Source organism: Brevibacillus brevis NBRC 100599, assembly GCF_000010165.1.
Lineage (GTDB): Bacteria > Bacillota > Bacilli > Brevibacillales > Brevibacillaceae > Brevibacillus > Brevibacillus brevis_D.
Map to the genome: position 1 here is coordinate 5,692,942 of NC_012491.1, position 57,671 is coordinate 5,750,612.

At 45.2% G+C, this 57,671-nt stretch carries 51 protein-coding genes and 1 riboswitch (2 of these 52 only partly in view); of the genes, 6 read left to right on the forward strand and 45 right to left on the reverse strand.

The window, feature by feature from the left end; genetic code table 11:
* The 8 genes from BBR47_RS26965 to BBR47_RS27005 all read right to left on the reverse strand — a co-directional run.
* On the reverse strand, window positions 1-58 hold the start of the coding sequence (locus BBR47_RS26965) for an ATP-binding protein (RefSeq protein WP_041749435.1). The gene continues 593 nt to the left of window position 1, outside the view; 58 of the gene's 651 nt are visible here — the first part of the coding sequence; it begins with the start codon at window positions 56-58; its stop codon lies beyond the left edge, outside the window.
* A 109-nt stretch (window positions 59-167) separates the two neighbouring features.
* The gene (locus BBR47_RS26970) at window positions 168-935 is read right to left on the reverse strand and encodes a conserved phage C-terminal domain-containing protein (protein WP_015891200.1); all 768 of its coding nucleotides are present in this window, start codon (window positions 933-935) and stop codon (window positions 168-170) included.
* Window positions 932-1,177 (reverse strand): hypothetical protein, encoded by a 246-nt coding sequence (locus BBR47_RS26975; RefSeq protein WP_041749434.1) that lies wholly within the window; start codon window positions 1,175-1,177, stop codon window positions 932-934. The genes BBR47_RS26970 and BBR47_RS26975 overlap by 4 nt, the downstream gene beginning before the upstream one ends.
* Window positions 1,174-1,455, reverse strand: coding sequence for a hypothetical protein (locus tag BBR47_RS26980; protein ID WP_015891199.1), 282 nt, complete (start codon window positions 1,453-1,455; stop codon window positions 1,174-1,176). The genes BBR47_RS26975 and BBR47_RS26980 overlap by 4 nt, the downstream gene beginning before the upstream one ends.
* Window positions 1,448-1,732 carry a hypothetical protein gene (locus BBR47_RS26985; RefSeq protein WP_041749433.1) on the reverse strand — a complete coding sequence of 95 codons (285 nt, stop codon included), beginning with the start codon at window positions 1,730-1,732 and terminating at the stop codon, window positions 1,448-1,450. The genes BBR47_RS26980 and BBR47_RS26985 overlap by 8 nt, the downstream gene beginning before the upstream one ends.
* A gap of 146 nt (window positions 1,733-1,878) precedes the next feature.
* Window positions 1,879-2,130, reverse strand: coding sequence for a hypothetical protein (locus tag BBR47_RS26990; RefSeq protein WP_015891196.1), 252 nt, complete (start codon window positions 2,128-2,130; stop codon window positions 1,879-1,881).
* Between the two features lie 36 nt (window positions 2,131-2,166).
* Entirely contained in the window at window positions 2,167-2,409 is a 243-nt protein-coding gene (locus tag BBR47_RS26995; protein WP_015891195.1) for a helix-turn-helix domain-containing protein, read from the reverse strand.
* Window positions 2,410-3,234: 825 nt separating this feature from the next.
* On the reverse strand, window positions 3,235-3,453 hold the full coding sequence (locus tag BBR47_RS27005; RefSeq protein WP_015891193.1) for a helix-turn-helix domain-containing protein: 219 nt from the start codon (window positions 3,451-3,453) through the stop codon (window positions 3,235-3,237).
* Window positions 3,454-3,662: 209 nt separating this feature from the next.
* Between BBR47_RS27005 and BBR47_RS27010 the strand changes: the two genes are divergently transcribed.
* Window positions 3,663-4,043 carry a helix-turn-helix domain-containing protein gene (locus tag BBR47_RS27010; protein WP_015891192.1) on the forward strand — a complete coding sequence of 127 codons (381 nt, stop codon included), beginning with the start codon at window positions 3,663-3,665 and terminating at the stop codon, window positions 4,041-4,043.
* A gap of 242 nt (window positions 4,044-4,285) precedes the next feature.
* On the forward strand, window positions 4,286-5,629 hold the full coding sequence (locus tag BBR47_RS27015; RefSeq protein WP_015891191.1) for a recombinase family protein: 1,344 nt from the start codon (window positions 4,286-4,288) through the stop codon (window positions 5,627-5,629).
* A gap of 17 nt (window positions 5,630-5,646) precedes the next feature.
* Here BBR47_RS27015 and BBR47_RS27020 read toward each other — a convergent pair whose 3' ends face one another.
* The 10 genes from BBR47_RS27020 to BBR47_RS27065 all read right to left on the reverse strand — a co-directional run bounded on the left by BBR47_RS27020 (window position 5,647) and on the right by BBR47_RS27065 (window position 17,529).
* On the reverse strand, window positions 5,647-6,618 hold the full coding sequence (locus BBR47_RS27020; protein ID WP_015893573.1) for a hypothetical protein: 972 nt from the start codon (window positions 6,616-6,618) through the stop codon (window positions 5,647-5,649).
* A gap of 149 nt (window positions 6,619-6,767) precedes the next feature.
* Window positions 6,768-7,142: a glycosyltransferase gene (locus tag BBR47_RS27025; protein WP_231850526.1), complete on the reverse strand. Its 375-nt coding sequence runs from the start codon at window positions 7,140-7,142 to the stop codon at window positions 6,768-6,770.
* A 61-nt stretch (window positions 7,143-7,203) separates the two neighbouring features.
* Complete coding sequence (locus BBR47_RS27030) at window positions 7,204-7,911, reverse strand: response regulator (protein WP_015893575.1); 708 nt, start codon at window positions 7,909-7,911, stop codon at window positions 7,204-7,206.
* 33 nt (window positions 7,912-7,944) lie between these two features.
* Window positions 7,945-9,087 (reverse strand): sensor histidine kinase, encoded by a 1,143-nt coding sequence (locus BBR47_RS27035; RefSeq protein ID WP_015893576.1) that lies wholly within the window; start codon window positions 9,085-9,087, stop codon window positions 7,945-7,947.
* Window positions 9,084-10,100, reverse strand: a complete 1,017-nt coding sequence (locus BBR47_RS27040) for a polysaccharide deacetylase family protein (protein ID WP_041749686.1) — start codon at window positions 10,098-10,100, stop codon at window positions 9,084-9,086. Before BBR47_RS27040 ends, BBR47_RS27035 begins: the two co-directional genes overlap by 4 nt.
* Before the next feature lie 148 nt (window positions 10,101-10,248).
* Window positions 10,249-11,454: a methionine adenosyltransferase gene (gene metK, locus BBR47_RS27045; RefSeq protein WP_015893578.1), complete on the reverse strand. Its 1,206-nt coding sequence runs from the start codon at window positions 11,452-11,454 to the stop codon at window positions 10,249-10,251.
* A gap of 133 nt (window positions 11,455-11,587) precedes the next feature.
* A riboswitch (SAM riboswitch) is annotated at window positions 11,588-11,689 on the reverse strand.
* Window positions 11,690-11,750: 61 nt separating this feature from the next.
* Window positions 11,751-14,327, reverse strand: coding sequence for a S8 family peptidase (locus tag BBR47_RS27050; protein ID WP_041749687.1), 2,577 nt, complete (start codon window positions 14,325-14,327; stop codon window positions 11,751-11,753).
* 179 nt (window positions 14,328-14,506) lie between these two features.
* Entirely contained in the window at window positions 14,507-15,502 is a 996-nt protein-coding gene (locus tag BBR47_RS27055; protein WP_015893580.1) for an SLAP domain-containing protein, read from the reverse strand.
* Between the two features lie 40 nt (window positions 15,503-15,542).
* A complete protein-coding gene (locus BBR47_RS27060; protein ID WP_015893581.1) occupies window positions 15,543-16,490 on the reverse strand; it encodes an SLAP domain-containing protein in 948 nt (315 codons plus the stop codon).
* A gap of 91 nt (window positions 16,491-16,581) precedes the next feature.
* Window positions 16,582-17,529, reverse strand: a complete 948-nt coding sequence (locus BBR47_RS27065; RefSeq protein WP_015893582.1) for an accessory Sec system S-layer assembly protein — start codon at window positions 17,527-17,529, stop codon at window positions 16,582-16,584.
* Window positions 17,530-18,771: 1,242 nt separating this feature from the next.
* On the opposite strand from BBR47_RS27065, the gene BBR47_RS27070 reads away from it, so the two are divergent.
* From BBR47_RS27070 to BBR47_RS27080, 3 genes are all read left to right on the forward strand, one after another.
* Window positions 18,772-20,586, forward strand: coding sequence for an Ig-like domain-containing protein (locus BBR47_RS27070; RefSeq protein ID WP_015893584.1), 1,815 nt, complete (start codon window positions 18,772-18,774; stop codon window positions 20,584-20,586).
* Between the two features lie 331 nt (window positions 20,587-20,917).
* Complete coding sequence (locus tag BBR47_RS27075; RefSeq protein WP_041749688.1) at window positions 20,918-21,781, forward strand: tyrosine-type recombinase/integrase; 864 nt, start codon at window positions 20,918-20,920, stop codon at window positions 21,779-21,781.
* A gap of 56 nt (window positions 21,782-21,837) precedes the next feature.
* Window positions 21,838-22,647, forward strand: a complete 810-nt coding sequence (locus BBR47_RS27080; RefSeq protein WP_041749689.1) for a hypothetical protein — start codon at window positions 21,838-21,840, stop codon at window positions 22,645-22,647.
* Window positions 22,648-23,405: 758 nt separating this feature from the next.
* Here the strand turns inward: BBR47_RS27080 and BBR47_RS27085 are convergent.
* The 3 genes from BBR47_RS27085 to BBR47_RS27095 all read right to left on the reverse strand — a co-directional run bounded on the left by BBR47_RS27085 (window position 23,406) and on the right by BBR47_RS27095 (window position 31,368).
* The gene (locus BBR47_RS27085) at window positions 23,406-26,420 is read right to left on the reverse strand and encodes an outer cell wall protein (protein ID WP_015893588.1); all 3,015 of its coding nucleotides are present in this window, start codon (window positions 26,418-26,420) and stop codon (window positions 23,406-23,408) included.
* Between the two features lie 127 nt (window positions 26,421-26,547).
* Window positions 26,548-29,709, reverse strand: coding sequence for an S-layer homology domain-containing protein (locus BBR47_RS27090; RefSeq protein ID WP_015893589.1), 3,162 nt, complete (start codon window positions 29,707-29,709; stop codon window positions 26,548-26,550).
* Window positions 29,710-30,159: 450 nt separating this feature from the next.
* A complete protein-coding gene (locus BBR47_RS27095; RefSeq protein WP_041749690.1) occupies window positions 30,160-31,368 on the reverse strand; it encodes a TolC family protein in 1,209 nt (402 codons plus the stop codon).
* Window positions 31,369-31,640: 272 nt separating this feature from the next.
* On the opposite strand from BBR47_RS27095, the gene BBR47_RS27100 reads away from it, so the two are divergent.
* On the forward strand, window positions 31,641-32,300 hold the full coding sequence (locus BBR47_RS27100; RefSeq protein WP_015893591.1) for a YigZ family protein: 660 nt from the start codon (window positions 31,641-31,643) through the stop codon (window positions 32,298-32,300).
* A gap of 76 nt (window positions 32,301-32,376) precedes the next feature.
* Here the strand turns inward: BBR47_RS27100 and BBR47_RS27105 are convergent, their stop codons facing one another.
* The 24 genes from BBR47_RS27105 to BBR47_RS27220 all read right to left on the reverse strand — a co-directional run.
* Complete coding sequence (locus BBR47_RS27105) at window positions 32,377-36,897, reverse strand: S-layer homology domain-containing protein (protein WP_015893592.1); 4,521 nt, start codon at window positions 36,895-36,897, stop codon at window positions 32,377-32,379.
* A 171-nt stretch (window positions 36,898-37,068) separates the two neighbouring features.
* Window positions 37,069-38,169 carry a glycosyltransferase family 4 protein gene (locus tag BBR47_RS27110; RefSeq protein ID WP_015893593.1) on the reverse strand — a complete coding sequence of 367 codons (1,101 nt, stop codon included), beginning with the start codon at window positions 38,167-38,169 and terminating at the stop codon, window positions 37,069-37,071.
* Window positions 38,170-38,196: 27 nt separating this feature from the next.
* Window positions 38,197-38,934 (reverse strand): WecB/TagA/CpsF family glycosyltransferase, encoded by a 738-nt coding sequence (locus BBR47_RS27115; protein ID WP_015893594.1) that lies wholly within the window; start codon window positions 38,932-38,934, stop codon window positions 38,197-38,199.
* 266 nt (window positions 38,935-39,200) lie between these two features.
* Complete coding sequence (fabZ, locus tag BBR47_RS27120; protein ID WP_015893595.1) at window positions 39,201-39,659, reverse strand: 3-hydroxyacyl-ACP dehydratase FabZ; 459 nt, start codon at window positions 39,657-39,659, stop codon at window positions 39,201-39,203.
* A gap of 176 nt (window positions 39,660-39,835) precedes the next feature.
* Window positions 39,836-40,357 (reverse strand): CDP-alcohol phosphatidyltransferase family protein, encoded by a 522-nt coding sequence (locus BBR47_RS27125; protein ID WP_015893596.1) that lies wholly within the window; start codon window positions 40,355-40,357, stop codon window positions 39,836-39,838.
* Window positions 40,358-40,490: 133 nt separating this feature from the next.
* Complete coding sequence (locus BBR47_RS27130) at window positions 40,491-40,745, reverse strand: DNA-directed RNA polymerase subunit beta (RefSeq protein ID WP_015893597.1); 255 nt, start codon at window positions 40,743-40,745, stop codon at window positions 40,491-40,493.
* Between the two features lie 35 nt (window positions 40,746-40,780).
* A complete protein-coding gene (locus BBR47_RS27135) occupies window positions 40,781-41,611 on the reverse strand; it encodes a flagellar hook-basal body protein (protein WP_015893598.1) in 831 nt (276 codons plus the stop codon).
* A 15-nt stretch (window positions 41,612-41,626) separates the two neighbouring features.
* Window positions 41,627-42,616 carry a flagellar hook-basal body protein gene (locus tag BBR47_RS27140; RefSeq protein WP_015893599.1) on the reverse strand — a complete coding sequence of 330 codons (990 nt, stop codon included), beginning with the start codon at window positions 42,614-42,616 and terminating at the stop codon, window positions 41,627-41,629.
* Between the two features lie 7 nt (window positions 42,617-42,623).
* Window positions 42,624-43,640: a rod shape-determining protein gene (locus tag BBR47_RS27145; protein WP_015893600.1), complete on the reverse strand. Its 1,017-nt coding sequence runs from the start codon at window positions 43,638-43,640 to the stop codon at window positions 42,624-42,626.
* Window positions 43,641-43,721: 81 nt separating this feature from the next.
* The gene (gene spoIIID, locus BBR47_RS27150) at window positions 43,722-44,006 is read right to left on the reverse strand and encodes a sporulation transcriptional regulator SpoIIID (RefSeq protein ID WP_003388385.1); all 285 of its coding nucleotides are present in this window, start codon (window positions 44,004-44,006) and stop codon (window positions 43,722-43,724) included.
* Window positions 44,007-44,186: 180 nt separating this feature from the next.
* Window positions 44,187-44,921, reverse strand: a complete 735-nt coding sequence (locus BBR47_RS27155; RefSeq protein WP_015893602.1) for a M23 family metallopeptidase — start codon at window positions 44,919-44,921, stop codon at window positions 44,187-44,189.
* Window positions 44,922-45,008: 87 nt separating this feature from the next.
* Complete coding sequence (spoIID, locus tag BBR47_RS27160) at window positions 45,009-46,025, reverse strand: stage II sporulation protein D (RefSeq protein WP_015893603.1); 1,017 nt, start codon at window positions 46,023-46,025, stop codon at window positions 45,009-45,011.
* 176 nt (window positions 46,026-46,201) lie between these two features.
* The gene (gene murA, locus BBR47_RS27165; RefSeq protein WP_015893604.1) at window positions 46,202-47,518 is read right to left on the reverse strand and encodes a UDP-N-acetylglucosamine 1-carboxyvinyltransferase; all 1,317 of its coding nucleotides are present in this window, start codon (window positions 47,516-47,518) and stop codon (window positions 46,202-46,204) included.
* Window positions 47,519-47,536: 18 nt separating this feature from the next.
* A complete protein-coding gene (locus BBR47_RS27170) occupies window positions 47,537-48,280 on the reverse strand; it encodes a YwmB family TATA-box binding protein (RefSeq protein ID WP_015893605.1) in 744 nt (247 codons plus the stop codon).
* 98 nt (window positions 48,281-48,378) lie between these two features.
* Window positions 48,379-48,609: a DUF1146 family protein gene (locus BBR47_RS27175; RefSeq protein WP_015893606.1), complete on the reverse strand. Its 231-nt coding sequence runs from the start codon at window positions 48,607-48,609 to the stop codon at window positions 48,379-48,381.
* A gap of 103 nt (window positions 48,610-48,712) precedes the next feature.
* Window positions 48,713-50,245: an NADH-quinone oxidoreductase subunit NuoN gene (nuoN, locus tag BBR47_RS27180; RefSeq protein ID WP_015893607.1), complete on the reverse strand. Its 1,533-nt coding sequence runs from the start codon at window positions 50,243-50,245 to the stop codon at window positions 48,713-48,715.
* 3 nt (window positions 50,246-50,248) lie between these two features.
* The gene (locus BBR47_RS27185) at window positions 50,249-51,781 is read right to left on the reverse strand and encodes a complex I subunit 4 family protein (protein ID WP_015893608.1); all 1,533 of its coding nucleotides are present in this window, start codon (window positions 51,779-51,781) and stop codon (window positions 50,249-50,251) included.
* Window positions 51,774-53,687: an NADH-quinone oxidoreductase subunit L gene (nuoL, locus tag BBR47_RS27190; protein WP_015893609.1), complete on the reverse strand. Its 1,914-nt coding sequence runs from the start codon at window positions 53,685-53,687 to the stop codon at window positions 51,774-51,776. Before nuoL ends, BBR47_RS27185 begins: the two co-directional genes overlap by 8 nt.
* Window positions 53,688-53,714: 27 nt before the next feature.
* Window positions 53,715-54,026, reverse strand: coding sequence for an NADH-quinone oxidoreductase subunit NuoK (gene nuoK, locus BBR47_RS27195; protein ID WP_015893610.1), 312 nt, complete (start codon window positions 54,024-54,026; stop codon window positions 53,715-53,717).
* Window positions 54,023-54,532: an NADH-quinone oxidoreductase subunit J gene (locus BBR47_RS27200; RefSeq protein ID WP_015893611.1), complete on the reverse strand. Its 510-nt coding sequence runs from the start codon at window positions 54,530-54,532 to the stop codon at window positions 54,023-54,025. Before BBR47_RS27200 ends, nuoK begins: the two co-directional genes overlap by 4 nt.
* A 1-nt stretch (window position 54,533) precedes the next feature.
* Window positions 54,534-54,947, reverse strand: coding sequence for an NADH-quinone oxidoreductase subunit NuoI (gene nuoI / locus BBR47_RS27205; protein ID WP_007722093.1), 414 nt, complete (start codon window positions 54,945-54,947; stop codon window positions 54,534-54,536).
* A gap of 134 nt (window positions 54,948-55,081) precedes the next feature.
* Window positions 55,082-56,092 carry an NADH-quinone oxidoreductase subunit NuoH gene (gene nuoH / locus BBR47_RS27210; protein ID WP_015893612.1) on the reverse strand — a complete coding sequence of 337 codons (1,011 nt, stop codon included), beginning with the start codon at window positions 56,090-56,092 and terminating at the stop codon, window positions 55,082-55,084.
* On the reverse strand, window positions 56,089-57,237 hold the full coding sequence (locus BBR47_RS27215; protein ID WP_015893613.1) for an NADH-quinone oxidoreductase subunit D: 1,149 nt from the start codon (window positions 57,235-57,237) through the stop codon (window positions 56,089-56,091). Before BBR47_RS27215 ends, nuoH begins: the two co-directional genes overlap by 4 nt.
* Window positions 57,238-57,240: 3 nt before the next feature.
* Window positions 57,241-57,671 carry the 3' portion of an NADH-quinone oxidoreductase subunit C gene (locus BBR47_RS27220; RefSeq protein WP_015893614.1) on the reverse strand. The gene runs 844 nt beyond the window's last position, so 431 of the gene's 1,275 nt are visible here — the last part of the coding sequence; the start codon falls outside the window, past its right edge; its stop codon occupies window positions 57,241-57,243.

Here is a 57,671-nt window from a genome sequence, read left to right on the forward strand (position 1 = left end):
TATATTCGTGTATTTCTCCGTTGCGCTTGGCTCTCTCAAAACGTTTGATGTCGGCCATTTCCCGCTCCGCTTCACACTTGCATACTGGAGTTACCTGAAACTTTCCGATTACCTCGGAAAATAGCTCTATTGGTTTTAAAACCTTTCCGCAATGGGGGCAGTTCCGCTCACTTGATCCCTGCTTTTCGATACAATTCTTCACGACTTGGTGTAAGGACTGCCGAATTGGTTCCAATTGCTCCGCCTCCTTTGCCAAAAGCCTTTTGATTCAGATATCCTTCAAACTTAGGCGAAAACAACGTCTCAGGTCTGAGGTATTTAGACCATTCAGGATTGTTCAGCCATTCAGTCGTCTTGTTATCAATAACTCGAATAAAGTCATCTAGGCGGAATCCTTCGTTCCATCGAGCAGTAATAAGCTGCTTTGTTTTTTTACTGGTCGCTCGATAGCTTGTCCCTGCTTTTTGGTTTAGGTATTCAATGATTTCAGCAAAAGGGACATTATCATTATTATTTAGTAAAGATAAATACTTAGTATTATTAATACTTAGTAGTGTCGGATTTTCCACATCTGGAAACTCCACATCTGGTTTTTCCACTTCTGGTTTTTCCTGTTGTGGTTTAACCTCTTCTGGCAACTCCTCTTGTGGCGTTTCAAAAACATGTGTCTCCCATCTGACGATCTTGCCGTTTTCTTTTACAGGGAAGCGATGTAGATAACCCAACCGCTTTAATTCCTTTAGCCCCGTTCTTAGACTGTCCTCACCATCAGATGCGTGAGTAGCCAACTCCTCTACGAAGAATGTCCAGTCATCGGGCAGCGACAACATATAGGCGATAATGCCTTTTGCCTTCCAGCTCAAACGATCATCATGCAAGGCTGTTTTGTCCATTACAACGAAATTGTCGTTCTTCCTTACCCTGAAAATGCTCAAATCGCGGTGGCCCCCTCTTGTTGCGGTTGTTGATAAAACTTTAAGAACAGTTCATATGCTGCTATTGGACCGACTTTCTTGTTTACATCGCTAATCATCCGTAATTGATCGATGTGAATTTTGTCTTCTATAACAGCCTCGGTAATTATTTTGATTGCGCGTGCAGATGGATCACCGTCTGCAGCTCTACGGCAGATGTCTGCATATCGTTCACATAGGCTAAGCGCTGTTGTCTTACTCATGCAGATCGCCCGCTTTCTACAGTTTCAGGAGATACCTTCCTGATACGTGCGCGTACTGCTCGATGCATGATACCAAGCAAATCGTCCTGCAAGTATTCGTCACCCATCTTTTCATCCAGCTTTCTGAGAATCTTAATGGATGTTCTACTGAACACAGCTTCGAACAAATCTTCTGGAGTGGTGTAGTCCCGCAACCTCAAACCCAGCTTTTCGCACACTTCATCCATCAAGCCGAGTAGCTTAATGGCGTCAACCGACACATTGCTCGGATTATGCATAAAGCTCCACTCCTTTTCCTTGTTCTTGGCGAAGAAGATCACGCTGTTTGATAGCTATATTTTTGAGCATAGGCACTAGATCACTATTGCTTGACCCTTGAGGAGCAGAAACAATGTATTCCTCTAATTCAGCCAGCGTCATGCACGACACAACTTCTTCCCACCACTCTATGATTGAAAAACCTTTGTCTGGCTTAATAAACTGGACAATATCCACTCCAACCCCTTTTGACAATTCGAGGATCGTCGTAGCTGCCTCTTGAAATATCGTTTCCACCCTATACCCTCCCTTTTTGTGGGAGGACAAACTTTTATGTATACATATTTGCAACATTCGCTATAATAATTAATAGCGAGGCTTGTCCTCCGTTGATACGGTTGTCATTTCCTTGGTCCGCCAAGACAATTTTGGAAATGACTGTTTTACCCCATCTGCTCATAGCAGGTGGGCTTTTCTTTTTTTGCCAAACGGCCGAGGATTTTGGCTGCTTGTTCGGACTCCCGAGCTTTTTTTATTTCCGTTACTTTTTCAGCAGTAATTCGCATTTTGAGAGCTACCATAATCATCCCCTGCTGGTCATAGCGTCTAGCTGTTTCCTCAAGAGCAGATACGATCATCGAAAGCTGCTCCTCATCCACCCCATCCAGCGTTTCCTTGACATTCTCATGTCTCATCCGTTATTTAGCCTCCTTTCGAATTCATGCGGGTTCTTAAGTGTTTGCTATTGCCGCTTGCCTTTGTGCAAGCAGTTCGGATTCTGAACCGAAATGGATATGATTCCAAGAAATGAACCCATACAAGATTAAGAGTTTATCAACCAATTCATACTCTGCTCTCCCGCTATCAATTTCCCAACGTTTAAGAGTACGAACGGGAATTCCGGTTTTCTCTGATACTTCTTTCAGCTCCATTCGGCAGTTCAAGCGGGCTTCGCGTAGAGTTATCCGGTACATGCCTTTGCTAACCTCCCCTCGAAATTCCATATTGACTGGCAGGACTTTCCTCCTACGCTGTCGAAATTCACAGAAACTCGTTACGGAAATTGCCCTGCTATGAAGAAATTTGTAGCTTTGCATCGGGTGAATTCATGGAAAACCTAAGTCTTATCAAGGATATGGCAACCATGAGCCAAGCCGAAGGAAGTCGATAAAAGTACTTCGGAAGGTGCAACGCATAGATGGTGAGGACGACTACCAATAAACCATCCACGAGCGCCCGACACCCTGAACCAGAGGGTGATGAGATATGCTGAACTGCAAGGAAACTTGCAGAAGTGAGGGATAAAAAGCCCACACGTTAACAAATCGATTAAGGAACTTGCTGAGGATTCGATTGTTGTTGGCACCCTTTCCACCCCATTCGGAGATACGCCTACACTTGGTTCACTCGCCATAGAGGAATTCAAGTCAGTCAACAGAATCGCTGACGATCTCACACTTGGAGGTGCTGCCACAGCATTTATGAATGAACTCAAGACATTTGGTAATCCATCCGTAACGAGTTCCCTCTCTCATCACCCTTTGGTACAGGATGTCCTTCCGATCTTATCTTTCAAGATGAACAACCAGTTTAGCTCCAATCATGTAAACGACTTTAATTAATGTTCTCTTCACTTCTTTAGAAAAAAAGTAGTTACCAATCGACCGTTTCGTCGTTCCGTCTTTTGATTTAATCGATCAACATTTCCCCTCGGCCCCCAGGCACCAGACTTGTTTAGCAATTCGGACAACCCAACTGGTGCGTCTACCTCAAACCCATCAATTATTAGCTTTGTAAGCTTAAACTGTGGCACCATCGGCTTTGTCCTCTTCCCTCTCGATTACTATTTCGAACCCAAGTGCACCACAAACTTTGTTAATGCTTTCTTCATTCCACCGACGCTTACCTGAAAGCAGATCGTAAATGTATTGATTGCTATATCCCGTAGCCCGTGCCAGCTCCGTTTTTTTCATGTTGGTTTTTTCTAATGCGTTTAAAACAACTTTTGTAAAATTCAAGTTGCGTTCACCTCCTTGATCACATTATCAAGCTATTAGCTTTATTTAACAATGCGTAAAATCAAGCAAAACGCGTGATTATTGCCGATAATCTCACTAAATTACGCAAAAAGCTTTATTTTGCTTAATTTTACAGCTATTTGCGTGTTGTATTTTATCAAGCTGAATGATAACCTTGTTACAGCAAATAGCTTTATTTGGGAGGAAATATGAGTACTCATAATAGGATTAGAGAGATAAGAAAGTCGTTAAAAATGTCTGGGCCAGAAGTCGCTGCAAAGCTAGGTATATCAACGCAATACCTGTATGACATTGAGCGAAATAAACGAGGGCTTAATGCGGAGATAGCTGGGAAACTATCTGATATTTTCAAGGTAACTACTGATTACCTTCTTTGTAAAACAGACGAAAATTTGTATGAGCATAAAAGCAAAAGCCCCGACTCACATGAAGAATCGGAGTTAGCCGAGATACCAATTGAGAAATTGAACAGCTTCAAGCTCTCATACAAAGGGACTGTTTTATCTAAAGAGGAGTCCGAAGACTTGATCAAGCTTATGGAGATGACTTTAAAACGCTGGAAGTCCTAACGCCTTCAAGATAGCTCCCTAACTCCCCCGTATCCACACCCATAAGGTCTAGGTATTCTAGCAATTTTTCTAAATCCACGGTTTGTTCATCTAACAAAAATCTTTGCATGTGCTTGTACTCCTCCCTGGCTGTTTTAGCGAACAAACGTTCTAGTTGTTGTTATTTTAGTACAAGCTTTATGTATAATGTTGTCGAATTGTGTCGAAAGTAAAAAAATCTTGTACTTAATGGAGGGAACGGCATGAAAGTTGCCATATATCTACGGGTCAGCACCCAGGAGCAGGTAGACAATTACTCTATCGAGGCACAACGTGAACGGTTGGAGGCTTTCTGTAAAGCAAAAGGCTGGACGGTGTACGATGTCTACGTAGACGCTGGATTTACTGGCTCAAATACCGATAGACCGGGTTTACAGCGCCTACTAATGGAGCTAGATAAGGTGGATGTGGTTGCCGTATATAAACTGGACAGGCTATCCCGATCCCAACGTGACACGTTGACACTAATTGAGGATCACTTCTTGAAAAACAAAGTCGATTTCGTATCACTAACCGAGGCACTCGACACCTCAACACCTTTTGGTAAAGCTATGATCGGCATTTTAGCTGTGTTTGCTCAACTGGAGCGCGAAACAATTGCGGAGCGAATGAGACTGGGACATATTAAACGTGCAGAAGAAGGACTACGAGGAATGGGAGGGGACTACGACCCTGCTGGGTATAAAAGACAGGATGGGCGTCTTGTACTCGTGCCAGAAGAGGCTCAGCACATCCAGGAAGCCTTTAATCTTTACGAGCAGTATCTTTCCATTACCAAAGTTCAAAAACGCCTTAAAGAGCTTAATTATCCAGTCTGGCGGTTCCGCAGATATCGAGACATTCTATCTAATAAGCTCTATTGCGGGTATGTCCAATTTGCGGACAAACACTATAAAGGTCAACACGAATCGATCATAACAGAAGAACAATTTGACCGTGTACAAATACTCCTATCACGGCACAAAGGACGCAACGCTTTTAAAGCAAAAGAAGCACTACTAACCGGACTTGCCGTTTGTGGAGAGTGTGGCGAGTCTTACGTGTCTTACCATTGCCGCGCCAAGGGCAAGCACTATCGCTATTACACATGTCGCGCAAGACGCTTTCCCTCAGAATACCCAGAGAAATGCCATAACAAAAATTGGCGCTCAGAAGCAATAGAGAAATTTATACAAGATGCCCTTTATACGATCGCAGATGAAAAGGAAACATCCGAACGTGAATTTGTTGCAATTGATTATGGGACGCAATTGAAGAAGATTGACCAAAAACTTGAGCGGCTAGTTGACCTATATGCTGACGGAAGCATAGAAAAAAGTGTATTAGACAAACAAGTCACTAAACTGAACAACGAAAAGCGTGATATCGCAGAACAACAGGCCGCACAGACGGAACGAGCTGCACGGAGCGTTAATCGCAAGCAACTGCAAGATTACGCAATTGTTCTTGAATCGGCTGCTTTCCCTGATCGGCAGGCCATCGTTCAAAAACTAATTCGCCGTCTTGCAATCCATAAAGACAGGTTGGAGATTGAGTGGAATTTTTAGTATTCATAACGGGCTATTCAAACTGCCCAAATCAAATATTCCGACAGCCCTGGTCTCGGATTCGCTACAAAGCAACGCGCTCGCTCAGCTGCCCGTGATTGATCGACCGAATACTTCCCCGCCCACTCCAATCTCGCCACGTTCTGCAAATGTTCTGCGCCACGGAAAAGGTATGAACCTACATCCATTAAAAAATACGGTGTGCAACACTTACTCCTGCCCATCCCTAAGCAAGCTGTGCAATAAGCGCAACCTTGCTCACACGTATGACAGTAAGTAAACTCCACCTTCGCTCCAGCACTTCCGCAGCGTTCACATACCAACTCCAGCCTATTGCGCCGCCATCCTTTTGTGACCGAAAAACGAATGCCAGGTCTCCACTCCGCTTTGTTTGCAAGCACGAATGAATGCAAAATGGCGGACAAATCATGCACCTCCACCCCTCGCTTTTTCAGCAAGGACTCCACTTCATCCCATAGGAGAGCACGACCATCCAAAATCTCGCTTAAAACAGCTTCTTGTGAATTCTCGTTCGATGAGCTCCTTCGAAGAAGCTCGCGACCACTCGAATAGCTCAACCGAGCATCCAGCAATTCCCCCGATTCTTTGCCACCTTGATATGGAACTTCCACACTCTCCTCAACTGACTCCCAAGAAAACCACCCGTGCTTTCGGCGGTCCTGTACACTTATTACTTCCCGCCCATATAAGCTACTTGCTTCGCGCACACCACTTACCGCTATCGCCCTCAACTCTTTTACATATCTATCAGTCAGTACCCGTTTGTCTTGATCCATCAAATACCCATTTACCTTCGCACGCAAGGAAAAAGCCAGAGCAAGCGAAGACGTCTTCCCAATGACATGCAGGACACATCCTTCTCTTTCCTGCCAAAAAGAACGATCTACAGAAAAGCTGGGCGTAACATAAGTCTGCACCTGTGGTATTGATCCGCCGCAAGCTTTGATATAAAGCAAATACTCACGCATACGCTCACTCCTCCGCCCTCTAGCTCTTAGTGTGCAAAAAGACAGACTGGTCCAGCAAATAAATTTCGGAATCAGAATCAGGGCCTAGAAAAATAAAAAAGCTGCCGATCTATTGTCGACAGCTCGTAATATTTACGCTCACCAAATTTTTATGCTCCCTCTTTATTCTCCCGCAGATCAATGACGATGGTTCCAGCCGCCATCTCCTCTTGTACGTCACCCAAACAATAGCCGTACGGATAGCGTATCAAGACGGCTGCCATCTGTTTCGTATCATCGTCAGACCCATCATCTATCAAGGTAATTCGGATCGGTCTGCCACTCCAATACGAGCGAAACAGCAGACTCCTCACTACACGTTCCAGCACCTGTTCCGAATTGCGCACCAGCAACCGATAATGCTCATGCGGGAGCTCGCTCGCGGTATCCGTCCGATTGGTCAAGTGCTCCGCGATCATTACCAACAAAGAGGAGCAGCCAAATGCTGCCAAAAGCCATACAATCAGCTCTTCCATCACGGTCATACCTCCTCCTATATCAAGGTATGCCGCACGGCTTGAACAGAGTGCAAATCGGAAGCGCTTCCTACAATTTCACCCAGCCGTTTTTAATGGAGATGACAACCGCTTGTGTCCGGTCTTGAACATTGAGCTTTTGCAAAATGCTGCTGACGTGATTTTTAACCGTCTTTTCACTAATAAACAGGAATTCGCCAATGGCACGATTGCTTTTCCCTTCTGCCATTAGCTGCAATACTTCCCGCTCGCGACGGGTAAGCGACTCGATCACTTTTGGATCGATGGCTTGCGATTCATCTACAGAGAAGCTACGCTCTGCCGTCCCTTCCTGCTCGCTCAGACGACGGAATTCTTCAATCAGCTTGCCCGTCACCTTCGGATGTATGTATGCACCACCACTCGCCACTACACGTACAGCGTCAACGAGGTCTGACGTTCCCATTTCCTTCAGCAAGTAGCCAGACGCTCCAGCTCGGAGTGTACGATACACATATCCCTCATCATCATGAATCGAGAGCATAATCACACGAGTAGACGGACTTACCGAAATCACATTTTCTGCAGCAGAAACGCCATTTATGTTTGGCATGTTAATATCCATCAACAAGACATCCGGCTTGTGCTCTTCCGCCAATACTGTGGCTTCTCCTCCGTCAGCACCTTCCCCGACGACCTTGAAATCTTCTTCCATTTCCAATATTCGCTTTACACCTTCGCGAAATAATTGATGGTCATCCACAATCACAATGCGGAGTTCTTGCTGTCTCTTATCCATGGTTCATCCCCCAGTACTTATTTACGTATCACGTCACAATTTTATCGGTATTTGGAATATAACCTTGGTTCCCTCTCCCGGAGCGGATTGCAGCTCGACACTGCCCTCTAAGAGCTGTACACGCTCACGCATTCCCAAGAGTCCAAAAGAGTTGCCATTCGCCATGCGTTTTTCCAGATCGAATCCGACCCCATCGTCTTTGACGACAAGGCTTAACGAATCTTGTACAAATTCCAGCTTCACTTGTACGGTCGTAGCGCCTGCGTGCTTCTCCACATTGTTCAGGCATTCCTGAACTAACCGGAAGATCGCCGCCTTTACTGAACTGCGCAAAGGAGGCTCCACACCGAATACTACCAGATCGATGGAAGACTGAATTCGCTCTTCGCATGTTTGAATATATTTTTGCAAGGTAGGTACTAGCCCTAAGTCATCTAATGCCATCGGACGCAAATCAAAAATAATACGTCGAACATCCGCCAAGCTCAAGCGTACCATTTCCTTCAGCTCGTGGAGTTCCATTTGCGCTTCCAAAATGCGTTCGTTCTTCAGCATGCGTTCTACTATTTCCGAACGCAGCACGACATTCGCCATCGATTGAGCTGGCCCGTCGTGAATCTCGCGCGCGACACGCTTGCGCTCTTCTTCCTGAGCCTGGATTACCTTTAAGCCCATCAACTGATGCTGCTTAGCCGATTCCAGTGCCTCGCCTATCTTGCTTAAGTCACCCGTCAAGTAACCAAGCACGACGCCCATTTGAGAAACCAGCTTTTCTGCTCGGACGATCGTTTCTTCCAAAGTACGCAGTTGACGCTCCAAATCATTTCTTCTGCGCTTCAAATTGTTTTCCCGCTCGCGGTAAATGGACAGTTCTACCTGAATACGGCTCGCCTCTTCATACGCAACCCGAATGTCTTCCTCCGTGTACATATGAAAATTGCGACTGACCAAGACGAGCTTGTTGCGTGATTTGCGATATGCAAGTTCAAGCGCATCGACTTTTTGAATCACTTTGGAAATCTCTTGTCGAAGTTCATGTAATTCAAACTTCAATGAGTTGCCATGCTGTCTGGCGTTTTCAGCTATATCAAATATTTGGGTTTTACTCGTTTCTACGGTTTCAATCGTTCGTTTGATCACCCCGTCCAGCACGCTGATGTCTATCGCTTTGTTCATGATTGCTCTCCTTCAAACTCATTTTTAGCCTTCGTGAACAACTGTTGGAGGTGCTCTTCTTTTACGTCTCGCAGTCCCATGTCATTGCGTGGAATGGCAAATGGATCTGTTCCCTGTTTTACGAATCCACGATTAGATGTAAACACATAGCGGTAGCCAGCTTCACGAGCTGTCTCCAGTACGATTGGACTTGTGTATCCAAATGGCAACGAGATGACTTCGATCTCTTGCTTCATCCAATCGCTTAAGCTGACGCGAGATATACGAAAATCCACAAAGAGGCGGTCCCTGTACTCTTTTTCGTCCTCTAAACGATGCAAGTCCTTCAGATAGACCGGAGCTGTTTCTGGGCCAAGATCGCCCCACTCATTTCTTTCTTCCTCTTCATGCAGACTGTACGTATGAGACCCGATTGTAACCAGTCCCGATTGAATCATTTCATTAACTTGTTGACGCGTAAGTGGTGGCGTCATATTCTCCCGTTTTCGGTCAGCTACATCTCTTAAGCGCCCCGCAATCGCGAAGTTCACTGAAGGGTAGCCGTATGTACGTAAGATCGGAAATGCTTCTTTGTAGTAACTCTCATACCCGTCGTCAAACGTAATCAAAACAGCATTCTCAGTCGGTAAGGTACCTGTCTCCATAAATCGCAGGAACTCCTCCAGCGAAATCGGATTCAGGCCATTATCATGCAAAAATTTCATGTGTCGGGCAAATTGATCAGGAGCTATGACATACCGCTGATTCGATTGATCCGTGACATGATGGTACGTCAAAACAACAACCTGATTGTTATACCACTTTTTCGTTTGAACCACTGCTTCTTCTGTTGGTGTGACGTTTGGCTCAGCATTTTTTGTCTCACTTATGCTTATAGACGTATCCACTTGGGGAAAAGGTTGCACTTCTTGTTTATTCTTTTTTTCCAGAAAAGATTCGCCTAAGAACCCAATAGCCACTATAAAAAACAAAAAAGTAAGAAACACGATCAGGAAGAGCCTTCTGTTCGGCAAAAAAACCCCTCCTCTACTTCCTCACTAGGAGATTCGACACAGTCATACAAATTCCTGTGCAACAATTGACCCAATAATTGGATGACTCTGCTCCTAAAAGAAAAAGAGCCCAGTAGCAACACCAGGCTCTTTTTATGTCTTTCGAATATTAGAGTTGAGCAGCCTCTTGCTTCAGAACTTCTGCTTTGTCTGTTTGCTCCCAAGGAACATTCAGGTCATTGCGTCCGAAGTGGCCATATGCAGCTGTTTGTTTGTAGATAGGACGACGCAGGTCGAGCTGCTTGATGATACCAGCAGGACGCAGGTCGAAGTGTTTGCGAACCAATTTCACCAGAGCTTCTTCGGAAATGGTACCTGTGCCGAATGTATCGACTGCGATGGAAACTGGTTGTGCTACACCAATTGCGTAAGCAACTTGTACTTCGCATTTGTCTGCGAGGCCAGCAGCCACGATATTTTTCGCTACATAACGAGCCGCGTAAGCACCGGAACGGTCAACTTTCGTCGGATCTTTACCGGAGAACGCGCCACCGCCATGACGAGCATAACCGCCGTAAGTATCTACGATGATTTTGCGGCCAGTCAAGCCGGCATCCCCTTGTGGTCCGCCAATTACGAAACGGCCAGTTGGGTTGATGAAGTATTTGGTTTCAGCGTCCAACAGTTCAGCTGGAACAACTGGTTTGATTACGTGTTCAACCAGATCTTGCTTGATTTGCTCCAAAGTTGTTTCAGGAGCATGTTGGGTAGAAATAACGATTGTATCGATACGAACTGGTTTGTCGCCATCGTACTCAACGGTTACTTGTGTTTTTCCGTCAGGACGGAGGTAAGCAAGTGTTCCGTTTTTACGTACTTCAGTCAGACGACGAGCCAATTGGTGAGACATGCTGATTGGAAGTGGCATCAGTTCAGGTGTTTCATTGCAAGCAAAACCAAACATCAAACCTTGGTCACCAGCACCAATTGCTTCGATCTCAGCATCAGTCATTTTGCCTTCACGTGCTTCCAATGCTTGGTCTACACCAAGTGCAATGTCAGCGGACTGCTCGCCAATTGCAGTAATAACACCGCAAGTGTCAGCGTCAAAACCGAATTTCGCACGGTCATAGCCGATTTCACGAATGGTTTCACGAACGAGCTTTTGGATATCCACATAAGTGTTTGTAGTGATTTCACCTGCTACGAGAACCAAACCAGTAGTTACGGAAGTTTCGCAAGCTACGCGAGCATTTGGATCTTTGGACAGGATCGCATCCAAGATGGAGTCGGAAATTTGGTCACAAATTTTATCCGGATGTCCTTCAGTTACAGATTCGGATGTAAACAGACGACGACCTTTTTGCAAAGCCATGAGAAAATACCTCCTTTGACCTCATACAAATAGTGTGGTAGCCGAGTTAGGATTTTATCTACGTAAACGCAAATAAAAAACCTTTTCCAATTTTTAGGAGGAAAAGGTTTGAGCGTTTTTTGCTTCCTTCATCCTCTTATCGGCCAGAACAGATGTCCGTTCTGCTGGTTAGCACCGCTCTAGCTCGGTTGCCGGGCTTCATAGGGCCAGTCCCTCCGCCTGCTCTGGATAAGAGTATCCATTACGGATAATAGAATAATTGTTTTTTTCAGAGATGTCAATAGGAAAAATTTTACTTATAATTGATAGGCTTTTGAAAGTACCACCACTACCTCGGCGCGAGTTGCTCTTCCATTCGGTTTAAAGGAAGAACCGTACCCATTAACCCAATTTCTCGATGTCAAAGCCTCGATGGCAGGAGAAGCCCAGTGACTCGTTGGCACATCCCGATAATTCGAGGTACCGTGATTATACATCAACACATTACGTGCCCGGGCGATCATTACGGCCATCTCTGCACGCGATATCGGCTGATCCGGCTTCATTTCATTCTTCGGGTACCCTTTCAAAATTCCCAATTGATAAGCTACACCTAGGTTGTGATACGCCCAGTGCCGCTTTGGCATATCCCTGAAGGTCGTTTTTCCTGTATAGGTAGTCGCTACCTTAGAACCGGTCGCACGCATCGATTTAAGCAGCATCGTCGCAAACTCTGCACGGGTCACTGCCTGATTCGGCTTGAACAACGCATCATTAAACCCATTTACAATATCGCGAGAGCTGAGTCTGACGATCTCTGAGCGCGCCCAGTGGTCCGAAATATCGCGATAACCCGCTATCAATTTCTGCTGCGTCACCGTGAGTCGGTACGATTCATATTTGAACGAAGTACCACTATTAAGGCGTACATAATATTTTCCTGGCTGCAAACGCAAACCGATAATATCATTTCCTCGCTTAGACAGCTCCGCTACCTCATTCGTCGAAGCAAGCGCATAGTTCATGTTTCGATCACTATAGAGCGCGAAACGAAAGCCGCTATCGACAGGAATGTACGGCGCTCGGAACGTCACATACGATTCACTATTCACAGTAAATTGGAACCAGTCGGAATCGGTAGCTGTCGGTATCGTGCCTGACATCACTGTCCCACCGCTTAACGGAGACGCTGTTTGATAGGTGTCATTCGGCTCATTAAAATCTTTTTTTACTGGCGTGTATCCCAGATCCAGCTGATATTCGCCATTCACTGCATTGCGATTGTACTCACTCACACGGATGTAATACTTGCCTGGTGACACTTCTTTTTGGACGCGCTCTGTCGGATTGTCTTTTGTTCCATTATCGTAGGTAGGGTCCCAGACAACCATCTTTTTTCCGAGCTCTTGTTTACCGATACTCAGCAATAGATCGACACGCTTGTTATCAGGACTAACAGCGACATCCAAATGCCCGTATTCACGAACATAGTAGGAGAACCAATCCTGATCCCCTTCATCGTGAAAATTGCCTGTTACACTGATTTCGTTGCCTACGAGTGGCCTTGCCGTCTCTTGCGTATCGTTCGGTTCGTTACGGTCCGGATTGATGGTAAACTTACTCGTCAGCACGTAGGTAAAAGCGTTGTTGACCCCTCCGTTACGCATTAACCGGATATTCATATTCCCCGCTTTGACCGGGACAGTAATCGTATCTCCATTCCCAAAGTACTGCGTAATCGGCGGACGATTCTCTGGGTAAAAGGTAGCTGCCATCGCGGAAGAAACACCGGATGTCACTGACGCTGTGAAGCTGACCTTCCCATCGTAAGGGATGTCCATCTTCAGCCAGTCTATCGTGTCTTTTGGTCCTAAATTTCCACGTATCTGAGACTCGATCGGGAACGCTTTTGCCGAGTATGTCTGATTATTCGGCTCTAAAAAGTCATAGGATAAGGACGTTCTAACTGCCTTGTCGACATTTAGCAACCCGTAGCCCGTTTTCCGGTCCCATCCCTTTTCCCCTAAGTCCGTAGCCGTTTGATAAAGCAATTGTCTTACATCAAATGGACTTAGTTTGGGATGACGAGCTAGTATGAGAGCCGCTGCACCCGCTACTTGTGGTGCGGCTGCTGAAGTACCGCTAAAGGAACCGTATCTCCCCCCTAGCTTGGTCGTATAAACATTGAAACCGGGCGCTACCAGGTTAAGCTCAGGTCCCGTATTGCTTTGATACAGCACTTCATTGTTACTCCTTACAGCCCCTACCGCTACCACCGTGGGATAAGCTGCCGGATAAGCCACTCGGCTACTCTCATTGCCACTAGCTGCAATCAGAACCGCTCCGCTTCTTTCCGCTCGTTGCACAGCATTCGCCAGTTCCTTGGAGTAGGACATACTGCTGAGCGACATCACGATGACTTTGGCACCACGATCCAAGGCAGTATTGATACCCTTAGCAAGAGTCTGCACCGTAGTATCTCCATTTTTGGCCAAAACTTTAATCGGCAAAATCTTGGCATTCCACAAGACACCGGATACACCAATGCTGTTATTCCCGCTAGCAGCCAGTACACCAGTTACCTCTGTTCCATGTCCGTTATCGTCTTGGGCCGATCCCCCGGGATTGACCAGATTCACACCCGGCAAAAGGTTATCCTTCAAATCAGGATGCTTATAATCCGCACCAGAGTCTAGCACCGCGATGATAATCTGTTCATTACTATTTACGACTGCCCAAGCCTGTTGAGCTCTAATCTGACTCAAGTGAAGCTGGTTACTTAAATAGTAGTCATTCGAGGCTGGTGGTGCTGCAGCATAAATTGTTTGGTTGTTTGCCATCAATAGTGCGACACTTATCGCAGTCGCTACTGACATGTTCACTGATTTTTTCATGTAAAACAGTCCTTCCTTCTCTCCCCTGCAAAATCAGCAGTCTAAAAGGAATTCAGGTATTTATCTTCTTGTCCTAGCATAGCGGATGAAAAGGGAGACATGCAACCCTGATTAGCCAATATTTGGAACGTTAGAAAAGAACAAAACCCTTTTCACCATGGGCAAAAAGGGTTTTCTCCTTACTGTAACAAACCTTTATTGTCTTCCACTTCAGGTGCTACCTGAGCTTTTTCTTTTTTTCTTTGCTGAGCTTTTGGAATAAAAGCAGTAACTTCCGCCAGATTTACCTCTTCCTTTTTAATGGAGGAGAACGGAATATCAAATACCCATACACGATGGCTATTTGCTTCTACCTTCATGTTTTCCAGGGTAAAGTGTACGCGTGCTACGGTATCGCCATCCTTATCATGAACGATAATCGGCACTTCAGTAAACTCCAGACGTTTTGCCAGACCGTTACGGAAAGCAACGATGACTTTCAGGCCGTTATCTTCACCTGGCTTTATGTCGAGGACTTGCAAATCTACTTCTCCCTCTGCAATCGGAGCCATTTCTGCAGCCTGCTGCATGTATTGCTTCGATTCATCTGCACTCAGACCCAGATTAAAGTTTTGATTCTCTTCTACTTCGTTCTTTTCCGGCTTGATAAAGGCCAGCTTCAATGGAACCTCTTGTTCAGGAATACGGTCGAATTCATCCCAGCGGAACATGAATTCCATTGGACGGCTGGACATTTCCATCACTGGACCAGATGTAATCAGATCAAAAGTCTTTCTCGCGACTTCCTCTCCATCCTCCGTCACCAAAGACAACGGAAGCCTTTGCAGCAAAATGCTGCGGTCAGTCGCATTACGAACGTAGGTAAGAACCAAGAAACCATCATTGGTAACCTGTGTAAAGAAAGGAATGATACCTACTTCGTTACGAACAACCGGAGGCATTTCATCATGCGCGTATTGCAAGAGCTCATGCTCCGCTTCGTCCAATTGATCATCCCACGGACCGTTCAGCACCAAAAACAATTCCTTGGATTCCACACGATTCGCAGATTGCTGCGGATTCTCTAATCCGGATACACCCAAATAAAACTCTCTATGAAGATTCTCATGAATATCTTCGCGTACTTGCTCCAAGCTCTCCTTGGAACCAAACCAATTTTCCAATAACCAACTCATAAGTCAACCTCCTCTTTCCCAACCTCAAAAGTATTGCGCCCTATTCTACCTCAAGCGTCCATCTTTTCAGGTCGGCATCAGGCTTTTTCACTAAATTTGGCGGGAATACAATCATCCATGGACGGCTGTAACCCGGCTTCACATTAATGCTGCTTGCATCGAGTACACCTGTTGCTACCAGATCACCATTAGCATCAGCAATCGTCAGCTTGATTTCATCTGGGCGGTATTCATGGCCCATCCCATTACGGAAGAGCATCGCTGCTACCAAATGTCCTTCCTTTGTCATTCCGATGTCGAATCCAGTAACCTGTACCGTATTAATCGGAATCATTGGCAAAGACTGCGTCAACGCTTCTAAACGATCCTTTTGGCGATCGGTCATGCGGCTTTCCATTTCAGGATCGAGCTCCAGATTACGCGGCCATACATGCGAATTTCTACCAGCCTTCATAACCACTTTCCAGCGGTTAAAGGTGAAGTTTTCATGCAGATAGCTCTCTTCCGGGAACAATACCTCCCACGGACGGCTGGTATGCGGTGGAATTGCGCCCATATCTGACAAATCCACCTTGATCCTTGCAAACGCATTATCATCAAGATAAATCGCTAACCCAACGTTTTTGATCCGCACTGGCTTATTCGTGGAGTTACGGAAGAACATCGCTACCGTCATGCCATTTGGCTGGGGAATCATACTGAAACCCGTTACGCTAATCATGCCTTTACGCATCTCTGGCAATTCTTCTTGCAAAAAGCGAAGCGTATACTTTTTCTCGGAATCCAGCTCGCTCTCCCAAATCGGGCTCAGGGACAATTCCGTACGAATTTTTTCAACTCCACCAACAGACTCTTCCTGTTGCTCGTTGCTTTCCATTTCGACCTCGGTGTTTTTCAATTCAGCGACATCGATAGCAGACTCTTCTTGAATATCTTTTTTCAGATCCTGTTGATCCTTACCTAAAAAATTCTTCATAAAGGAAAACATAGGCTACCTCCTCAAACGTCCGGACACGAACGAAGCTTCTCTTATCATGATAAACTTTTTTGACTAGCCCATGCAAATTTGCTCTCTTGCATTAGGCTCCTTGGGGAACGCTCACTTTCCAACGGGACAAGTCCAGCTCTTCCTTTTGAATGCTCTCGGGTGGGAAAATAAACAGCCACGGCTTGCTCGTATTTGCATTTACAGTCAGGTTTCCTAGTTCAAACAGACCTTCTGCCACTTTATCCCCACTTGCATCATAGAGCGCCAGCGGCAACGTTTCGAAGGACAGCGACTGAGTAGAGCCATTGCGAATCAAAAGCATCACATTCAGAGCACCGATTTCGGTTCTACGAATCTGCACACTCTGTATATTTACTTCTCCCTCTTTTAGAGCGGGGAGGTTCTTCGCTAATTCAATTAAGGACGTTTTTTGTTCATCAGTCAGCGCCTTAATCCAGGATTCTTCCAGCTCCAGCTGCTGTGGAAGGACCATCTTCTTCTGCGCCATCTCAAAGGCAATCTTCCAGTTCACGAGAAGAACTTCAACCTGTAAAAAGTGCTCTCTCGCAAATACAAACGACCACGGTCTTGCAGAACGCGGCGGAATTTCTCCGAGCTCACTCAAATCAAAGGATTGGCGGGTAAACAGCTCCTGATCCCCAAACAGTACCACCAGCGTCATCTCATTCAGGCTGATTGGACGGTCCGTGCTGTTCCGGACGAATGCTACCACTTCAATCCCATCGTCATGCGGAACGAGTGAAGTCCCTGCCAAGGAAATATTTCCTGGTTGCAACGGTTCCAGTTCCTGAGCCATAAAGGAGAGCGAGTATTTCTCTTGCGCCCCCAACTGCTTCTCCCACAATTCATGCAGCGAGAGTGTGGTGATGACGCCAGTTGAATCCTCATGTACCTGTTGCGCTTCCTGATGAGACTGTTCGGTATCAGCAGCGGAAAGGATCGATTCCTCCTGCACCTGCTCCCGCACCTCATTGGTTGTCGGTTTTTTCCCCATTAAATTCTTCAAGAAGGATAACATATCGTCGCTCCCAACTTTTCTCTACATCTATATATAGTAACATTCGTCATCCACTATAGCATAGTGACATCCTTTTGCAACATAGAAAACTTGGCATTCCAAGCAGAAAATAAACGGCTTTTGCAACCTTTTCATTGCCCCATTCGTACTGTTAGTTATGTTAGGATACCCGTACGTAACAGGGGATGTCAAGGAATGGAAGCATAGGCGGTGGGACGAAAATGGAGAACCTGATTTGAGCTCAACCACAAGGACCGTTTCTTAGTCCGTCTATACCGTGCAAACACCTTTGATCGTTCACCGTGTCTCCATCACATATTTAATGAAGAAAAATGTTTTAAGCAATCGTGGCGTTGAAGATTTCATTTTCATGTATAACATTTCCATAATAAGTTAAAGTTTACAACGTTGTTTACTATTGATAAAATGTAAGGGTCTAAACAAATAACTTGGGGAATTTCTTTTTGGCCAACTGTCTTGTGCAGTTGGTTCTTTTTTTGTTCATAGCAAAAGAACCTATCACCAGTGCGATAGGCCCTTGCTTATAAATAAGCTAATTTGGAGTTCTATTCTTCCTGACTCTTCCGCCTACAACTACTTCGATGGTATATTGCCCCCACCCATACCTTCAATTTGATGTACCTTGACTTGGACAAATCGTTTTTTTTCAGTTCCCTCTATTATAGAAGTGATTTGATCAGTAACGTCATCTCCGGCATTGCTTGTATTCGCAAGTGTTGCATCCTTGGTAGTATTTTTCTGTTTCCACTATCGCGATTTTCATATCTCTGTTTTCACCTTGAGCAAAGGTATCGCTTTATGAGTGATAACATCGTTGTTGAATGTGGGTATTTTAGGGAATTTTGTAAATGCATTTTCCGTACCAACCAAAAACCAATACTTATCCTAGACAAAGATAATCTTCTACTATTAGGTTAAAGGACCATTCGTTAATAGAGTGGCCTTCTTTATTTTTACCAGTTTTAATTTGCTTTTTTTTCAAAACTTCAACTTCCAAAGGCAAAACTACACTTCCATATTGTGGGGATTTCCATTACTTAGCAATCAGCTACATCTATATTCCTTTTTTCTACAAATGATGGGTAACATGGACCCTATGAAAATACTGGTAGGCCGTGATTTGATGAAATTGGTAAACAATTAGAAATTATTGTAAGGGTTAGTGCTATTAACGGTACAACTGTTGAAGTTAAATTCAACAAAGAAGTTGATGCTGCATCTTTGTTTGCTGATGACAAGAGCGGTGCATTCGACGCTAACGTTGTAGCTATTAAAACAATTGATAACGTTGAAGCTGGTAACTTGTCCGGTAAATTGAGCGAAGACGGCAAAACTTTGACTGTAACTACAGAAAAAGCAGTTTCCAAGCGTTACAACGTAGTTATCGATGGTATCAAAGCTAAAGATGGCTCTGCTTTCGCTAAATACGATGAAGTTGTAACATTCGCTGCTGACACTACTGCTCCAGCTATCGTTTCCACTGTAAAAGATTCCGCTAGCACTTTCACTGTTACATTCTCTGAGCCACTTAAACAAATCGGTACTGTAACATACAAATATGCTGATGGTACTCCAGTTACAGCTGGTGTTTCCAACAATCATGTCGCTGGTGCTGATAAAGTGACTTTCACTATGACTTCTGAGATCGCAGCTGGCAAAACAGTAGTTGCGACAATCATTGGTGCACAAGACACAGCGGGCAACCTGCTCACTCCAAACCCTGCAACTGTAACTATGGTTAAAGGTGCTTTGGACGGAGTAGCTCCAACAGTTTCTGCAATTACGCAAACAGGAGCAACTACTTTCACTGTTAAGTTCTCCGAGCAACTTGCTGCAAACCCAACAATCTCCATCGAGGGAACAGACGTTGATGCAGCTAACGTGGTTAAAGACGCAACAGATGCTACTCTCTACACTGTAACTGCTCCAGCTGTACTTGATGGTGCTAAAACAGTCACTGTAAAAAAATTCAATGACCTCAGCGGTGAAGTTGGTGCAGACACTAGCAAAGTTGTAGTGTTCACAAAAGATGCAGCAGCTCCGAAAGTTGCTTCTTCTAATGTAGTGGTTGATGCTACTGATAGCAAGCAATATCTGGAACTGACATTTGATAAAGATGTTAAAGTTGCTACTGGTAAAGTAAATGGTACTGGTACTTTCGTAAAAGACCATATCACGAACAAGATCACTGTAGCTACTGATACAGAAGTAAAACAAGATGCAACTAACAAGAAAGTAGTTCGCGTAAACCTGGATGCTCTCTTGGGCGACACAACTACTGATGTTGAGGGTGCTACATACAACCTCGACCTGAAGTTCACTAATGTAACTAGCGCTGCAGATGTAGCTGTAGAAGATGCTAAAGCGACATTTACCCGCGGTAAAGATGGTGTGCCAGCTAGTGATGCAGTTGTGAAAGTAACTGCTGTTGAGCAAGGTACTGATAACAACAAAGTAAACGTTACTTTTGACCAAGCAGTAGACGGAGCTTCTGCTACGAATGCAGCTAACTACAAAATTGACGGCGCTGTTGTTGAATCTGTAACATTGTCGCCAGCAGTAACTGCAAATGGAGCAACTACTCAAGTAGCTGTTCTGAACCTGAAAGCTGGTTCTAACGAATTCACTGGTACTCGTAACATCAACATCTCTAATGTAAAAGCTCTTGGTTCTACTAAAGTGATGGAGCCATTCCACATTAACACAGTCGAACTGAAAGAGAACGTTGCTCCAGTTGTAACTTCTGCTAAGTTGACTGGAACAAAAGAAATCACTTTGACATTCTCTGAAGCTGTTGTGGGTGGAACAGAAGTTGATTTCGAAGTATTGATTGAAGGTAAATCTCAAGCTACTGCTGAGAATGTAGATGCTGCTGTTGATGCAACTGCAACAAATACTGCTAAAGTAACAATTGCAGAAGTTGATGCAGACAAAATCAAAAAAGGTATCTCTCTGAAAGCATTGACTTCGATCGATGTGAAAGATGCTGCAGGAAACGTTTTGTCCGTTCCAGCTAACATCGTTGTTACTCAGTAATCGAAACATTACTTCATAAGCTCTATCAAAAGAGCAAGGGAAGTTGAAAAAGCACCCCATACGCAGAAATGTGTACGGGGTCTTTTTTTGACTGTTATAAAAATATTTGTAATCGGTTGTAAATGTTGGAAGGGACTAACGCAGTCATGCGCTAGACCCTTTCATTTTCGATTGCATGTAGCTGAAAAGTTATAATATTTTCAATGACAAAACACTTTGTTTTATTGTATTTAAAAATCCAAAAAACGGTTATACTTAAAGTATTGTCCTTACCTTACAGGTACTCTTTTTACTTGAGTACACTGGCATTTATGGTGGTGTTTTGAGACAAATGGTCTTAACTCAAGCGATAGATATTTTCTTGCAATACTTGTCTTCAATTGGTCGGAGTGAACAAACGATTACGGGGTATAAAAAGGATTTGTCATACTTCACCCGCTTTCTGGAAAGGAAATACAACTGCGAACCATACATCGACGAAGTATTAGTAACGGATATTGAAGATTTTCTTCTATATCTTAAAACAGAACGTGCCTATGCACCTGCCAGCAGACAACGAAACCTTCATACTTTCCGTTCATTCTTTGCTTATGCTCAGAAAAAAGAATGGGTCTCCCGGAATATTGCATTGTCAGTTGAGAAAATAAAGGTACAGCAAAAAGAAAGAACATATTTGGAAGAAGCAGAAGTAGACGAGTTAGTTAGTGAAATTGATCACCCACTCATTAGACTTGTCGTCATGGTTCTATACATGACTGGTATGCGAATTTCAGAGTGTCTAAACCTGAAAGTCGATGAAGTGAAATGGGATCAACAAGTAATTCATGTGGTGGCGGGTAAGGGAAACAAGGATCGGTTTATTCCCATCTCCCCTCGTTTACTACCGATGTTGAAAGAATATGTACTTCATCATCGACCTGATTCTGATTCCAATCGTTTTTTTTGTACCAAAAAAACGGGTAAACTTTCTCCGGTTTACGTTAATCGCGAAATTACAGAAGCAGTCAAGCGATTAGGCTGGAGCAAGAAAGTAACGGCGCATATCCTCCGCCACAGCTTTGCAAGTCAGTTAGTTAAAAAGGATGTTAATCTGGTACAAATACAAAAACTTCTAGGTCATTCATCTTTGAACGTAACCAGTGTTTATACACACACCAATCTAGATCAGCTGCGAGATGCGATCAGCCATCTGTAGGTGAGTGTATAAAATATCCAAACACTTTAAAAGAGAGATATATAGGAGTGTAGAGAGTGGATATACGGACAGAGAAAAAACCAATCTATGACGAACGAGTCAATGAGATATTACGAGGCATGGTTGAGGGAAAAACGAGAGATGAGATAGCCCAAGAACTGGGACATAAGAATTACAAGACGTTAGATATTTACATGCGTCGTAAGAACTTTATGTGGGATCGTTATAAACAAGCCTATGTACCTATACATACAAGTACAGAGAAGTGGGATCCAAGCAAGGATTTAATGAAGTCCTCAATGGAGTCGACGATTCTCTCGCTCTTTCAGAAAGAAGGAGCAGATGCGAAGACGATTGCCAAACGTATGGGCTTTCAGGATCATCGAGAACTGGCAACATATATGAGGGCAAAAGGATACAAGTGGTGTTCTGATACGAAGAACTATGTGAAGGAATATGGGAAACTTGAGGAACAGGAAAGCAAATATAGCGAGACAGAAATGAAAGTTATGGAGCACTCTCTGGAAGAACAAGAAGGGCCTTCTATAACGAATAGAGTAGGTCATACGCCTTCGAATCAGCTTGATCAGTATCTTTCCCTACTCGAGATGCTAGAGCGCAACAGAGGCCGTCTAATCGATCTCATCGTGCCTGGATCCGAATCAGGTAAAGTTCCGCGATATGCGGTGCCTGGCGTTTTCGTTACGAAGTCCGTCCATATGACAAATACACTAGACCAACTAGTGCGGGAATATAGCAAAGAGAAAAACATTAGCCAGCGAGATATTTTTGCTGTGGCTTTGATTGAGTTTTTCAAGCGGTATGGGTATGAGAGAGAAATTAGTACGTTGATTGGGAAAGTGTAAGGTGTTCTCTTTCGTATAATTGATCCAACATAATGGTTGAACATTACCTCCTAAACCAGTGGCTTACATCAGGTTTGGGAGGTTTTTTTATATGTAAAGATATTAGGTCTACAATGTTCTGGAATGGCTTTGTCCACGGCGCATCTTCAATGGATGCGATCGCTCTCCGCCAGTTTTCCTCTCCATGCCTGTGTTTCCACTACGGGTACAAATGACATGCCATCCATACTACTATAACCCGTTGCCATCTTATCAACCTCACCGGTGTGAACCACTTTTTCAGATAAGACTTCAAACGTTCCACCTTGTCTATCTCTTGTTTGCTGGTCTTAGGTCCCCACTATACAATCCGAGAAAAACAGGTTTAACAGCCTGAATTGTTCCTGTTTCGTCTGCACGATCTCGGGTACATCGCCTGTTGTTTGCGCTTAATTACCTAACAACAGCTATCTAGTTTTGAATCACCATGGATTCTGTCCCTGACCATAGTCAACTTTTAAAGAGCCCCCTTGCATCTCAGCAAGTACGACTTCACCTGAATTCAAGAGGGGAGTTGGTATAGGACTGCTTTTCGTGAAGGAGGATTAGGTACATGAGGGGTTAGGCTATTCTCATGGATTGAGATTACACCAGTATATTTATATTTTACAGGACAATTAGAGAAAGCCCCTAGACCGCTTTGAAAGTTGTCTAGGGGCCGTTCTCCACTTCTTTCACTCAGGTAATGAGTTGTATGAAGTAACGTTTCGTGATTTTAATTAGATTGCTGTAAAAGTTGCGGAAACTGCTGTAGCAGGATTTCCAGCCTTATCAGTTACATTGTAAGTTACTTTTACAGTGTTACCTGCAGTACCCAAGTGAGTTTGAGCAGAAGCCAAGTCTGTTACTTTGCTTCCTGCATCTTCACTTGAATAAGTTACCGCAATCTTATCACTGATGTCGCCGTCTACATCATCAGTAGCAGTAGCTTTTGGTGCTTCCCATTTTGGTGCATCTGCAACAGCGACCTTATCATCAGTTACAGTTTTAATTTCTGGTGCTTTTTTATCTTCAGCTGGAATATCAACTTTGAATTTCACAGTTGTGGTGTTACCTGCATTGTCAGTTACAACTAGCTCATATGAGCCATTTTCACTGATTGGTGTTTTCAAAGCATAACCAGCTAGTTCTTTTCCATCCTTTTTCAAAACTACAGTTTTGATATCTTTATCAGCTGAATCAGGTGTTACTGCGGTGTTGTAAGTTTTTCCAGCCTCAACACCTGTTACTACAGGTGCTTCTTTATCTGGTGCACTCACACCATCAATAGCTTTTTGTGGTTCAAATGGACCAGATGCATTACGTTTCAGGTCTTCTACAGAACCAATAACTGCTACTGTAGGTGTAGCATCGGAATCATCGATGTCCAACTCTGTGACTTTAATAGTTACAACTTCACCTTTAGTTTCTACACCGGCGATAGTGTACCCTTCAATTCTGAAGTCGCTATCTTGAACAGATGCAACATACAGTGCCTCAGAGAAAGTCAGTTTGAACTGATCGATTTTTCCGTTGTTGTTTGTATCAACGGTTTCCGCTTTAAGCCAATTAGGACCGATCTTGTCGTCTGCAGGAACATCAGTCAGAGCTACAGCTACACCGTATTGGTTTTTAGCATCTACTTCTCCAACAGTTTTAACTTTCACACCAGCTGCCGTAGTTGGCAAATCGTTGCCTGTAGTAAGAGTGATTACGGATTTATTTTCTACAACATCATTGGAAATGGAGTTAACTGCTTTATATCCTTCTCCATTATCAACTGCAAAGTCGTCAGCCTTCGCATTGATGATGAGTTCTTTGAAGTAGAGTTTAACTGTATTTTTACCAGTTACCTCAGCTTTATCAAACAATGGAGCGGACACGCTGTTTGGCAAATTAACTTTTGTTTGCATTTCTGTCTTTGGATTTCCTGCTGTATCCAGTACACGTCCTACAGAGATAGCATCACCATTTTTGAAGCCATTGAATCCAACTACATTAGTAAAGTCAACAACCACAGCAGTGTTGCTGTCAGTAGCTGTTAAAGTCACTTTGCTATCGAGGTTAAATCCATTAAACATGTAGTTGTTTTTATTCTCGATGGACGCTTTGTCCATTGGTTCAGTGAAAGCAATTTTCACTTTAGTTGGAGAGATCAATTGAGCATCTGTACCTGGTGTTGCTGGATCAAGGTCTTTCACGTTCGGAGGTACTGTATCTGCAACAGCAACAGTTGCGGTATACTCAACAAGTTTATTCTTAGAAGCATCTTCAATACCTTTGACTGTCAAGTAGTAAGAACCACCATTCAATGGTTCAGTAGTAACTACTTTGTAGATGTTCTTAGCTGCATCAACTACTTCAGCTTTGGTAAGTGGAATTACATTACCTGTTACACCTTTCAAAGTAAAGTTTGCTTTGTTATCTGCGCCATTTACTGTTTCGCTAAATGTAACGTGAATTTCTGTGTTAGTTTTTGCTTCAACTTTTGTTACTGTTGGAGGAGTTGTATCAGCAGCAAACGTTCCTGTGATAACTTGTTCAGGAAGTTTGTTGCCCCACAAGTCAGAAATTTGAGTACCGTTATCTACTACATAATCCACAAAAATTTTGAATTGACCTTCTGGGAGTGGATTTACGAATGAGATTGTAACTTCTTTACCATCTACTCCAAGAATTGTACCTTTGTAACCTTCATGACCTTTAGTAGTGTGGTAGAATACAACGTTTTTGTCTTGCACGTTTTGTACATCTTCGCTAAATTCCAAAACCACTTGTTTAGCAGATGCCTTTTTAACAGAAACTGTAGGAGGAGTTGTGTCAGCTACAACAGTAAAGTCCTTAGTTACTTTCTCTACTTTGTAACTTGCATAATCTGCTCCACCTTCAACAGTCACAGTGTTAGTGCTAGCTGTTGGTTGAGCTCCCAAAGTCAAAATTACTTCTTTAGTACCCTCTACAAAGTTATCTGCTACAACTGCAATAGCACCGTTGTTAACAGAGAAGCTTGGTTTTGCACTCAGTGGCTCAGAGAATGTAACTTTTACTTGTTTTGGACCAATTGCAGCAACAGCTGCTACAGTTGGAGTTGTATTATCGAAGAACTTGACTTCTTTTGTGGTTTTCACCAAGCCTTTAATACCATCAACGTTCAACTCATAGGAAGCTTGATTTTCAGCTTTAGCTGCAAGAGTAAGAACCACTGTTTTACCAGATACTGTTACTTTGTCTACAGCCAATTTATTTGCGGTGAAGGTGTAATAAGCCTTGTCTCCAGCTGTATCAGCGTCAACAGCTTTGTCGAATGTAACTACAACTTCTTTAAGGTTATTAGCACTTACAGATTCAACGTTCAGATCGCCAGTAGGAGTAGGATCTACTTTAGCTCTAGCATCTTCAGTTGCAGTAGAAGAACCATCTTTGTTCACTACTTTGTAGAGATCAGCGAAGTCTTCTTTTTTCAGAGGCTCGCCCAGAGCAACTTTGCTGCCTTTAGTGAAGAGCTCTTCAATAGAAGCGCCTTTTCCTTTGTAGTCAACGAAAACTACATTGTTAAAGTCAGAAGCCATAGCATTCAACTCAGAAGCATAAGTAGCTTTAGCTTGTGGAGTCATTTCGAACAGAACGTCAGTAGAATAGTATTTTTTGATGTTTCCACCAATGTAAATACCATCTTTTGGTGCTGCAAATGCAGATGCTGCAACGCTAGCTACAAGTGTTGTAGAAAGAACAGAAAGTACCACTTTTTTATTCACGTACTACCCCTCCGTATGTTTGATAGGAAGTTCTCTATTGTTTGGGTAATAAGAGTTAGAGGGGATAACTCCCCTCTAGCTCTACCTAGTAACCCGATACTAACTTCTAACTAATTAACTGTATTTCTTACGCTTCTACGAAAGTTACAGTTGCTTCGTCAGAATCTTTACCGTTTTTGTTAGTAACTTTGATTTTGCTGGAAGTTACTTTATCTTCAGTGTTGTAACCGATTGTGATTACACCATCTTTGAAGTTCAACAGGGAAGGTTCAACTTTTTTACCGTTGAAGTAGAACTCGATAGCATCTACATCTTCAGCTTTAACCTTGCTATTCAACTCAACAGTTGCACGGTACAGTTTAACAGGACCAGCAGATGTGAATTTACCTTCTACTTTAGATGGAAGAGCATCCCATTTAGTATCTGGATCTGGTTTTTCAGAAGGCTCTTGCTTCAAGAATGCTTCTGCGTCATCTTCCAGTTTGTCTTTACGAACTGTCTTCGCGTCAGAAACGATCAGAACATAGTCGTATTTAGTACCGGAGATGTCACCGCTGTCGATCATTACAACGTAGTCGCCTTCGTTAACGCCATCTGCTTCACCGAAGTCGTCGTACAGATCGAAGTAAACTGTAGCAGATTTGATGCTAGCTTTCTTCTTGTTGTCGTCAGCATCTTTGTAAGTGATGGTGTCTTTGCTTACATCAGAAACCAAACCAACGACCATTTTGTCGATGTTTGCATCTTTCATGCCTTTTTCGTCAGTTACTTCTGCGAGCATGCCTTTAGCATTTTTGTTAACTACTTCAACTACATCGTCAACAACAACTTCGTCGTTGGAATCCACTGTGAATGCGATGAAGTCGTTACGACGGATGTCCTCATCCTTCAGATCGTCTTGATCGCCATCCAGTTTGTATTCTTTCTCAACAACTTTGTCGCCATCTTTTTCCCATACTCTGATGGTGTCTTTACCGCCTTTGCGACCAAAGTCGATCACTTGACCGTAGTGAGCATCACCAGTCAAACCATCACCTTCAACAACGAAGATTGCTTCTACTTCGTCTTTATCGTTTACAGTGTAGATTACAGACAGGTCGTTTTCGTCAGCAACGTCTTTGAACTTCGCAGTTTTAGCGTTTTTCAGTTCTTTACGTTTGCTGCTCTCTTCCAATTTACCAGTCATGTTGAAGACAGCTGTTTTGTCAGTAACTTCGTAGTCGCCAACCATGTCGTCGTCTTCATCAGCGAGGTCATCCCAAGCTTTACCAGATTCTTGTTCAACTTTTACAGGTTTCAGGAATTCAACTTTACCTGGTTTGCCATCTGCATCAAGAGTTACTTCTAAGAGCAGAGTGTCCTTGTCTTTGCTAGGTACCAGGATGTCTTCCAGATCATCTTGATTCTTGTTGTCTCTGGAGAAGTTTTTACCATCGAAGTCATAGATATTTTTAGCTTCGAGGGAAACAGTAATTTCCTTACCTTTTTGAGTCAACACACGGAAATCCCAAGTGTCTTTGCTTGTGTTGAAAGTAGCTGAACGAGTAACGATTGCTTTTTGTTTGCGATCGTCGATAGCATCCTTAGTTTCGATGTGACGAACACGACCAGAAGCATCCAGGTACAGTTTTACTGTTTCGTCGTCCAAGCTGTCAACCAGATCCCAGTGGTCTTTGTCGATGTCTTGAACATCTTTGTTACCGTCATCGGAGAAAGTAGCACCTTCGTAAACGCGGTATGTTTTGTCGCCGATAGTCAGGCGGTAGTCGTTGTTGTTACGGCTAACAACTTTGTCTACTTTACCTTCTACTACTGTGTCAGTAGCGAATACCAGCAATTTGTCTTCGTCGCCATCAGCGTAGTATACGCTGTAAACCATGCCTTCTTTCAGATCGCTGAATTTAGCTGGTTTACCGTTGAGGAATACCAAGAAGTCTTTACCTTCTTCTTTGCCATCCAGATCGTTGAACTTGTCGTTATCACGGTTCGTGATTTTCTTCTTATCAGTATCGATTTTGGAGATAACTTCGGAACCGTATTTAACGCCTTCGTCTTCTTTGTTCATGGATTGGTCGTCAATAACGTGGATGTAAGCAATCTCGTTATTGTTGTCCAGAACAACTTTTGCACCGAAAGTGAATCCGCCATCAGCGTTGTCCTTGATGATTTCTTTCAAACCATCAACTGGATCGTTGAAGCGAGTGAAGTTGTAAGTTACTTTAGTGTTTTTGTTGAAGCGGTAGCTTTTTTCGCTAGCATCCAACTCCAATTTCAGATCAGCCAGATCAGAGTTGCTCAGATCTTTTGGATCTTCGAAAGTTTTACCTTTCAGAGTGAACTCGCCAACGCGGTCCATGATAACTTCTTGGTCTGTGGAACCTTCCATCCAAACGATTACGTCTTCTTTGTCGTCTTTGATCCACACTTGTACGTGTTGACCATCGAAATCGTTAGCGTTGATACCGTCAGCTACTTTGTAAGTAGTGTTGCCGATACCAGCGTCTTTACCATTCAAAGTAACTTCGTTAGCTTTGATTTTGCCCAGACCGATAGCTGGTACGTTAGTTACCAATGGCAGGTCTTCGCTGTCGTTGCCAGCTTCTTGAGCCCATTCCATGTCACGAACAGTAACTTTCAGGTATTTAGTCAGGAGAGTTTCTTTCGTGATTTCATGACGGATGTCAGTACCGAATTCAACTTGCTCCATCAGGTCTACGCGAAGAGCGTTGTCGAGCATTTTGAAGATATCGCCACGAGTTGCTGCATTGTTAGGAGTAGTGATGCTTCTAGCAATGTTCAGCTCGGAAGCTTTGGAGATCATGCTGTTAGGCCATACACCCTTAACGGATGGCTCATAACCCAGTGCACGAACGATCATAGTTACAGCTTCAGCATAAGTAACTTGGTTTTGTGGTTTGAAAGATTTGTCCGGGAAACCTTTTACGATTTCTTCGCCGGAAGCTACGTTTACGAAACCAGCAAACCAATCAGTAGATTTCACATCTGTGTAAGTATTGCTGAATTGTGCCAATTTCGCACCTTGCTCCAGTCCGCGAGCGCGAACAACCAGAGTAGCGAACTCTGCACGAGTGATAGTTTTGTCTACACCGTATTCGCCGTTGCCATAACCTGCTACCAGGCCAAGAGCTTCCAGACGTTTTACGGTTTTTTCCATATCAGCGTCCATTTTTGGAGCTGTAGTAGTTGCTGCTTCTTCTGCTGCGAAAGCCATTGGAGCAACAGTAAGTGCGAGTGCACTAGCCAATACACTGTTAACGACCTTTTTCATAACCTTGTGTTCTCCTCCTCTAGTATAAACAAATTGTTCTTGGGGAATATTTGTTGTTAATCTATCTTTCTTTTTAAAGCCCGAATCCTGCAAGCGCGTGTCACCTCCTTTCGCAGGAAAGCCTCGCTTTTTGTGTTAAAAATCTCTAGTATATTCAGTATTGTGTAAAATGCAACAATCACTAGTGTAACACAACTGCTAGAATTCGTGAATCTTTTTTACACAATTCCCCGTTTTTCGTGTGACATCCTATTAAACGCCTGAGCGAATCAAAAGTTGCGGCGCCTTCGAAAAAAATTTAAAGTTTTTTTCGTGGTTCGTTATTCACCTGTCCATTATGTACGAAGTGACATCCGCCACAATCCGTATTATAGGGGACATATGGCGGGCTGTCACGACTGAACCTTTTTCCAATTTGGTTCAAAACCTCATAATCTTGCTTGAATTAGGTTAATTTCCTAATGCATTTTCAAAGTTTACAACAGCCAAGTTGTAAGACAGGATAGCTTTTTGGTACGCATTCTCACGAGTAGACAATGTTTCTTCCGATTGAATGACCTCTAAAGTCGTCGCAAGTCCATTTTCATAACGCAAATTTTTCAAGCGATAGCTCTCAGCTGCGGAATCTTTTGCTGCTTTTTGGAAGTCAATCGCCTCGCGAGCTGCGTTTAGGTTGAGGTATGCCTGTGCAACGTCCTTCGAAACGGTACGTTTTGCCTCATCAATGGCAATCTTCGATTTCTCAACGTTGTTGCGAGCTTCTTGACCAGAAAGAGTTGAAGCCGCCGTATACTCGGCGATCAGCTTCACATTCAATTCTGCCAGCTTGAGCTCTTCTTCTGCTTTCGTAATCTCCAAGCGTTTAGAGAGGGCCTCCTTCTCGGCATCTTTCATGGTGATCGAGATTGGAGCCATTTTTTTATTGGCAGAGACGATTTTCCATTCTTTTTGAAGATCAACGCCGAGGAAATCATTCAGATTCATCACGGCAATTTCCAGGTTATTTTCCGCGTTCGTCAACTCAGCTTTTGCACCAGCTACGCCCATTTCCGCTTCAAGGACGTCTGTTTTCGCGTTCGTCCCAACATCAAATGCAGCCTTGGCTACTTTCAGTTGTGCTTCAGCACGGTCTAAGCTTTGTTTTTTTAGGTTCACGTCATCTTGAGCAAAAATCAGTTTGTAATAGACATCTTGTGCGCCTAACTTGATCTTTCCTTCTGTAGACTTAACAGCGAGGGCATTCAGCTTCTTGGTCATTTCACTTTGGGCGCTTCTCACATACTTTGCTTGCGCAGCATCTAAGGAATCCAGCATATCTGCTGTCATTTGTGCCGTGCTTCTATAGATGATCGAGTCGTTAATATCTGCATTTTTCGCATCCAAACGAGCATTTTGTAATGTGACGTTGCTTTTCAAGGCTTGTTCAATCGCTTTTTCCAACGTCAACTCATCTGTTGCGGCAGTATCAGTCGTTGTCGTATTCGCTTTGCCTGCCTCAGCTGCTACTTTATCGGTAGACGCTTGTACAGTCGTAGGTGCCTTTGCTTGATCGGAGCCTGTATTCGCAGATGCTGTCAAAGTTCCTGCGCCAAGGGCTGTTGTTAATAATGCCGCCAAACTGATAGACATCCATTTCTTTTTCGAATATGGAAAATTCACTGACTTCCACTCCTTTATTTTATATTGAGCATAAAATTATTAACCACATTAAATATGTGGTTTGTCCCAAGATCACTATATCACAGAGTTATCCTTCTCACACGCAAAATTATGCCATACCAGCATTTTCATAAGGGAATCATAAGGAACTCCTCCCTTTCCTTTTTTATTCCACAAGCACCACATAGAGTACTACGATTATGTATCAAAAACATTTCAATGTTCGCCAACATTTCTTTGGCATGCTATCCTTTTCTTGAGGTGATTGTACGATGCTTACCCAATACAAAACCATCGCTGGTTACGGTGAGGATTATATCGTCATTGAGCGCTCCCGTTTTATCGGATATGCCCAGCGAGTTACCACTGAGGAAGAAGCGACAGCATTTATCGCGATGATCAAAAAGAAGCACTGGGACGCTACTCATAACTGTTCTGCTTTTGTCATTGGCGAAAACGATCAGATTCAGCGCTCAAGCGATGATGGAGAGCCTAGCGGTACGGCGGGCAAGCCGATCCTGGAATGCATCAAGAAAAACGGCGTGAAGGATACGGTCGTAGTCGTCACTCGCTATTTCGGCGGAATCAAGCTTGGGGCCGGTGGGCTTGTTCGGGCTTATACAGCTGGAACGGTCACAGCATTGAAGGCTGCAAAGATCGTGGTGCACACGCTGCATCAGATGATCTCTGTCAGCGTGGACTATACGTGGTGGGGCAAGGTGGAGAACGAACTGCGTCTGGGCGAACATCGCGTGAGCGGTACGGATTTTACAGACAAGGTTACGGCGCATGTGTTGATCCCTGAGGGGGAACAGGATGAGTTTGTCGCAAGGATGGTTGATTTGACGAACGGACAAGCTCAGATCGTGCTGGGGGAAAAGGAATATGTGGAGGTTCCTGTAGACGCGGTTGGCGATGTTGAAGAAGAGTAGTTTCTCCATGAAAAAAGCTGAAGAGGCGATGACCTCTTCAGCTTTTCTTCTATTATATAGGGCGAAATATCTCGGCTTACTGCTTAGGCAGTTTTTTGAGTTGGACCATGACACGAATAGTGATGACAGCCATCTCAGCACGAGTCAGGTTGTTTGTTGGTTTGAAGCTGTAGGTTGACTTTTTCTCACCTGGATTATCTATTTCGCCGTTCATCAGTTTCGCCTTGCTGACAGCAAGTACGGATGGAGCTGCATAGTAGCTAACGTCTTTGGCATCTGTGAACATTTTGTTCAAAGCCAGTTTAGAAGCATCGAGTGTGCCCAATTTGAGATTAAGCGCACGTGAGATCATGATCGCAGCTTCTTCGCGAGTAAGATTTTCATCTGGACGGAAGTACCCTGGTTGTTTTCCACGAATAATCCCAGCGCGAGCAGCCGTCTCAATGTATTTGTACTCATAATCCCACGAATCGCGATTCGGACGCACATCGGTAAAGGTCGGTTCTAACGGATCACGCTCGTTGCTATCCCGATATGGTCCAGCGTTAATTGGCAGATCCATCGCTTTGACCAGCATCGTTGCAAACTCGCCGCGAGTCATGTCACGGTTAGCCCCAAAGCTGCTTCCACTGTATGCTGGCATGATTCCTTTAGCGTACAGCGTTTCAATTGCATCACGGGCGAAATCATGTCGAATGACATCATCGTAAGTTTCTCTCGTCTTCATGACCATGTAATAACCAAAACCAGCAAACGGCACCGTAACAGTCTTTTTGCTTGTACTCACTACGCCACCAATATTTCTCCATTCATCCCCATTGTGGTAGAAAACGGTCAGGATGTTATTCGCTGCGTTTACAATGGATGGATCGTATTTGATGGTAATTGTACCGCGAAGGCTAGGAACCAGATTGTCTTGCCAACGACTCTTGAAGTCTTCCGCATCGCCTTCATCGAAGTATGGATCACGACCACCCGGAGCTTCTGTATCACCTGCATCCACATAGTACAGGGGACTTGCATAGTTGAAGTTAGCTTCCAGAACCAGTCGTTCTTCCAGATTATCCTCGTCGATGGATATTTGTCCTGTTGTCCGGTCTGCCATACCGAAGTATAGAGGTACATCAACAAAAATATCTCCGTTTGGATTCTTCACTTCTTGACCAGCACGGCTATCATCTGGCGACAGCAATACGGTACCTTTCGGGAACTTCAGGTCAAATTGCTTATCAAACACACTAAAAGCAGTTTTCTTTCCTAATACATCGCGATATTCTGCACCATTTACAGTTGAACTTGCATTGTAGATTTTGATTTCGTCTTTATAGGTGCTATCGCCAACCACGACCGAGAATTTAATTGCGTTTAGACCTTTTTTAAGTGGAACAGTAGATGTAAACACGTAATAAGTCTCTGGTATGGTCTTGCCCTGCTTATCATCGTAATAGAAGTCAGGATTGCTTGTATTGGTCACTTTTGCTTCTGTTTTTCCGAACAATACTTTGTCTGCATTTTCCGCAAACACTTTCACAACTGCACTGTTACTATTTACAATCACGTATGGATCGTTTTCTTTTGCTTTTACTGGGGATAGTACTTCCCAGCTGGAATATTTCTGATCGATGTTGATGTCATAGCGAATGACAGTACCATTGTCATCTTCAGCTACGATGGTGTAGACCGTTGTTCCACCCTTTTTCAAAGTCAGAGGGAAAAGGGCTAGTTTCTGTTCCTGTGCCTTGGCATCAGTCACGGCGTCTTGTACTTCTTCAACAAGATCACCATATTTCTTCGTGCTCATCTTCCCTTCAAATCGGGAACGGGACTGTGAATCAATGTTTGTCTCGTCAAACAAGTCTTCCAAATCATTATTCAACGATGCTTCCAGGCGCGCTTTTACGTATTCCTGGTTTGTCGTATCTTGGTCCCAATCTCCACTCTTGTAACGGAAATCATTGATCCGTTTTCCGTTCTTTTCGATGTAAACATGTGTTGCATCATTTACTGTAAAGCTCAAGTTGGTCAAGAAGTTGGCACCTGTCTTATAAGATGCATCTCCAGCTTTCTTGGTCAACTCTTCAGTATTACCATTGGAAATGATCTCCAACTTCACATTCTCTACAGATGGCGTCTTGGATGAGTTGTAGGAAACGTTATAGGTGAATACTGTTTTTGGATCGTCTTTCAAGGTGATTTTCAGGACGTTGTTACCTTTTTTGTAACCGAGCTGATCTTTCTTAATTAGGAATGTACCTTTGTTTGTACTAATTTCGGAAACTTCGATGGGCGAGCCGTTCAAGGTTGCCTCAATGTTATTATCCTTCAAAACATAGTTGTACACTTTCCCGTCGAGATTTCGGATGTCATTCTCACTCTTTACTTGATATCCGTCTTCAAAACTGCGTACCTGTCCAGTTGCATCTACATAAGTGATTTGAGCAAATGGAGTAATGCGAATATCCAGCGTATAAGCAACAGATAGCGAATTTGGATTTTCTACATAGTCAATGACCAGTTTCCCTTGACCCTGTGGCAGCTTTTTCAGGGTAAGTGTAAATTCATCTTTCGCTGGCGATGTTGCTGGCGTAATTACATAGTCGTCAGGAGTCAATGCTTGCCCGTTATACGTAATTTTTGCATTAGTAGGAGTTGTAATATTCTTCGTAACTGCCTTCAATTCCAACGGTGAAGCAACAATAATATTCGTAGCCGTCGGGGACAATACTTGTCCGTTTGCCAAATTAATTACTTGTGAAATGGTTGGCTTCGAGTCGTCCAAGTATTTGAATTCGTACTCGTAGTTCGCAACATTAATAAAGCCGGATGGAGACGATACGGTATTATCTGAAGCCTTTGACAGATATTGATAGCTCAAAGATAACTTATACGTTTTACCGTCCTGGAATCTTCCAGCAGGTACCTTCGCCATATCTACCGCATATTCCGTAAATCCGCTTTGCGGGTTGCCTATCTCCTTGAAGCCTACCCCCTGAGCAGACGTGTACTCATATTTATTACTGCCATCAGAAATCGTGATCTTGAATTCTTGGAACTTCTGCTCATTTGTAATATTTACAAACTTCAACAGTGCCGAGCCATTCAACGCCATCTCTGGGGATGAAGCTGGACCTGATATCGTCGATTGCTGGTTTGGCAGAAGTGCTACTCCCCCTAACGTTACTTTGTAAAACTGATCAGAGCTTCCGGATGATGTTGTCGTTACCAAAAGCTTTCGGACAAAGGTACCTACCTCTTTGTTTTGGTTAAAGACTCTGATTTCCAAAGTATTTTCGCCAAGCTGGGATGGCACACTCAATCCAAAGGAACCTGTGCGGTTCACCTGGGTTTTAACTACATCACCTGTACGCAGGTTTTTCACTTCAACGGTGTCCGCATTGAGCGCCTTCCCGTCCATATTCAAATTCAGACGGTTGAGCGATGGAACCGTGATATAAGTTGGATTCGTGTTGACATTTGGATCGTTCAGCGGTGTGTCATTTACTTTCAAGTCACTGACAAGTGGTGTATTGTTGTATTGAACATAAAACTGATAGTGCTCTTTCGTTACATTTCCTACTTTTTCGTAGAAGGCGATCTGATTCAGACCAGGCTTCAAACCAATGTTGCTAAATGTAAAGTTGCTGCCATTAATCGCTGGCGCAGTATTGGCCAAGTCTTGAGTGGAAGTGCCGTTGTTCGTGATCAACTTCAGTCGCAAGCTACTCCCTGTTACTCCACTGCCATACGTACCAACCAAGGTTATCGTAGAGTCTCCATAAATCACTGGGGTATAGGCTGTCGTTCCTCCAGAGAAGTTGGTAATGGAAATTGGGCTGTTCTGAGAGTTGTACTCGTAATAGACAATAGCGCGCTCTCCTGTATTCGGAGCAAACAACTGAACTGCATTCAGACCAGGAGATAGATCGATATCTGGCAAGGTACCTCCAGAACCAGTTACAGTTCTAACGGTTACACCGTTTACTTGAACCTCAACTGCCTGTGATTTATCCACTTTGTCTGAAATAGTGTAATTGTACTTCAAATTGGATACTGTTCGATTTGTTACCTTTATAGGATCACTTTGATGCTTACCAGCTCCATTATTATCAAATTTTAGCGGACCTAAACCTGGAGCAGAAGGGTTTGGTGTGTACTGAAAGAAAATATCTGCTGTATCTTTCGTTACATCGACCGTTACTTTTGGCCTCACTGTAACTTTTGTGACTGCTCCACTGCTGTTCAATTGAAAATCTGGCAGTTTAATTTTGCTGTTTTCGAATAATTGATTGTTCGCAAGTAGAACATCATTAATCAGTACGTCTACACCTTGACCATTTTTGGTGCTATCGGTGTAAGTAAGTTCGACTCCATGGATCAGTTTGCTTAGGGTCTTGATCGGCGTACTATAACTTTTACCATCGCCATTAGTAGCAGGTGGTGTCGGTGTCACAACATAGTCAGGTAGTGTCTGGAAACCTGACCAGTTGGAACCCAGCGCCGCAGAAGCTGGCACTGCTGGCAACATAACTGTAACAATCAGCATCATCGTCAGGCACATTGCTAGCCAACGACGGAATTGTTGATATGACTTATTCATTTTTTCACCTCTCCGTATTTTTTTGAATCTTTTTTCCCTCACTCGAAATGATGGGGCAATTTCCTTCTCCCTCTTTTTATCGGACAATTCCCTTCTGCACTTAAGTGTTTCCCCCTAAATATTGGCGAAAAAAAGCCCTAGCACCATTAGATGCTAGGGTTCTGTTTATTTTTAGTTCGTCCGACGCTGTTGTTCCGTCTGTTTAATTTTGATGCGTCTGTAAGCATTAATTAGTGGGCGGTGACGGCGACTTACAAGTCCAACGATCTCTGTTCCGAGATGAATGACTATCAGCAGAGCGACCATGACAATAATCGTAGTCCACTTTGTCGTCTTCGTCAGCAGGATCGCCATCGTCCCGAAGAAAATGCTGATCGAGTAAATCGTGAGTACAGTCGAGCGGTGCGACAGACCCATGTTCAGCAAACAGTGATGCAAATGCCCTTTGTCTGGGCTCGAAATCGGCTTTTTGTTCACGATCCTGCGCACGATGGCGAAGAACGTATCCCAGAGCGGTACACCCAGCACGACGATTGGAATGATAAAAGAAACGAACAACGCTTCTTTAAATCCCATGATGGATAGTGCAGCTAGGTTGAACCCCAAGAAAAGCGAACCGGTGTCGCCCATGAACAGACGAGCCGGATGAAAGTTAAAGTAGAGAAAGCCCAGGATCGCTCCAAGGAGCACGAAACAGTAGGCCGATACCTTGTAATCATCCATCAACAAGGCCATGACACCCATTGTCCCGGCAGCAATTGCTGACACACCTGCCGACAAGCCATCGAGACCGTCAATCAGGTTCACTGCGTTGGTTACACCGACAATCCAAAACATCGTGATCGGAATCGCGAGCCAGACAAGCCAGCCACTGCTAAAATCAATGCTTCCGCTATACGGCAGATTCACGACGCCGATCTTCAAGCCAAAAGGTATGACGACAATCGCTGTTGCGACTAGCTGTCCGAGCAGCTTCCATTTTGGCGAGAGCTGGTATTTGTCATCGAGCATGCCGACGACCATAACAATCGTACTTCCGATGAAAATTCCCAGCATTTCCGACATGCTTGTATGCGGGACAAATAGGAAGAACGCAACCAGATAGCCGATATAAATTGCCAAGCCACCCATACGTGGCATGATTCGCGTGTGTACCTTGCGCTGGTTCGGAGTATCCACTGCTCCAACTTTTACAGCCAGGTTTTTTACATATGGTGTTGCAATAAACGATATGATCAGCGAAGTCAGAAATCCGAGGATTAGTGTAGACATCGACTGTTCTCCTCTCTACGGATGCATCTAGGAACGGCTACTCCATTTTTCTTTCAGTACGGTTAGAACAAACCGAGGAATAGCCAGTTGACGCTTCCAGCGGGAAGGCTCAGAAGCAAGTCGATAAAACCATTCCAAATGCAGTTTTTGCCAAATCTCGGGAGCGCGCTTCACTTTCCCGGAAATGACGTCAAAGCTTCCGCCTACCCCCATCATCAGGGAGGCATTTAACTGATCGCGATACTTCGCCATCCATTCGTCTTGTCTGGGTGCACCCAGCGCGACGAACAGGAGCTGCGGTTTCGCTTCGGCAATTTCTTGTACAATTTGAGTTTCTTCCTCTGGGCGAAAATAGCCATCCCGACATCCGACGATTCGGGCGTTCGGGTAACGAGCACTCAGTTTGTCTTTTGCCAAATGAATGACATCTGGCTTGGCGCCGAGTAAATACACGCCCCACTGATGCTGATCGGCTTTCGCCATGAGCGCTTCCAGAAGCTCCACACCGGTAACGCGCTCATAAATCGGCTGATTCGTCCATTTGGCAGCGTACACGATTCCAATTCCGTCTGGAACGACATAGGCTTGTTCTACAATAGAACGGAAAGCGCGATTCTCTCTCGCTACCATGACGATTTCCGGATTGGCTGTCACCACGTGAGTCTTTTGACCGCCTTGTATGCGCTCCGTTATATGATCGACAGTCTCACGAAAACCGCGAGTCGTAAATGGCACATCTAATATGGTTGCGACCTGTTTGGTCATTTCTTCACCTTCAAGTGCTTGTTAGTAAATGAACGTTTAAAAAGACGTCTTTTCAGCACCGAGAAAATGGCGAGAACCTGAAGAAGGAGGAGCGGAGTGTAGGGGACCTACATGAGCACCGGACTTCGATGGTGAACGCCAGTTTCGATGTCGAATAAGCATTCATAACTTACTTCGTGATCAAAAGATGACTTTTTAAACTACCTATTCAGCATGGAGTTGCCCATTAGCCATTCTACCCGAAAAGAAAGACACATTCAAGATGATCATGAATGTGTCTTATTTCCTGCCGTCAGGGCAAACATTAATCCACCCTCTGCTACTACTTTCCCATTTACCAGTGCTCTTCCATGCCCTTTGCCGACGGTACCACGTACACGAGTAAGCTCAACCTCTAGTACCAGTGTATCTCCCGGCTTCACCTGATCTTTGAAACGGAATTCATCAATGCCGGCAAACAGCCCGATTTTCCCTTGATGTTCCTCCATGCTGAGCATCGCTACTGCTCCAACCTGTGCTAACGCTTCCACAATAAGGACGCCAGGCATGACTGGAAAACCAGGAAAATGACCTTGGAAAAACGGTTCATTTACCGTGACATTTTTAATTCCAACTGCTCTTTTTCCTAACTCCAGCTCTTCAATTTTGTCTATCAACAAAAACGGGTAACGGTGCGGAATGATTTCCTGAATTTGCATAATATCCAAAGGCGCTTTGATTTCCATTATGTATCGCTCCATTTCCATACTTAACTAGACTTGTCTATGCATGAATACCCTTTAACTGACGAAACAATATACATAACTCCCGCCCCAGTTAAACGGACAAGCGGGGTTAAGATAAAAGGGGCACTTCCTCCCAAAAAAAGCGGGAAGTGCTCTTTTTCAACGTGCAGGAACCCTTATACGCGGTTCAATAGTCGAGCCTTTGCCAGATAAATCGCACTCGCAATAAAGGAGAACGCTATAACCGACCAAAGTATCGCTTCACTGTACTCATAACGGTACATAACGAGTGGAATGACAAGATACAAAAGAACGGTTGTCAGCTTGCCATAGGCATTTGCCGGGACAGTTTTTTTGCCACGGAAATGGTAAACAGCTCCTGTTACGATCATGGCCAGATCGCGCACAAAGAAAAACAGGGCCGCCCATACACTGATTCGATCCGTCAAAAATAATGAGGCGATGACCGCCAGCATCATTAATTTATCTGCCAGAGGATCTAACATCATTCCGATGGTGGTCACAAGCTTATGCTTCCGCGCGATGTACCCGTCCGCAACATCGGTCACTCCCGCCAAAATCAAAATGCCTAAAGCGATTTCAACATGATACGGAAACTCCGAAAAAAAGACATACAGGTACAAAGGGATGAGCACGATGCGAAAGATCGTAAGCAAATTAGGAAGATTCACGGACATCATCCCTCCGTATTCAAATCGTCACTTCCTTTTTCAACCACTCGACCTATTATACTCTGTGGACAAACACCACAACAAGTCCTCGAAAAAATAGGAGCCCCAACCATAGGTTCGGGCTTGTCCAGCTTCGTTTTTACGTATCTTCAAACATTAAATCCCACATATGTTTGTAGGTTCCTGGATCGAATACATCAGACATTGGCTTCTTACCAACTCCACCGTATCCGATCATCAGACCAATGACCAGTGAGAAAAACAGCAGGAGTGGGACCAGCACCATCTTGGCAACTCTCAGCCGCCAATTTTTGCCGCTCCGTTCCCGCTCTCTTGCTTTTGACTTAACCTCTTCGGTCTGACGCGGGAAACGTTTGCTCTTCCCTTGTTCCATGCTCCTCTCCTCCGTCATGTTGAAATGATATGGATTTATCTGCTTCTTAGTTGGTTAGCAATGCCCATCATTTGATCACTGATGCCGATTGCACGTGAGTTCAATTGATACGCACGCTGAATGTTCACCAGTTGAGACATTTCTTCTGTCATGCTGACGTTTGATGACTCGAGAGCACCTTGACGCAATGTTACACCATTATCATAGGCACTGGTATATTTACTTTGCGGTCCTGCCCCGAAAGCCAATTCGGCATCAAACAGATTCTCACCGACTTGCTTTAGCTGATCAGGGTTCTCTACATCCCATACACCAATTTTTACAGGTGCCGGCATTCCGTCTGCACTAAAAGTACCATCAGGAGAAATTGAGATGTTTTTTACTGGCTCCGGGAATACGATATTCGCACCATTTTCGTCTGTCAAAATATGGCCAGAACTGGTGTGCAGTACGTATCCCTTGTCATCATCATAAGACAGCTTAAAAGAGCCATTACGCGTAAAGCGACTCTCTTCATCCACGGTGATGTTATTCGCATCTTTGATTTTACGAGTGACCAAAAAATAGCCATCTCCTTCAATCAAAACATCTGTTGGCACATCTGTCTGCTTGAGACTGCCTTGACCGAGATCCAGCTTGGTCATGCCAAGATGCGCTCCACTACCGATTCTTATCCCCATTGGTGTATTACGATTTTGGTTGTCCGTTGCCGGCTGCTCATTCATTGAGTCTGTGAGAAGCTCGGAAAACGATGCGACCCTGCGCTTGTACCCAATCGTATCAATGTTCGACAGGTTGTTGGCTGTATTGTCCAACGCTTGCTGAATACCGCGCATAGCTGATGTAGAAATATTAAGCGACTGCATCCTTCCTACCTCCTATTATCCATTAACCCGACCAATTTCATTAGCAGCCTTTTCCAGCGTACCGTCAATCGTGGTAATCACCCGTTGGTTCGCTTCATAGGCGCGAAGCACACTCATCATACTCGTCATGGTTTGGGCTGGGTCTACATTCGATCGTTCACGCCAGCCCTGTTGTGTACCGAAACGTCCCACGACCGTAGGGGTATTGTACGTACCTGCTGTTATAGCAGCCTGATCGTTGGCTTCTGCCAAATCAATCCCTTCTACCGCTATGTCGCCTTCAAATCGGAAAACATTCGTTCCTTCCCGTACAAGCTTCTGCGGATCGGTTACCACTGCAAGTCCCAATCTAGCATGAGTAGGAAGCGCCGTATACTGTTCTGCTTTTGTGATTGGATCAATGGTAACTTGCATCAATTCGCCACGCTCGGAAATTTTCAGGTTTTGACCGACATTGGTACCGAGTGTGGGATCGTGGTTGATTCGAATCGCCTGATTAGAGCTATCCAGCACATAATATCCTTCCGCTGTCACCAGGTACCCGTCCGAATTCACGCTCCAGTTACCATTTCTCGTATAGCGGATATCCTCTTGCTGTGCTGGCTGTGCCAAATTTGCTTGCTCAATCCGCGCCACACTGTAAAACAACCGCCGCTCATTGCCATTCTGATCTGGCTGGATATTGTCCATCAACGCAAGATCATACGGATTGCGTGTCTCTTCAATATCCCCCTGCGCAAAATTCGGTAGCGCCTCCGACATGTATACCCCTGTGTTTAAACGCCCGATAATGGCAGGCTGTCCAGGCATAGTAGGGATGCCCGGAACATCCAGTCCTTCCTTATCATTCATGCGCGAGAGCAATTGCTCCGGAAATGCACGCATGACACCCACGTCCTGTTTGAACCCGGGTGTATTGATATTTGCTAAATTGTTCGCCAGCGATTCTTGCCTGTTTTGCAAAGCCAGCATGCCAGATGCAGACGTATACAAGCCTCTGATCACGTAAATCTTACCCCCTGAATAATCGCTTATTCGAGTGAGCCGGCATCTTGTCCAAATAGTCCAGCATCATTCCTGTTCCTTTTGCAACGCACATCATTGGCTCGTCCGCTACCAGCACAGGAACCTTCAGCTCCTCTGCCAGAATCTCGTCAATACCGTGCAATAATGCGCCGCCACCGGTCAGGAAAACACCCTTATCAATTATATCGGCAGAAAGCTCCGGAGGTGTTCGTTCTAAAACAGATTTTGAAGCTTGTACAATTGCACTCACCGACTCAGCCAGGGCTTCCTGGACTTCATTGGAGCGAATGGTAATCGTTTGCGGCAAGCCGCTTACCATGTCTCGACCCCGAATGTCCATTTCGTCCTGGCGTCCGCCGGATACGGTTCCAATCTGAACCTTGATATCTTCAGCCGTACGCTCTCCAATTAGCAATTTGTATTTATTTTTTATGTAACGCATAATAGCCACATCGAATGTATCGCCTGCTATTTTAATGGAGGAAGACGTAACAATATCGCCCATCGACAATACCGCTACATCGGTCGTTCCCCCACCGATATCCACTACCATATTACCGGACGGCTGAAAAATGTCCATACCTGCCCCAACTGCGGCAACTTTCGGTTCTTCTTCGATAAATACTTCTCTTGCTCCACCGCTGCGCTCAGCCGCTTCACGAATTGCCTTTTGCTCAACCGAGGTGATGTTGGTCGGGCAGCAAATCAAAATACGCGGACGGGCAAACATGCTCTTTCCACCAATTTTGTTTAAGAAGTGCTTCAGCATGGCCTCTGTGATTTCAAAATCCGCGATAACCCCTTCTCGCAAAGGTCGGATCGCTACGATATTTCCCGGGGTGCGGCCTACCATGCGATAGGCTTCATTTCCTACGGCCAAAACTTTTCTGGTTTTACTATCTATTGCCACGACAGATGGTTCGTCTAGGACAATTCCCTTGCCTTTTACAAAAACCAAGACATTGGCCGTGCCCAAGTCGATTCCGATATCTTTGCCAAACATGAAAGGTCCTCCCTGATTACCAGTTACATTTCTACCTAATATCATAGGCTCTTCTACGTGAGAGGACAAGGAAATTCTTTCTTACACACTCTCCTCCTGTTCTACTCGTACTTTTTTACTACGTCGTTTGTACTTAATTTTGGTCGCTTCGCCCCCCCGAAGATGTCTGATGGCTTTGTGGTATTCCAAAATTTCCTTAACCTGGTTCGCCAACTCTGGATTTATCTCAGGCAGCCGCTCAGTCAAGTCCTTGTGCACAGTACTTTTCGAAACACCGAACTCTTTGGCGATCATCCGAACCGTATTTCTTGTCTCTACAATATATCGGCCGATTTTGATGGTCCGCTCTTTGATGTAGTCGTGCACATTACTCGCCTCCTCGTATCTACATTGTCTGATACAATATATGGGTGCGTAGGGACACATATTCTACGTTTCCAAGCCTGACAAGCCAGCACGGCCGCATCTTTTTTCAACAGTTTGTACTACATGCAAAAAAACACCTGCAATTGTTGTTGTTTGCAGGTGTTTTTCTACATTCATTCGTTATTGATTTTTTACTTCCGTATCAGCCTGAATCAAGTATTGCTCTGGATTGACAGGCTTGTTATCGATGCGAACTTCAAAGTGAAGATGTGCGCCAGCGTCTTTTTCAAGGGTATTGCGTCCAGCAGACCCGATTACTTGACCTTGTGTCACTTCATCGCCTGGTTTGACTGTAACGCTTTCCATACTTTGATATACCGTAATCATTTTGCCAGCGTGCTCAATCTCAATCTCGTTGCCGACAAGTGGATCGTTCACCACTTTTACTACTTTACCCGCAAGGGCTGCGATGACATCAAAGCCCTTTCCATCCGTGGATACGAGGTCAATCCCTGTGTGCGGATAGAAGGTGTTGTCGAAGCTCACCAATGCTTTTTGCTGATTTTCCTTGGAGGCTTTTTCATCGTAGTAGTTCATGCCCACATTGTACTGTACGCCTTTTCCTACTGGCCAAGCGAGTGGTTGTACGCCACTTGTAGCAGGTACCGCTTCTTCGTTTTGCGGTGTAGTCGTCTCAGGAGCTGTAGGAGTTGTCACTGCCACGCCATCTGTGCCATTCGTCATTTTAGATACCGTGTCCATGACATTGCCCTGATACCACATCACAAAAGCGAGAATGATTGCTGCGGTGCCGATGTAGATTGCAGGAAACGCCCATTTCTTGCCCAAGACTTTTTTCCAAGAACTTGCCTTCTTGAATGGAATCGGTTGATTTTGATTTTTTTGATCTTCCATTTTATTCATCACCTCATCCCTCAGTATCGCCAGAATTTTGGCGTATAAACCTGAGAGAGTAGGGAAAAGTAAAAATTTGCTTTTCTTTTAGGCTGGGATTACTCTTTTATACTCTTGCAGACTAATTCCTTGATAGAAGTGTTTGACGATTTGCTCCGCACTTTTGCCGCTTTTGGCCATTCCATTTGCTCCCCACTGGCTCATCCCGACACCATGACCGTACCCTTTAGTCGTAATGAAGACCTGATTGCCGCGCAAGTCCAACGTAAAGGAGGAGGAATTCAAGTTCAGCTTTTCACGAAACTCTCGTCCAGTAAATTCCTTGCCGCCAATGCTGATGGTTCCTACGCGGTTTCCGGTTGTACGCGATTCGATCCGATACCAGGAACCACTGGTAGAAGCCTCCTGTGTGAGCTTGACGCCCAAATTCTTTTCTAGCTCCACTGTGGACAGGACGACCGTTTCCTCATAACGAGGGGACTGAATATCCCAAGGACTCGCAACGCTCTTCAAATAAGGAATGGGCTTTTCCCAATATTCATCCGAGTTCTCTGTAAAACCATTACTGGTGGAAAAAAACGTCGCGTCAATGGGCTCGTTCTGATAGGTCAAGATCACCCCTGCTGTCGCCATAACTGCTTGTTGGATGCGTTTGTTTTTCCATTCGTACTGGTCTCCCCAACGTTCACGCCGCTGCTTTTCATCCATATAGACTTGATGCTGTACCGTATCCAAGACCTGACCGCCTGATGGCACATCATCAAACTTGCCCTCTTTTAAACGGCGCACGATATAGGTCCTGGCCGCTAACGCCTGTGCTTTTAAAGCCTCCAGCTCGAACTCGGCTGGCATTTCCGCCGCTACGACTCCCGTAATATACGTTTCTAGCGGTAATGTTTCCACGGCCTTCTTTTCTGTACGGTACACCTTAACCGGAAGAGAGGAAGCGGACTCCTTCATCGCTGGTATAGCAGGCTCCGGGACGGCCACAGTAGGCTGACTGACAGGGCTTATTTCTGGTGAAAACCAAAAGACCAGAGCAGCAGGCATGAGGACGAGCAAGATCGGCAAAGCGATAAACCACATGAGTAGATAGCGTTTCATGCAAGAGATCCTCCCCGTTACGTACTAGACACGAAAAGTCTTAAATAACCTACTAAAGTCTATGTCCTGCAACAGAGCGGTAGAACGAGAGAATGAGAGAGTCGAGAGAACGAAAAAAAAAGACCCCCTGCATACGCAGAGAATCTTTCGTTTTTGCCATATGGTTGACGCATTTATCAAGCAAAATTAGGAGAGAAGCTTACTTTGATGGTTTCGGAAACTGCTTTTTCACGAGCTGGAACCACGCGTTCTACATCTGCTCCCAAAGCCAGCAGCTTTTCCGTAAAGTTCACGTAGCCACGGTCAATATGGTGCAGGGCAGAAACCTCAGTCTCTCCCTCAGATACAAGCCCAGCCAGTACAAGTGCTGCACCCGCACGCAAGTCAGTTGCTGCTACCTTGCTGCCTGTCAGCTTGGAACCGCCTTCGACGATGGCACTGCGGCCTTCGATCTTGATGTTAGCATTCATGCGACGGAACTCTTCCACGTGCATGAAGCGGTTCTCAAATACTGTTTCGGTCACAATGCTCGTTCCTTCTGAAACAAGCAAAAGCGCCATCATTTGCGACTGCATATCCGTCGGGAAGCCAGGGTATGGCAGCGTTTTGAGGTCAACTGCTTTCATTGGGCCTGTGCGGCGTACACGAATGCCGTTTTCTTGCTCCTCAATGTCCACGCCCATTTCACGAAGCTTGGCGGTCACGGATTTGAGATGATCGCAAATCGCACCTTCCACAAAGACATCCCCACCGGTAATCGCTGCAGCCACCATGAAAGTACCTGCTTCAATGCGGTCAGGAATGACACAATGTGTGCAGCCCTTCATCTTTTCCACGCCTTCGATGCGGATTGAACCTGTACCCGCACCGCGGATTTTTGCTCCCATTCTGTTCAGGAAGTTCGCCAAATCAACGATCTCCGGCTCTTCTGCCGCATTTTCGATCAATGTGGTTCCCTCTGCCAAAGCAGCGGCCATCATAATATTTTCTGTTGCACCGACGCTAGCGATATCCAGGTAGATTTTCGCACCCTTCAATCGTCCTTCTACCGTCGCTTCAATAAACCCTTGTCCGATTTCGATTTTGGCTCCCATAGCCTCAAACCCTTTTAGGTGCTGGTCGATCGGGCGTGTACCAATAGCACATCCACCCGGAAGAGCGACACGAGCTTGTCCTTTTCTGGCTAAAAGCGGCCCCATCACGAGGAAAGATGCGCGCATTTTGCGGACCAGTTCATAGGACGCTTCTACACTCGTAAGCTTGGAAGCATCGATCGTCAGCACTTCATGATCATATGTAAGGGAGATTCCCATCGATTTCAAAAGGTCGCATATCGTCCGGACATCGTCGAGGCCTGGTACGTCTGAGATGACGCAAGTCTCTTCTTCTGCCAAGATAGATGCTGCAATAATAGGGAGTACGGCATTTTTGGCGCCAGATACTTTTACATTTCCAGCCAATGCCTTACCACCACGGACAATAATTTTATCCAATGTGTACCCCTCCGCGTGCTAATATTCCACAGTGATGATTGGTGTACCTACCGTAATCCATGTTCCAGAATGGCTGTCACGATGAGTAGCCACCTGTAGATTCATCTTTTGACCGTTTAACGCGATGAATGATTCCCACATAGGGGTATACCCTGAAATGCTGACAACCGTCTCATCTTGCAAACGTTCTAATTCTGTTGCCTGGAGAGTACCAAAAATCGACAATATTTTACCCTCCTGTTGGTCAACACCCATCTTAACATTGTACAATCCGCGAATACAAGTGCTAATTTGCGGAATAAAGTCGGCGCTTTGCAGGGCATTCGTGAAGGTTTCCTGTACTTGTCCAATATATAGTAGCGAATCACGGTTTCCAGATAACTGAAGTACTAGATATACAGAAAATGCTCCATTTTTAGGCACTCCTGTCACCTCGTAGCTCAGATCCACGCCGTTTTGTGTGTATGTAGTCCTATATGCGAGTATGTTGTGTTTACGCGATTGTTCGCTTGGGGAAAACGGAATCTCAAGTTGTTGTGCCCATTTCGTCGCCAACTCTTTTACTTGTTCAGGAAGCAGGCCTTCTCCCATCGCCGTACGCATACGTACCTGAACCGATACACCCGTTGCGCCCGACTCTTCTAGTACTTTCATCATTTCTGTCACAACCGGCTTTTCTTCCTTTGCTTCTGCAGGCATCCAATACACGGCCCCCATCACGAGCAATAGAGCCAGCACGCACCAACCAGACCATTTCCCCATTGATATCCTCTCCCTATGCTTACATGTATCTCTTTGTACTTCTCATTTTGTACATGTAGCTGGGTGGATATACCAGCGAATCGTCGTCTTTCTCGTATTTAGTTGAACAAATTCCCGAATGTCAGGGACCAGCCCAAGTAATCAAGGAAAAAGCGGGACAGTTCATATCCAATCACAATGGAAAGAATAATTTGCAACAGCTTCGCCTGAGCACCATTTGGTTTTTTCAAAATCTTATCAAAGCGAAAGGATTGCAACGCCCACCAAGCGAGCCCAATAAACGCAATCGATAAAATGATGCTCAACAAGCCATATACTTCTTGTGACATGCTCGTTACCTCCTCATTGCCCAACCGAGAATCATAGAAAAAGGACGGCCCGATTACGAGCCATCCCTTCTATTGTACCTGAAGTGCTATTCAGTTACGAGTATCACTGAGAGCTGGGAGAGAGCATGTTCCCAAAATCAAAGGACGGATTGAAATGAATCTGGATATAGTCGGTGACCAGACCCGGAAAAGCACCGAAGAATACGGTAGCGATTGCCATGATGAGAATAAACGTCCAAATCCCCTTTGGCACAACCATTGGTGCCTCAGTCGTCCCAGGACGCATGTACATTTGACGAATAATCCCAAAGTAGTAGTAGTAGGAAATGACGCTGGTGATGATCATAATTGCCGCCAGCCAGTAGTTTTCTACCACTAATGTACCCATGAACAGATAGAACTTCCCGAAGAAGCCAACCGTAATCGGGATACCTGCCAAGGACAAGAGGAAGATGCTCATCGCAATGGCCATCACTGGTGAGCGATGATACAATCCGGCGAATCCTTTCAAATCCTCTGTCTCTTGCTCACGAGATACAACCATAATCACAGCGAAAGCCCCAAAGCTGACCAGCAAGTAACCGAACAGATAGAAGATTACCTCGCTGAAAAAGAGAGAGGTCGGCGGTACAAACGGCACGAGCAAATAGCCCGCTTGCGCAATACCTGAATAAGCCATCATACGCTTGACGTTTGTCTGCCTGAGCGCCATCGTGTTCCCGATAATCATCGAGGCGGCTGCCATCAGCCCCAGGTAGAGGCTTCCCTCTTCGAAAAAGAACCGTCCTGATCCCGTTCCATCGGAAACGTTGAAAAACGAGATCATCATCACGCGAAAGATCAGCGCGAAACCTGCTGCTTTTGACACAACTGCTAGGAAAACAGTGACCGGGGTAGGAGCACCCTGATAAACATCTGGCGCCCACATGTGGTTAGGCGCTGCAGATATTTTGAATGCAAGACCTACTGCGAGAAACGCAAACGCCGTATAGACGAGGAACTGATAGCCCGCCATTCCCGCTTCTGCCAACCGGAATGAGATTTCATAAATATGTGTGGTTCCCGCGAGTCCGTATACGTACGACATCCCGAACAGGAGCACAGCCGTGGCAATACTTCCCGAAACGACGTATTTGAACGCCGACTCGTTGGAAAGCCGCGATTTTTTTCGCAATCCGACCAGTACATAGGACGAGAGAGACAATAGCTCCAGTCCAACGAACAAGGTAATTAAGTCAGCCGACGAAGCCATGACCATAGCCCCGAGAAGCCCGGTCAGCAGCAAATAGTAGTACTCGCCTCTGTGCTGGACTTCTCCTGCTTTCAGATAGGACAGCGAGATGAGAATGGCGAAAGCTGTCCCTGCCAGGAAAATCAGCTTGAACGCATTACCGTAATCATCGATTCGGATCATGTCGATCATGTAGCTGTATGGCTTATTGAGAGCATTCATATTGATGATCACAAAGATCGCCGCTATGACCGTTCCCAGGAAGGATAGCCAACCAATGACCTGCTTGCCAAGGCGCTTGCCCGCAAAAAGATCCAGCAGTGATAAAAAGGTAGCAAAGCCAAGAATGATAAACTCGGGCAGAAGGTAGCTCCAGTCATATGAGAAAATATCTTTAACCTCCATGGATTACCCTCCTATTCCCGTTACGATAGGTACGATCGTTTTCAGCGCCTGCTGCATCGGATTCCCCAGAACTGCCGGATAAACCCCGATGAGAATAATACATCCCAATAGGACTACCATCGGGATGACTTCCATCGGCTGTGCATCAGCAAGTCCTGTACATCTACCCGGAGTAGGGCCAAAAGTCGTTTTCAAGATCGCTCTGAGTAAATAAACCGCCGTGAGGACAATCCCGATCGCTCCCACTGCTGCCATTACTGGCAAACGACCAAACAGACCGAGGAAGGCAAAGAACTCACTAATGAATCCGGACATGCCCGGAAGTCCGAGTGAAGCCATCCCGCCTGCCAATAGCACGCCGCTGACAAACGGCATGGATTTGGCTAAACCGCCCAAATCGTCGAGCATCGATGTCTGCGTCCGATCCCAAATGACACCGATCAAGAAGAAGAGCAGTGCTGAGATAAAGCCGTGCGATACCACCTGGAACATCGCTCCCTGAAATCCGATCGTGTTCATCGATGCGAAACCGAGCAAGACGATACCCATATGGCTGATACTGGAGTAAGCCAGCACCATTTTTAAATCCTTTTGTACGAAGGCCAACACAGCCCCATACAAAATGTTGATAATCCCCAAAACGGCTATCCACATAGAGAAGTCATAGGCCTGCTCTGGGAAAAAACCGATTCCCATCCGCAAAAGACCGTACGCCCCCATCTTCAGCAAAATACCGGAGTGAATCATGACGATAGAAGGTGGAGCCTGTACGTGAACGCGTAGCATCCACGTGTGGAACGGAAATACTGGCAGCTTGATCGCAAAAGCGATAAATAGCACTAGGAAGATGCCAAAACGCATTTCCGGCGTAAGGATTTCGGTTATCGGATGCCCTGGTGTCGTCAGGATCGCCGTTATTTCATCGATATTGAGCGTCCGCATGATGACAAAAATCACGATGAAAGCCAGCAGCATGATCCCTGAACCGATTCCGTTATACAACAGGAATTTGTTCGCTGCTTGTTCGCGCTCTCCATATCCCCAAATCCCGATGAGGAAGTACATCGGTACGAGTGTCAGCTCAAAGAAAATGAAGAACAGAAACAGATTGTCTGCAGCAAAGACTCCCAACATGCCGATCAACAGCAAGTGAAACAGGATAAAATACTCCTTCTGCCTCTTCTTGATCTGCCACGAAGCAATTGCTGCGAGGGTACCGATAATCGCCGTCAGCAAAATCAATGGCATCGAAATACCATCTATACCGAGTTCATAGTTGATCTCAAAAGCAAAGACTGTGCCTGCCTGAGCCATTCCAATCGGAATCGAAATCCAACTGTGCTTTTCTACGAACTGCAGATTGGCTGTCTCGTAATTAAACATGCCGAACATCCAACCTGCCAAGATAAGTGCCGGCAACGTTCCATAAATCCCGACCTGCTTGATCACACCTGCATGTCGATTGGGGATAAAAGCCATGACGATAATCGCCAGCAGCGGAGAGAACACCAGTGATGACAAAAGGATATTACCCAAAGAGTCCACCTCCCTTGGCCGTCAAACTGATGGCGATGATCAATAGTAACAGACCGAATATGACCATTGCCCCATAGGACTGAATCTGCCCACTTTGTACTCTTGCGTGCAAAGATCCGATTCCTTGGGTAATTTTTGCTGTCAATCCAACCAAACCATCCACAATGTACTTATCAAATACATCCAGGACGAATCCAATCCAGCCAAGTGGACGAACAATGACGTTGTGATACAGCTCATCGATGTAGTACTTCTTGTATGAGAGCTGATAGAGCCACGGCATTGTTTCTGGAATGGTGTCCGAGGAGATGGATTTCTTGCCGTACATCAGGTAAGCCAACACGACTCCGAGAATAGAGATCAACAGTGCCACAATCTGCAACCAAGCTGCTGCGTGCTCACTGCCTCCCCCAAATATGCTCGTGATCGCCGTCCCCGTGTTCGTTGACAACAACCAATCAGAGAGTAATGGCGCGTACGGTGTATTCACAAAGCCTGCAACAACCGCAAGCAATGCCAAGACCAAGAGCGGGCCTGTCATGACTCCTGGAGATTCGTGCGCTTCGTGCTTGCCACGTGCCTTCCCTGCAAATGTCAGGAAGAACAGACGGAACATATAGAATGCGGTAAAGAATGCTGCGAGCAGCGCGATGAACAGCAAATCGTAGCGATGCGCTCCGTAAACAGCCCCCAGAATCGCTTCTTTCGACCAGAAACCAGCGAACGGAAAGATCCCCGCAATCGCCAAGCAACCGATCAAGAAAGTCAAAGCGGTAATCGGCATCTTTTTCCACAAGCCACCCATTTCGAATACATTCTGCGTATGTACGGCATGGATGACACTACCTGCTCCAAGGAAGAGCAATGCTTTAAAAAACGCGTGCGTCATCAAATGGAAGGAACCTGCTACATAACCAGCAGCACCAGCTACACCCAATGCCATCATCATGTATCCAAGCTGACTGACTGTGGAATAAGCCAAGACACGCTTGATATCCCGTTGGGTCAGGCCGATCGAAGCTGCAAATATGGCGGTGAATCCTCCTACATACGCCACAACTGTCAAAGCCGTATCGGATGCGATAAACAGCGGATAGGTAGCAGCGACCAAATAAACACCAGCCGCGACCATCGTTGCCGCGTGAATTAATGCAGACACAGGTGTTGGACCTTCCATGGCATCAGGCAACCACGTATGAAGTGGAAATTGACCTGATTTCCCCATGGCCCCAATGAAAATGAGGATCGCCGCTAGTGTAATCATCCATGGTTCCAATCGTCCGAGTGCTATACTCTCAAAAATCGCCCCGTACTCGAAGCTTCCGGTCCACCAGAACAATAGACATATCCCGATGAACAGACCCAAATCCCCGATGCGTGTAACGATAAAAGCCTTTTTGGCAGCCGCTTTTGCCTCATTCTTGAAGTAGTAGTAGCCAACGAGCAGAAAGGAGCATACCCCGACCAGCTCCCAGAAAATATATACTTGCAACAAATTTGGCGAGATGACTAATCCCAGCATAGAGAACGTGAACAGCGCCAGGTATTGATAAAACACTGGAAAGCGTTCATCCCCATGCATGTAGCCTTTGGAATAGATTTGGACCAACAGACTGACCAATGTCACAATGACTAGCATCATGGCATTCAGCGGATTCACTTCGAATCCCATGTTGATCACGATATCGCCGATATGCAGCCAATCAATCACATAATTGTAATCAGTTCCCCCACCCTGGAATCTCTCCCAGAAGATGAGCACTGCGATTCCAAAAGAAACAGCCGTTAGGGTAATGCCCACTATGGCCGCTCCTTCTTTCAATTGGCGACCAAATGAGACGATCACGATGAAAGCAAGAAGCGGAAACAGAGGGATCAGCCAGGCATAGTGCATTAGAGTATCCATCTTTGTCCTCCTTTTCAGGTTTCCCTCTTATCGTTTCATTTGGTTCATTTCGTCTACATTCACGGTCTCCTTGTTGCGGTACAGCGCGATCAGAATCGCTAGCCCTACAGCAACCTCGGCAGCTGCAACCGTCATCGTGAACAAGGTAAAGATCTGTCCCGTCACCGATGGATACAGTCCGAATTTGGAAAAGGCGACCAGGTTAATATTCACAGCATTCAGCATCAGCTCGATTGATAGCAAGACGACGACTGCATTTCGCTTCGTCAATGCGCCGTACAGGCCTACACAAAAGAGAATCAGAGCGACCATTAAGTAGGAGGAAATGCTTACTGTCATTCGTTATCCCCCTCCTTTTTCGCCATGATGATCGCACCGACCAACGCGACCAACAACAGAACAGACAACAGCTCAAATGGTATGACGAATTTGGTGAATACTTCGATACCGATTTCTTTTGCATTGTTTACAGGAGCATCTGCAGGCGGCGGTGGCGCAGGCCACGGTGTATTTTGCACACCCCAGAACAATAATCCGAACAGAACGATTACGAAAAGCAGGATAAAACGGTTTTTCCATGTCCGGCCTGTTCCCTCATCGTTTGCATCGTGCTTGGTCAGCATGATTCCAAAGAGCATCAAAATGGAGATAGCCCCTGAATAAACTAGAATTTGTGCGACCCCGACGAACTCCGCTCCCAGCAAAACAAACAGACCTGCAATGCTGATAAACGTAACACCCAATGAGATGACCATGTGAACGACGCGCGTAAAGCTGATCATAAACACCGCGCCACCGATCGTCAGAAGGGACAGGATAAAAAAGGCAACGAATTCACCTGTCATACTAATTCTCCTCCCTGACGTTCGTATTGTTGTCGTCCAGCCATTTCAAGTTTTTGTACAATTCGTCCCGGCTATAGGCAGCCAGCTCGAAGTTATTTGTCATTACAATCGCTTCAGTGGGACAAACCTCTGTACACAGATCGCATAAAATGCACAACTCAAAATTGATATCATACGTATCGATAATCTTTCCCTTTTTCTCCGGATCAGGATGGGGCTTCCCTGTCAGTTGAATACACTCCGTCGGACAAATGCGTGCGCATTGGTTGCAGACGATGCATTTTTCAGGAGAAAAGTGCTGAATACCGCGAAAACGAGGCGGCATTGGAAAGGGCACATCCGGATAGAAATGGGTTACTTTTTTCTCCGTGAGCTTTTTAAATGTATACCCCAGGCCTTTGGCCAGTCCTAGCATGTGTGTCACCCCTCAGGATTTGAGAACTTGGCTGCACCACGTTTTGACGAAAGCTAGCTTTTGACAAAGTAAGCCTATGGCGAAGCCTGCGCTATGAAAACAGTGGGACGTAGTCGTTTTCGATCAAGTCGCTACTAGAACATGCCATTTTGGTAAGAAACCACTACAGCTGTAAGCAGGATGTTGAACAATGCCACGGGCAACAGCACTTTCCAAGCAAACGACATCAGTTGATCGACACGTAAGCGCGGCATCGTGGCGCGAATCCAAAACTGGAGGAAGACGTAAACAGAAAATTTAAGGATAAACCAAACGATTCCCGGAATGAAGTCCAGCGATGGATGAATCGGCAACCATCCACCAAAAAAGAGAATCGTGATCAAGGCACCCATCCCGAACATGTACACATACTCCGCCAGCATGAACATCGCAAAACGGAAACCGGAGTACTCGACGTGGTAACCGCCAACGAGCTCCGACTCTGCTTCCGGCAAGTCAAACGGCGTACGATTCAGCTCGGCCTGGGCAGCAATGATAAATACAGCAAATCCGATAAACTGCGGAACAATATTCCAGACATCCCGCTGCGCCTCGACAATATCTTTGAGATTCATACTGCCCGTCAATAGAACGATACCCACCACGGACATGACCAGCGGTACTTCATAGCTGATCATCTGCGCAGCGGAGCGTAGACCCCCGATCAGCGAGTACTTGTTATTCGAGGCCCAGCCAGCCGTGATCACGCCTAAGACGGTGATCCCAGACAAGGCGATATAGTACAACAGCCCTATTCCCAGATCAGCGAACCGAATGCTGTCCGTAAAAGGCATCACCGCCAATACCGCAAAAGCAGGGGCGTAGGCCAATATTGGTGCTAGAGTGAACAACGCTTTATCAGCGTGTTGTGGACGAATATCTTCCTTTAGTAGCAGCTTGGCAACATCCGCAACTGTCTGGAGAAGTCCCAATGGTCCTACTCGATTCGGCCCGATGCGCAGCTGCATCCACCCAATCACTTTACGCTCGAAGTAAATAGCGTACGTAACGAATCCCAACACGACGGCAAGCAGTAATACTGCCGCTATGATAAACCAAAGTGTGGTCCCCCATGAGGGTGCTTGCTGCAAGAGAGTATTCATCAACAGTCAACCTCCCCGAGCACGATGTCGATACTGCCCAGGATGGCAACCATGTTCGAGAGGTTTTCCCCCTGCAACAGCTTAGGCAGAATTTGCAGATTGGTAAACGAAGGTCGTCTAAACTTCAATCTCCACGGTTTATCCTTACCTTGACTGGCAATGTAACAACCAATTTCTCCCCTCGGTGACTCGATGCGCACATATGTCTCCCCGGCAGGCGGGCGAATCACACGTGGTACTTTGCCCATGACTTCACCTTCACTTGGAAATTGCTCCAATGCCTGCTCAAGAATTCGCAGAGATTGTTCAATTTCAGCCATGCGCAGATGATAGCGCGCCATGCAATCTCCCTCAGTCGCTGTTGGCACATCAAATTCAAAACGATCGTAAATGCAATACGGTTCGTCCTTGCGCAGATCCCACTTGACACCTGTCGAGCGGAGCATGACACCTGATAGCGAGTAATCCAATGCCGTTTTTGTATCGAACTTTCCAATTCCTATGAGACGGTTGATAAAAATCTCATTCCCTGTCACCAGCTGGTGGTAATTATTCAATTCTTTCTTCATGTACTGAACAAATTCTTTGGCTTTGTCGACCCAGCCTGGAGGTGCATCCCATTTCACTCCGCCTACGCGCATGTAGTTAAAGGTCATCCGCGCCCCGCACAGTTCATTAAACAAATCCAGGATCGTCTCCCGATCACGGAATGCATATAGGAAGGGCCCCATCGCACCAATATCCAAAAGAAACGTTCCCCACCAAACCAAATGGCTCGCCACCCGGTTCAACTCCATTGCGATCAATCGCAAAAACTGAGCTCGTTCTGGAATCTCCAACCCCATCATCGTTTCTACTGCGTGACAGAGAACGTAGTTGTTGGTCATGGCGGACACGTAGTCCATACGGTCTGTATAAGGGATAATTTGCGTATAGGTCAAGTTTTCTGCCAGTTTCTCTGTACCTCGATGCAGGTAGCCCATCACCGGAATCGCTTCTTTAATGGTTTCCCCATCGATTTTTACTACCAAACGAAATACTCCATGTGTACTCGGATGCTGTGGACCTACGTTTAATAACATCTCTTCCGTACGAAGTCCTGTTTCAGAAGAGGTATCAACATGAGTCGTGAGGATGTTATGGTTCATCTGCTAAACCTCCTCGTCGTATTGCACATAATCTTTGCGCAGCGGATACCCTACCCAATCATCCGGCAACAGGATTCGACGTAAATCCTTATGTCCCGGGAAATGAATACCCAAAAGGTCAAAAGTCTCTCTTTCATTCCAATTTGCGCCATGCCAGAGGTCCATTACAGAAGCAACTTTTGACTCTTCTCTGCTCGTTTTGACCTTTACTGCCAAGCTTTGACGATTTTTGTAGGAATAAAAGTGGTAGTATACCTCCAGGCGATCCTCGTAATCGACACCGTGAAGATCGGACAGGTACTCAAAACTCAATTGCTCATCATCTCTTAAAAATTGGGCAACTTGATGCCAACGTTCATTTTGAATGGTGAGAGTCGGAACTTCCTTACCTAGCTCGTTAATATACGAAGCCTCGATGACTTCCTGTCCAAATG

Excerpts from the sequence above, each read along its gene's own strand:
- BBR47_RS27075 (WP_041749688.1), top strand. The coding sequence starts at position 20,918 with ATGGTCTTAACTCAAGCGATAGATATTTTCTTGCAATACTTGTCTTCA.
- BBR47_RS27020 (WP_015893573.1), bottom strand. The coding sequence starts at position 6,618 with ATGCGTGAGTATTTGCTTTATATCAAAGCTTGCGGCGGATCAATACCA.
- metK (WP_015893578.1), bottom strand. The coding sequence starts at position 11,454 with ATGGCTTTGCAAAAAGGTCGTCGTCTGTTTACATCCGAATCTGTAACT.
- BBR47_RS27110 (WP_015893593.1), bottom strand. The coding sequence starts at position 38,169 with ATGTCTACACTAATCCTCGGATTTCTGACTTCGCTGATCATATCGTTT.
- BBR47_RS27090 (WP_015893589.1), bottom strand. The coding sequence starts at position 29,709 with ATGAAAAAGGTCGTTAACAGTGTATTGGCTAGTGCACTCGCACTTACT.
- BBR47_RS27105 (WP_015893592.1), bottom strand. The coding sequence starts at position 36,897 with ATGAATAAGTCATATCAACAATTCCGTCGTTGGCTAGCAATGTGCCTG.
- BBR47_RS27010 (WP_015891192.1), top strand. The coding sequence starts at position 3,663 with ATGAGTACTCATAATAGGATTAGAGAGATAAGAAAGTCGTTAAAAATG.
- nuoN (WP_015893607.1), bottom strand. The coding sequence starts at position 50,245 with ATGGAGGTTAAAGATATTTTCTCATATGACTGGAGCTACCTTCTGCCC.
- BBR47_RS27100 (WP_015893591.1), top strand. The coding sequence starts at position 31,641 with ATGCTTACCCAATACAAAACCATCGCTGGTTACGGTGAGGATTATATC.
- BBR47_RS26995 (WP_015891195.1), bottom strand. The coding sequence starts at position 2,409 with ATGTACCGGATAACTCTACGCGAAGCCCGCTTGAACTGCCGAATGGAG.
- nuoL (WP_015893609.1), bottom strand. The coding sequence starts at position 53,687 with ATGGATACTCTAATGCACTATGCCTGGCTGATCCCTCTGTTTCCGCTT.
- BBR47_RS26975 (WP_041749434.1), bottom strand. The coding sequence starts at position 1,177 with ATGAGTAAGACAACAGCGCTTAGCCTATGTGAACGATATGCAGACATC.
- BBR47_RS27175 (WP_015893606.1), bottom strand. The coding sequence starts at position 48,609 with ATGTCACAAGAAGTATATGGCTTGTTGAGCATCATTTTATCGATTGCG.
- BBR47_RS27025 (WP_231850526.1), bottom strand. The coding sequence starts at position 7,142 with ATGACCGTGATGGAAGAGCTGATTGTATGGCTTTTGGCAGCATTTGGC.
- nuoK (WP_015893610.1), bottom strand. The coding sequence starts at position 54,026 with ATGACAGTAAGCATTTCCTCCTACTTAATGGTCGCTCTGATTCTCTTT.
- BBR47_RS27115 (WP_015893594.1), bottom strand. The coding sequence starts at position 38,934 with ATGACCAAACAGGTCGCAACCATATTAGATGTGCCATTTACGACTCGC.
- spoIID (WP_015893603.1), bottom strand. The coding sequence starts at position 46,025 with ATGAAACGCTATCTACTCATGTGGTTTATCGCTTTGCCGATCTTGCTC.
- BBR47_RS27215 (WP_015893613.1), bottom strand. The coding sequence starts at position 57,237 with ATGAACCATAACATCCTCACGACTCATGTTGATACCTCTTCTGAAACA.
- BBR47_RS27065 (WP_015893582.1), bottom strand. The coding sequence starts at position 17,529 with ATGTTATCCTTCTTGAAGAATTTAATGGGGAAAAAACCGACAACCAAT.
- BBR47_RS27130 (WP_015893597.1), bottom strand. The coding sequence starts at position 40,745 with ATGGAACAAGGGAAGAGCAAACGTTTCCCGCGTCAGACCGAAGAGGTT.
- BBR47_RS27125 (WP_015893596.1), bottom strand. The coding sequence starts at position 40,357 with ATGTCCGTGAATCTTCCTAATTTGCTTACGATCTTTCGCATCGTGCTC.
- BBR47_RS27155 (WP_015893602.1), bottom strand. The coding sequence starts at position 44,921 with ATGGAAGATCAAAAAAATCAAAATCAACCGATTCCATTCAAGAAGGCA.
- BBR47_RS26980 (WP_015891199.1), bottom strand. The coding sequence starts at position 1,455 with ATGCATAATCCGAGCAATGTGTCGGTTGACGCCATTAAGCTACTCGGC.
- BBR47_RS27055 (WP_015893580.1), bottom strand. The coding sequence starts at position 15,502 with ATGAGTTGGTTATTGGAAAATTGGTTTGGTTCCAAGGAGAGCTTGGAG.
- nuoI (WP_007722093.1), bottom strand. The coding sequence starts at position 54,947 with ATGCTAGGACTGGCCAAAGGCCTGGGGTATACATTTAAAAAGCTCACG.
- BBR47_RS27030 (WP_015893575.1), bottom strand. The coding sequence starts at position 7,911 with ATGGATAAGAGACAGCAAGAACTCCGCATTGTGATTGTGGATGACCAT.
- fabZ (WP_015893595.1), bottom strand. The coding sequence starts at position 39,659 with ATGGAAATCAAAGCGCCTTTGGATATTATGCAAATTCAGGAAATCATT.
- BBR47_RS27015 (WP_015891191.1), top strand. The coding sequence starts at position 4,286 with ATGAAAGTTGCCATATATCTACGGGTCAGCACCCAGGAGCAGGTAGAC.
- BBR47_RS26990 (WP_015891196.1), bottom strand. The coding sequence starts at position 2,130 with ATGAGACATGAGAATGTCAAGGAAACGCTGGATGGGGTGGATGAGGAG.
- BBR47_RS27170 (WP_015893605.1), bottom strand. The coding sequence starts at position 48,280 with ATGGGGAAATGGTCTGGTTGGTGCGTGCTGGCTCTATTGCTCGTGATG.
- BBR47_RS27200 (WP_015893611.1), bottom strand. The coding sequence starts at position 54,532 with ATGACAGGTGAATTCGTTGCCTTTTTTATCCTGTCCCTTCTGACGATC.
- BBR47_RS27035 (WP_015893576.1), bottom strand. The coding sequence starts at position 9,087 with ATGAACAAAGCGATAGACATCAGCGTGCTGGACGGGGTGATCAAACGA.
- BBR47_RS27145 (WP_015893600.1), bottom strand. The coding sequence starts at position 43,640 with ATGTTTGGCAAAGATATCGGAATCGACTTGGGCACGGCCAATGTCTTG.
- BBR47_RS27135 (WP_015893598.1), bottom strand. The coding sequence starts at position 41,611 with ATGCAGTCGCTTAATATTTCTACATCAGCTATGCGCGGTATTCAGCAA.
- BBR47_RS27050 (WP_041749687.1), bottom strand. The coding sequence starts at position 14,327 with ATGAAAAAATCAGTGAACATGTCAGTAGCGACTGCGATAAGTGTCGCA.
- BBR47_RS27060 (WP_015893581.1), bottom strand. The coding sequence starts at position 16,490 with ATGTTTTCCTTTATGAAGAATTTTTTAGGTAAGGATCAACAGGATCTG.